The following is a 56,013-nucleotide window of genomic DNA, read 5'->3' on the forward strand; positions in this document are numbered from 1 at the left end:
CGTGGGTGGCCAACCACGGCAAGCCCGGCCGGGGCCCGAAGTTCGAGCCGGGCATGTGCTTCGCCGTCGAGCCGATGGTCAACCTCGGGACGGACAGGACCAAGGTGCTGGCCGACGACTGGACCGTGGTCACGATCGACGGAAAGGTCTCCGCACACTTCGAACACAGCGTCGCCGTGACACATAATGGACCTTGGGTATTGACCGCCCTTGACGGGGGGAAAGAGCGGCTTGCCGACCTGTTGGGAGACGCGGGCTGATTCGGGCCCGCCGGCGAGCGGATGTGGTGACATGGCGGCTGGTCCGGAGATGCGAGCCTCCGACGGAGATCGCGACAAGGTCGCCTCGGTCCTGAGGGAGCACTACGCCCAGGGACGCCTGACCACGGAGGAGTTCGACGAGCGTCTGGAGCAGCTCTACACCAGCAAGACGTACGGCGAACTCGCCGTCCTCACCTCCGACCTTCCGGACGTCGACCTGCGCCGGCTCCCCGAGGCCCCCTCCCGGGCCCCTGAGCGCGCCAAGGCGAGCAGCGTGAAGGGCGCGCAGGACAAGGGCCTGACGGCCGCCTGGTCCGTCTGGGCGACGGCCAGCGGCATCAACTGGATGATCTGGCTCATCATCGGGGTGACCGGCGACGACTTCCCGTACCCGTGGCCCCTGTGGGTCATGGGCCCGTGGGGTGTGGTGTTGCTGGTGACGACGGTCGCCACGGTCCTGGGGCGAGGACGGAACCCGTAATAGTGCACTCTGGGCGTTGAGTGTGCATTCCTCCGCAGAAGGAGGGATTGAATCTTCCTAACGTGAGCGGTGTCCGGACAGCCGGACCCCGGTTCACAGGAGGAAGATTCAATGAGCAAGATCCGTACAGCCCTGGTCGGAGCGGCGCTGGCAGGTTCGCTGGCCACGGGTGTCCTCGCCGCCCCGTCGGCGATGGCCTCGGCCTCGCAGGCCCCGGCCGGGTCCGCCGTCGCGGTCCAGGAGACGCAGACGTCGAGCAAGCACTTCTTCGGTCCGTACTACTCGGGCTTCGGCGGCGGCGAGAGCTTCGGCAAGCGCTCCTACTTCAAGGGCTACTGGACCAGCAGCGGTGGCCGCTACTGGTTCTACGGCAACCTGTTCGACCGCGACCGCGACCGCCAGCGCAGCTACGTGTGGTTCAAGTGGCACGACAAGTTCGGCTCGCACAGCAAGGTGTTCAGCACCTTCGGCAACTCCGGCTTCAACAAGTTCGGCGGGTTCAAGAAGAGCAACGGCTTCGACGACTTCAAGATCCGGGTCTGCGAGGGCGGCAACAAGTTCGACGACTGCGGTCGCTGGGGTGACGCCTTCTGATCCCTCCCCACTCCTTCCGGGGGGACGGTCCGAGTGGTCAAGGTCATCCGATGAGGGCGGGGGCCCTTCCGCGGGACGTTGGCCGAGAGGTGTTGATCAAGGGGTGTTGGTCGAGAAGCGTCGGCCGAGAGAAGTCGATCGGGAAACGTTGATCGATAAGGTTGGTCGAGCAAGCCCCCCGGCGCCGGGTCGCCGGGGGGCTTTCCCGTGCCCGGGGGCTTTCCGATGCCCTGAGGTTTTCCGGTGCCGAGGAGGTGACGGGACGATGGGGACGCTCACGCGGGCTCCCGGTCCCGAGGAGGCCTGCCGGGTGGTCCTGACGGAGGCGATCACCCGGATGGAGCCTCGCCGCGCGGACCCGGAGGGCGGACCGGGAGCGGCCTGAGAGCGGATCGGTGGCACGTCGGGGGAGGAGCGGGCGGATCGGGGGCGGGGAGCGGGAGCCGGGATGCTGGCCTGACCTGGCCGGACGTGCCACAATGGCGAAACGAGTATTCGCGCGTCGAGCCGTGCCGTCCGTCCCGCTCGGGATCTGCGGTATCCTTTGTAGCGGTTGTGTCAAGGTACCGGCCGTGTGTTTCGCATTTCCTCGCCCGGTGCCGTACACTCCTTCTTCGGTTCACTATGACCATTGCGCATCGGCGGTGTCGCAACCGCCGCTCTCATCGAAGCGCTGGGTCGCGGCTGCTTAGTGTTCCGAAGCCTCAGACGACCGATCAGTGAAACGCGAGGGACATGGCCAAGAAAGACGGCGCCATCGAGATCGAGGGCACTGTGGTTGAGTCGCTCCCGAACGCGATGTTCCGGGTGCAACTCGACAACGGCCATAAGGTCCTGGCCCACATCAGCGGGCGGATGCGGATGCACTACATCCGGATCCTTCCTGACGACAGGGTTGTCGTCGAACTGAGCCCCTACGACCTCAGTCGTGGGCGGATCGTCTACCGATACAAGTAAGCGCGTCTGAGGGACGAATAGGACTATGAAGGTCAAGCCGAGCGTCAAGAAGATCTGTGACAAGTGCAAGGTGATTCGCCGGCACGGTCGCGTCATGGTGATCTGCGACAACCTGCGCCACAAGCAGCGCCAGGGTTAGTCGCTCCAAACAAGGCCCCGTGAGAGTCCGCTCCTAAGAGGCGGACTCGATCCATGTGGGGCTTTCACGTAATCGTGTCTCACACCTGCGCCGGCGGCTCGCGCCGTACCCCGCAGGAGACCCCCGGTCGGAGGCCGGGGCCCTCACCCCGGGCATGGGGAGGGGAAGTGAGGCGCAGGACCTCCGCCATAACGAAGGAGAATGCCCGACCATGGCTCGCCTGGTTGGTGTAGACCTCCCCCGCGACAAGCGGCTGGAGATCGCTCTCACCTACATTTTCGGAATCGGCCGCACTCGTGCGCTCGAGACCCTTCAGGCCACCGGCGTCAACGGCGACCTGCGGGTTCACCAGCTGACCGACGAAGAGCTGGTGCCGCTGCGCGACTACATCGAGGCGAACTACAAGATCGAGGGTGACCTCCGTCGCGAAGTTCAGGCCGACATCCGTCGCAAGATCGAGATTCAGTGCTACCAGGGCATTCGGCACCGCCGTGGCCTTCCCGTGCACGGTCAGCGCACGCAGACCAACGCACGCACCCGTAAGGGCAAGAAGAAGACCGTGGCCGGCAAGAAGAAGCCCGGTAAGAAGTAGTCCGCGTAGCCGCAGGACCGAAGACCTCAGGAGTGAAGGCAAAGAATGCCTCCTAAGAGCCGCCAGGGTGCACCCAAGAAGGTGCGCCGCAAGGAAAAGAAGAACGTCGCTCACGGGCACGCCCACATCAAGAGCACGTTCAACAACACGATCGTCTCGATCACCGACCCGAGTGGGAACGTGATCTCCTGGGCCAGCGCCGGCCACGTCGGGTTCAAGGGCTCTCGTAAGTCCACCCCGTTCGCGGCGCAGATGGCCGCGGAGAACGCCGCCCGCCGCGCCATGGAGCACGGCATGCGCAAGGTCGACGTCTTCGTCAAGGGCCCCGGCTCCGGCCGTGAGACCGCGATCCGGTCGCTGCAGGCGACCGGCCTCGAGGTCGGGTCCATCCAGGACGTCACCCCCGTGCCGCACAACGGCTGCCGTCCGCCCAAGCGCCGTCGCGTCTGACGCCCAGGAGAAGATAGAAAATGGCTCGTTACACGGGTGCGGACTGCAAGCTCTGCCGCAGGGAGAAGACCAAGCTTTTCCTCAAGGGCAAGAAGTGCGAGTCCGCGAAGTGCCCCATCGAGATCCGTCCTTACCCGCCGGGTGAGCACGGTCGCGGCCGTCCCAAGGAGTCTGAGTACCAGCTCCAGCTTCGTGAGAAGCAGAAGACCCGCCGCATCTACGGCGTCCTCGAGAAGCAGTTCCACAACTACTACGAGGAAGCCAACCGCAAGACCGGCAAGACCGGCGAGAACCTCCTCCAGATCCTGGAGAGCCGTCTCGACAACGTGGTCTACCGCGCCGGTTTCGCGGAGTCGCGCGACGCCGCCCGCCAGCAGGTCCGTCACGGCCACATCCTGGTGAACGGCAAGAAGGTCGACATCCCGTCGTACCGCGTGCGCGAGCACGACATCGTCGAGGTCCGCGAGAAGTCGCGCAACCTCCTGCCCTACGAGGTGGCCCGCGCCACCGCCGGTGACAAGACGTACCCGGCGTGGCTGGGCGTCGTCCCGGACGCGCTGCGCGTCCTGGTCCACCAGCTTCCGGTCCGTCAGCAGATTGACACCCAGGTCCAGGAGCAGCTGATCGTCGAGCTCTACTCCAAGTAGCGGCTCCTGTAGGTGCCGTGCGGCGATCCGCCGTACGGCACCTATGCTGTTGTTCGAGCGGCGTCAAATAGCGGGCGCCGCCATGCAAGGGAGATCTCACCATGCTGATCGCTCAGCGTCCCTCCCTCCTTGAGGAGTCCCTCGAGGAGACCCGGTCCAAGTTCATCATCGAGCCGCTGGAGCCGGGTTTCGGTTACACCATCGGCAACTCGCTGCGCCGCACGCTGCTGTCGTCCATCCCGGGCGCGGCCGTGACCAGCATCCGCATCGAGGGTGTGCTGCACGAGTTCACCACCGTGCCGGGCGTCAAGGAGGATGTCACCGACATCATCCTGAACCTCAAGGACCTGGTCGTCTCCTCCGAGCACGACGAGCCCGTGGTGATGTACCTGCGCAAGCAGGGCCCCGGTGACGTCACCGCCGCCGACATCGCGCCCCCGGCCGGTGTCGAGGTGCACAACCCCGAGCTGCGCATCGCCACCCTGAACGGCAAGGCGAAGCTGGAGATGGAGCTGACCGTCGAGCGCGGTCGCGGCTACGTCTCCGCCGCGCAGAACAAGCAGCCGGGCCAGGAGATCGGCCGCATCCCGATCGACTCCATCTACTCGCCGGTGCTCAAGGTCACCTACAAGGTCGAGGCGACCCGAGTCGAGCAGCGCACCGACTTCGACCGTCTGATCCTGGACGTCGAGACCAAGCCGTGCATGAAGCCCCGCGACGCGGTGGCCTCCGCCGGTAAGACCCTCGTCGAGCTGTTCGGTCTCGCCCGCGAGCTGAACGTCGAGGCCGAGGGCATCGACATCGGCCCGTCGCCGACGGACGCGGCCCTCGCCGCCGACCTGGCGCTGCCGATCGAGGAGCTGAACCTCACGGTCCGCTCCTACAACTGCCTCAAGCGCGAGGGCATCCACACCGTGGGTGAGCTCGTGGCCCGCAGCGAGCAGGACCTTCTCGACATAAGGAACTTCGGTGCCAAGTCCATCGAAGAGGTCAAGCAGAAGCTGCACGAGATGACGCTCGCGCTCAAGGACTCCCCGCCCGGGTTCGACCCGAGCGCGGTGGCCGGCGGCGGCTACGACGACGACGACAGCGCCTACGTCGAGACCGAGCAGTACTGAGTTCCGGGACGTCCCGCAGCGTCACGTCTCGCGGGCGTCCCGCGGCACCGGGTGACCCCTCGTCACCTCCGGTGTCACCGAGTTTCACGATGACGGGGGCCCTCCGGCCCCCGGCCCGACCCCGGTACCTCGTACGGCCGGGGCGGGTTTACTCCCAAGGAGAACGTTATGCCTAGGCCCACCAAGGGTGCCCGTCTCGGCGGCAGCCCGGCTCACGAGCGGCTGATCCTGGCGAACCTCGCCACCCAGCTGTTCCAGCACGGCCGGATCAAGACCACCGAGGCCAAGGCGAAGCGTCTGCGTCCGGTGGCGGAGAAGCTGATCACCAAGGCGAAGAAGGGCGACATGCACAACCGTCGCCAGGTGCTGACGATCGTCAAGGACAAGAGCGTCGTCCACCACCTCTTCACCGAGATCGCCCCGACCTTCGCCGAGCGTCCCGGTGGCTACACCCGGATCACCAAGATCGGCCTTCGTAAGGGTGACGCCGCCCCCATGGCCGTGATCGAGCTGGTGTCCGAGCCGCTGAACGCGGTCAAGGTCGGCCAGGCCCCGGCCGCCGCCAAGGCCACCGCGCCCAAGGCGGAGGAGACCGAGGTCGAGGAGACCAAGGCCGGCGAGGCCGACGAGGCCAAGGCCGAGACCACCGAGGAGACGAAGGCCTCCGAGGAGACGACCGAGGCTCCCGCCGAGGAGACCGAGGCCAAGAAGGACAACGCCTGATCTCTCAGGCCCCGTGAACGGGCCCGGCACCTCCTCAGCGGGGGGCGCCGGGCCCTTTCCGTTCTCCAGGCGGTCTCCCGGAAGGTCTCCGGACGCTCTCCCGGGAATGCCCGGGAGGCCCGGGGGCGACGTGAGCCCGTGAGAGTTCCAGAAAGGAACCATCGTGGTACGGCTGAGGCTGGATCTCGCCTATGACGGCACCGACTTCTCCGGCTGGGCCAAGCAGCCCGGGCGGCGTACGGTCCAGGGGGAGATCGAGGAGGCGCTCGGCAGGATCCTGCGGCTCGCCGAGCCCCCGGCGCTGACCGTGGCCGGGCGGACCGACGCAGGCGTGCACGCCCGCGGTCAGGTGGCCCACGTCGACCTGGACCCCGGCGCGCTCGGCGCGCTGGACGGCCGCGGCCGCCGAGGGGCGGCCGCGGGCGAGGGCCCCGAGCCGGGATCCGCGGCGGAGCTCGCCGAGAGGCTCTCCGCCATGCGCAGGAGGCTCGCCGGGGTCCTGCCGCCCGATGTGCGTGTGCGTCTCGTCACGGTGGCTCCTGAGGGCTTCGACGCGCGGTTCTCGGCGCTGTCGAGGCGGTACGCCTACCGGATCTCCGATGCCCCGGGCGGGGTCGACCCGCTCCGGCGCCGCGAGGTCGTCTGGTACAACAGGCCCCTCGACGTGGACAGGCTGAACGCGGCCGCCGCCGCCCTGCTCGGCGAGCACGACTTCGCCGCGTTCTGCAAGAAACGCGAGGGCGCGACCACGATCCGCGAGCTCCAGCGGCTCGACTGGGCCCGCGAGGACGGGCTCGTCGTCGCGACGGTGACGGCCGACGCGTTCTGCCACTCCATGGTCCGGGCGCTCGTCGGGTCTCTGCTGCCCGTCGGCGAGGGGCGGCTCCCGGTCGACTGGCCGGGCGGGGTGCTGGCGAGGGCCGTACGGGACTCGGGGGTGCACGTCGCGCCCGCGCACGGGCTCTGCCTGGAGGAGGTGCGCTATCCCGGCGCCGAGGAGCTCGCCCGGCGGGCCGCGGAGACCCGCCGGGTGCGGACGCTCAGCTCGTGACGCGGCGCTCCACGACCTTCGCGGTCTGGTCGCGGAAGGCGCCGCTGACCTTGCCCAGCCCCTTCTCCTTGGCGGTCGGCGTGTGCCCGTCGCTGAAGGTGGCGTAACTGAACACGATGTAGCGGCCCCACACCATCCCGGCCGCGTAGCCGCCCGCGATGTGCACCCGCTCGCCGCCCGTGCCGGCGGCCGAGGGCAGGCCGCGGAACCACAGGTTGCTGCCGAGATTCTTGGCCTTGTCGGCCGCGACCGCGGACTCGCGGGTGGGCAGCACGGCGATCCCCGTGGTCACGGCGTATCGCCGCTTGCTGTCCACGTACGTCGCCCGCAGCACCCGGCGGCACTCCTGGCTGCGAAGGGTGCCGGCGAACTTGCCGGACGCGGCCTTGTGGCACTGCTCGGTGACGTCGGTCTTGACCCTGGTGAAGGTCGTCCCGGCCACGGACACCTTCTTGCCGAAGGCGGCGGCCACGGTCATCGTGCCCGGGTCGGTCTTCTCTGAGTTGAGCATCGTGGTGTTGATCGGCTCGGGCTCGCCGGTGATGTCCAGGTCGTCGGTGGGGTCGAGGGTTCCGGAGCTGGGAATCGGGTCCGTCGCGTTCGCCGACTGCTTGGCGCTGAACGACTGGTAGGCGAAGAAGGCACCGGTGCCGATGCCGACCACCACGACCGCGACCACGGCCGCGATCAGCGTCGTACTCGCCCTGCTGCGGGCCGGCGCGGGGGCGGGAGGCGGGGGCTCGGGGGTGAACGCCGAGATCGGGGTGAACGCCCCGCGCGTCGTCGCCGGGCCGGTCCCGAGGACCGCCGTCGGCTCGCCCGCGGGCGCGGAGGTCACCGGCGGCGGGGGCGGGAGGACCGGGAACGGCGGCGCGACGCCGGTGACGACGGGGATGCCGCCCGGCGGGGTCGCCTGGTCCGAGGAGGGGAAGGGCTGTGCCGCCTCCGGGCCGGGATCGGCGGCCTGGGACGGTGCCCGGTCGCGGGCGGCCTGGTCGAGGGGAGGCGTGGGCACCGGCGAGGCCGGCTCCGGTCCCGGCCGTGTGCCGGGCTGCGCCACGGGCGCGGACACGGGGGACATCGGGGACGCAACCGCCGGAGCGGGGCCGGACAGGACGGGAGGGGCCTCGTCCGGCGGGCCGGCCGGTGAGGGCGCGGGGGTCTGCTGAGGAGAGACCTGCGGGGCGGAGGGCTGAGCGGGGGCCTGCCAAGCGGGCGGGTCCTGCCGGGGTGCGAGGCCGTGGCCGTCCTCCAGGAGGTCCCCCGGCGCGGGGTGGGCCGGCGCGGCGGGCCCGGTGGCGCGGACGTCGACCGTGGTGTCGCCGCTCTCACCCGGTTCCTGGTGGGGGGCGGCGTCCGGCGGCCACACGGCGACGTCGCCGGGCTCTCCCGGGCGGGCGGCGCTCTCCTCAGGATCGGTCCACACCGGCTCGCCGGTCGCGGCGGGCCAGGGGGCCTCCTGTCCGGACGAGGGCCAGACCTGCATGCCCGCGGCCGCGGCGGTGAAGGCGGGCGGCGGCTGCCAGGGCGGCGCGCCCGGCACGATGGGCGCGGTGGACAACGGCTGGTCGCTCCGCGGCGCGGAACCCCCGTGCTCGTGGCGCTCGCCCTCGCCGACCTCGCCGGGCCGCGGGGGGGCGGCCGGCTCCGCCGGCCAGGCGGGGGAGGAGTCGTCCTGGAGCGGGGGCGGCCAGGCGGGGGAGGTCGCGTCCGAGCCTGGGGCGCCGGGCCAGGACGGGCCCGAAGAGCCGCCGGATCCGGGGGTACCGGGCCAGGGCACGGACGGACGGTCGGCGGGAGAGGGCCAGGCGGGTGAGGTGGGTGAGGTGGTCTCGTCCCGGAGCGGGGGCGGCCAGGCGGGGGAGGTCGCGTCCGAGCCTGGGGCGCCGGGCCAGGACGGGCCCGAAGAGCCGCCCGGGTTCGGCGGGGCCGGCCAGGCGGGAGGGGAGGGCTCCGGGGGCGTGGGGGAGTTGATCCACGCCGGAGGGGCCGGATCGGGCCGGGAGAACTCCGACCAGGTGGGGCCGGAGGGAGCGGGCGGGAACCCGGGCCGCGGGTCCGGGAGCTCGGGCCGCGGGCCTGAGAGCTCGGAGGGGAGATCCGGCCGAGCGCTCCCCGAGGGGCCGGGCGGGAACCCGGGCCCGGCGGGATCGGAGGGCTCGGGGGAGAACTCGGGCCGCGGGGGACCGGAGGGCTCCGAAGACGGGAGCGGCTCCGGCCGGGGCGCGGCGTGCGAGGGGCCGGGCCAGGGGGCGGGCGGGTCGTCCTCCGGCTGGGCGTACCAGTCGTAGGGGGCCCCGTCGCCGGGGACCGTCCATGGTTGAGCCGCCCCGGGAGTCACCTCCGGCCACGCCGAAGGGTTGTGGGGCTGCTCGTCACCTGTGAGATCGGTCCGCAGCACGTGGGGCGAGGGCTGGCCGAAACTCGGCGGCGGCGTCGCCGGTGCTGCCGAACCCTCGGCTTCACGTTGGTGCTCGGACCCGGATTCCTGGCCACGCATACGACGCAGCCTAGCGACAGCCGGAGATCGTCATGCGAGTATGGCCGTATCGTCTGCCGGATTCATGCCGCAAAACGGCGGTATGAACCCATGGTCAAGGGCGTTTTCCGGTCAGTGATCGCGCCTCCAGGGCGGGGGTGACGGTCGCGTCCGCCGCGCCGAAGGCCGCCTGGTTCAGCTTCTTGACCTCGGTCTTCTTCGGCAGATGGCCGTCCTTGTACTGGAACCAGACCATCACCGCGTAGTGCCCGTGGCGCCACTCGCCCACGAACGCCTCACCGGTGCCGAGAAGTTTGGTGACCTTATCCTTACCTGGGAGCGGTTTGAGGTATTCCTCCCGCTCCTTGCCGGAGCCGACCGAGACGACCTTGGACGCCCCCGCCGACGTCTTGAGGTTGGCGACTCCCACGGTGCCGATGATCTTCCCCGAGGCGTCGCGGAAGCTGGCCCGCAGGAGCTGGTTGCACTTGGCCGCGGTGAGGGCCTTCTGGAGCTTCTCCCCGACCACCGCCTTGTCGCACTTCTTGTCGGTCCTGCGCGTGGTCATCAGGTAGGTCTGCCCGCCGATCTTCACCTTCTTGCGCTTGAACACCTCGTTCAGGGTGAGAAGGTGCGGGTCGCCGGCGCGGGAGGAGGCGAAGCCGAACTTGCCCTCCGCGGTGCTGGCGGGCGGTATCAGGGGGGCCTCGGCGGTGGGGCCCGTCGCGCCGGGCACCGGGGCGGGGTCGGAGTTGGCCAGCACGGCCAGGCCGATGCCCGCGGCGACCAGCGCGGCGAACGCCCCGGCCGCGATGAAGATCGGGCGACGTGAGCGGGGCCCCTCGTCGTACGGGCTCCACATCTCCTGGCGGGGTCGTTCCCTGGGGGGTTCCGCGGGGCGTTCCCGCGGCCCGGTGGGCCGGGAGGCCTGCTGGGGGGGCTCGGCGGCGCGGTTGTTCGGCGAGGCGTCGAACCAGTGCTGGCCCTGTGCGGGCGGCGACGCGTCAGGCCGGTTGTAAGGCTGGCGGCGCGGCGGCTCCACGGGAAAACCCATGCGCCGAGCGTAGCCCGGTATCGGAGCCGGTTGGCTCAGGAGTATCCGAAGTCCTGGGTCCACCAGGGGCCGTCGGGGCCCTGGACGGCCCCGACCCCGGTGGCCGTGAGCTCGCAGTTGAGGATGTTGCGCCGGTGGCCGCTGGTCCCCATCCAGCTGCGCACCGCCTCGTCGGGAGAGGTGTAGCCGCGCCCGATGTTCTCCGCGCCGCCGTCGCGGTAGCCGGTGGCCTCCATCCGCTCCCAGGGGGACGTGCCGTCGGCGGAGTTGTGGGAGAGGTTTCCCGCGGCCGCCATCCCGGCCGAGTGCCTCCTGGCCGACGAGGTCAGCCGCCTGTCGATCCGGAGCGGTGCGCACCCGGCCCGCCTGCGCTCCACGTTGACGAGCCGGACGACCTCGCGCTCCATCGCGCCGAGGACGGAGGTGGCGCCGTCGCCGCCGTCGCCGTTGAGCAGGTAGCGGGAGGGGCCGTCCTTCCCGGAGCCGCCGGGCGACGCGTCGGCGCTCGGGGTGGGCCGCGGGCGCCGGTCCTGGGGGGTGGTGGGGGCGACGGAGGCGCGGGCGACCCGGGCGAGCGGGGCGCGCTCGACCTGTCCGGCCAGGGCGCCGCTGGGTGCGGGCCTCGTCGGCCCGGTGTCGTTCAAGTAGATCTGGTCCGCGGCGTTCTCGTCGCGGCTGCCCCGACCGATGATGAAGCCGATCAGCAGGACCGCCAGCAGGCACGCGAACACCCCCATACGACGCAGGCGCGCTCGCTGGGTATGCCCGGGGTGAGGAAGCTGCCACATACCGCTATCAAAGATAGGGATGTTTGCGGTGAGGAAGAAGGGAATGCTGAGAACATATTGGAACCGTTCCGTGAAGGTTCCGGCGCGGCGGTCCCGAGATCACCGTCCGGCGCCCTTCCCCGGGGGTGCGGGGAGAGGCCGTGCCGCCGGGTCCCGGCCCTGGTGACGACCCCTTGCGGCGGTCGTCGGATTCCGTCGTCCCGCGTGGCGGTTCCCGGGCACCGCTTGGGGGCGGGTAGACTGCCAGGGGTACCGGCGGAGAGTCATGTCGTTTTGCAAGCACTCTCCCGTGCCGGTATCCTGCTAGTTCGTTGTGTGCGAATTGGTCTCCTCTTGCAGACCGATACGCGGCGCGTCCGGCGTCATCTCCTCTTTTTCTGGAGACGGAAGGTCCGGGCTGTCGTGTGCCCGCACCTACCGACCATGTTGCTGTCCTCTCCGACAGCGCCGAAGACGCGACCAAAGAAGGCATACGACCGTGCGCACGTACACACCCAAGCCTGCCGAAGTCGAGCGTCAGTGGCACATCATCGACGCCACCGACATCGTGCTTGGCCGGCTGGCCAGCCACGTCGCGATCCTGCTTCGCGGTAAGCACAAGCCGACCTTCGCCAACCACGTCGACACCGGTGACTTCGTCATCGTCATCAACGCCGACAAGGTCGCGCTGACCGGTAACAAGCTTGAGCAGAAGAAGGCCTACCGCCACTCGGGCTACCCGGGCGGTCTGCGCTCCATGACCTACGGCGAGCTCATGGACAAGCGTCCCGACCGCGCCGTCGAGAAGGCCGTGAAGGGCATGCTGCCCAAGAACGCCCTCGGCCGGAAGATGATCAAGAAGCTCAAGGTCTACGCCGGTTCCGAGCACCCGCACCAGGCGCAGCAGCCGGTGTCTTTCGAGCTCACCCAGATCGCCCAGTAGTCACTAGCTGCTTGTCGCCAGCAGCGTTGGCCGATGGCCGACGCCGAGTAGGAAAGTTAGAGGAGAACCGTGGCTGAGTCCACCGGTGTCGAGACGCCCGTCGAGGCCGAGCAGGAAGCGTACTCCGCGGAGGAGTTCCCCTCCGAGTACACCTCCGAGTCCACCGCCAGCGGCGACGTCGCCGTCCGCAAGCCCATCACCACCGGCAACTCGTACGGCACGGGCCGCCGCAAGGAATCCGTGGCCCGCGTGCGCATCGTGCCGGGCACCGGCAAGTGGACGATCAACGGTCGTACGCTTGAGAACTACTTCCCGAACAAGGTCCACCAGCAGATCGTCAACGAGCCCTTCGTGGTGCTCGGTGCCGAGGAGCAGTTCGACGTCATCGCCCGCATCAACGGCGGCGGCGTGACCGGCCAGGCCGGTGCCCTGCGCATGGGTCTCTCCCGCGCGCTGACCGCGCTGGACGTCGAGGTCAACCGCCCGCCGCTGAAGAAGGCCGGCTTCCTGACCCGTGACGCCCGCGCCACCGAGCGCAAGAAGTACGGCCTCAAGAAGGCCCGCAAGGCTCCGCAGTACAGCAAGCGTTAAGCGTTGGGGCGCCTTTTCGGCACCGACGGGGTACGTGGGGTCGCTGGACGCGACCTCACGGCCGAGCTCGCCATGGACCTGTCCGTGGCCGCGGCTCATGTCCTCGGCGATGCCGGGGCGTTCAATACCAGCGTCGGGCGGCGGGGCCGTCCCGTCGCCGTCGTGGGCCGGGACCCTCGGGCTTCAGGAGAATTCCTGGAGGCCGCGGTGGTCGCCGGCCTCGCGTCGTCTGGTGTGGACGTTCTCCGGCTCGGCGTGCTGCCCACCCCGGCGGTCGCTTACCTGACGACGGCTCTCAGAGCCGACATGGGCGTGATGATCTCCGCCTCCCACAACCCCGCCCCCGACAACGGGATCAAGTTCCTCACCCGAGGCGGCTACAAGCTGCCCGACGCGGTGGAGAACGAGATCGAGCAGCGGCTCGGCGAGAAGTGGGAGCGTCCTGTCGGTGCCTCGGTCGGCCGCGTACGCGAGGCGTACGGTGAGGCCGACCGCTACGTGTCCCACGTGCTGTCCACCGTGGACGGCCGTCTCGACGGCCTGAACGTGGTCCTCGACTGCGCCCACGGCGCCGCCCACATGGTGGCTCCCGAGGCGTTGCTGCGGGCCGGAGCCACCGTGGAGACGATCGGGGCGCGCCCCGACGGTCTCAACATCAACGCGGGGGTCGGCTCCACCCACCTGGACAAGCTCCAGCAGATCGTGGTCTCCCGCAACGCGGACGTTGGCATCGCCTACGACGGCGACGCGGACCGCTGCCTGGCCGTCTCGCACACCGGTGAGATCGTCGACGGCGACCAGATCATGGCCGTGCTGGCCATGGCCATGCACGCCGAGGGCAAGCTGATCGGCGACACCGTGGTGGCCACGGTCATGTCCAACCTGGGCTTCAAGATCGCGCTCAAGAACGCCGGTATCGACGTCGTCGAGACCGCCGTGGGCGACCGCTACGTCCTGGAGGCCATGAGGGCCGGCGGTTACAACCTCGGTGGCGAGCAGTCCGGCCACGTCCTGATGCTCGACCACGCCACCACCGGGGACGGCCTGCTGACCTCGCTGCACCTGCTGGCGGTCGTGGCGCGGGAGAAGAAGTCGCTGGCCGAGCTGGCCTCGGTGATGACCCGCCTGCCGCAGGTCCTGGTCAACGTGAAGGACGTCGACCGGTCCAAGGCCTCGGCTCCGGAGCTGGCCGCCGCGGTCAGCGCCGCGGAGTCGGAGCTGGGAGAGACCGGGCGCGTGCTGATCCGGCCCAGCGGCACCGAGCCGATGATCCGCGTCATGGTCGAGGCCGCCTCGGCGGAACAGGCCGAGCAGCTGGCCGGCAGGCTGGCCGACGTCGTCCGCACGGCCTGCGTCTGAACGATCGAAGCACGGCCCGTACTCCGGTGCGGGCCGTGCTTCGTTTCGTGCCCGGCCTTTGTGGCGCCCGGCTTTGACGCATGACCTTCGTGTCCGGTCCGCAGTGTCCGGTATGTCACCCCGGTCTCCGTGACCGGCCGTTGCGCGAGGGCTTCGTGACCGGCACCGCCCGGCTCGCGCGGTACCCGTTCCGCCGCGCTTGACGCGCTTCGTGCTCGTGGCCCGTTGTGTCCAGCTTGTCCGGCGCCACGCCACACTTCGCATTGATTGACACTCTGAGTCATCGATCGGACACTTTCAGTGGTTGGGGAGGGATTCCCGCCAAGAAACCGCTCATCGTGCCGAATGGCCACGAGCCCCGGTGGCCATCCGGTCACTCCGGTCGTCACGATGCCCACGCGGCGCGAGGCCGCCGACATCGTGATCGATCGAGGGGTGCCGCGCCGTGCTTTCGCTTCTCGCCGTTCTCGGCGGCGTCCCCGATCAGGCCAACACAGGGCAGACGGACTACACCGGCGCCTCCGTCGTGGCCGGAGAGGCCGTCCAGTACACGGTGACCCTGGTCAACACCGGCGACGCGATCCTCGACAACCAGGTCACCTCGGCGACCATCGGCAGCACCCGCCCCGCCGGCGGCACCGACCCCGGCTGTTCCGTCCAGATCGCCGTGACCCCCACCAGCATCACCCTCGTCGACCTGACCAGCACCTTCACCCTGACCGGCAAACCGGACTCGACGGTCCGCGACAGCCGGGCCGTGACCATGACGGTCATCACGAACAGTTTCGACGGCCACACCGTCACCGTGCGGGCGGCGTCCCCCGAGCTCACCTCCGACCAGCCCGGCAACGACTCCACCATCCCGATCGGGAACCTGCGCGTGCGCGAGAGCGGCACGTCGGCCTTCCAGCCCCTTTCGACCACCGTCCCGGTGCTCGTCCACGACCAGCCGGTTGCGTCCGCCCCCGACGGAGACGCCATCGGCACCGACTTCGAGGCTTACATCCCCTTCGTCCAGGTCGGCACCTATTCGGGGACGCTCACCTACGTCGCGACGGTCAAATGACGCCGCGCCATCCAGGGAAGCCCCGGGACTCCCCGTACACGAGCAACGTGAAGGAGAAAGCCATGGCACTGATCACGATGATCCGTCCTTCCACCGGCACGCTGCGCGCCGCGGTCCGCTACGGGCTCGGCGCGGCCCTGGTCGTCGCCCTCGCCGCACCGTCATCGGCGGCGGCCGTCCTCGAACCGCGCCCCGAGGACCCCGGGGACGCCGGAGGTGCCGGGGGCAGGGCGGGTAAGGCGGTGACCGGGGGCGTACCGAGCCTGAGCATCAGCATCGACAACGGCCGGACCTCCGCCGAGGAGGGAGATCGGCTCACCTACGCCGTCACCGTGCGCAACACCGGGGCGACCCGCGTGCGCGACCTCGAACTCACCCAGACCCTGCCGGCCGGCCTCAGGTTCGTCTCGGCGGACGGCGGGGGCTCGGCCTCGAAGGGGCAGGTCCGCTGGAGCGCCGACGTGCCGCCCGGCAAGGACGTCACCTTCCACACCGTCGCGGAGGTGGGGGCCACCCCGGAGGACCTCCTGCGCCTGGCCAGCATCGCCTGCGCGAACACCGAGGGAAGCGACAGGCCGATCGTCTGCGCCACCCACTCCGACCAGTTGCCCGCCGGCGCGGCGGCCGAGGCCGCGCACGCGAGGGCCCACCCCGTGTCGAGCCGCCTGGGATACGTGGGCCTGGGCGCGGGGGCCGGGCTGCTGGCCCTGGCCGGGCTGCTGTTCCTCCGCCGCTCCAGGCGCGGCCGCCACCTGCGGCAGTCGCCCTCGTGACGACCCGGGCGTGCACCCCTGGAACGGGGTGCACGCTGTCCGGACGGGCTACTCGTCGCCGGTGAGGGAGAAGCTCCGCAGGCGCCTGCCCGCCCAGACGACCGCGCCGACGGTGACGATGACCAGGGCGGGGACGGCGAAGCCGAGAGTGATCTCGGTGGAGAAGAACGCGGAGGACGACAGCTGGTCGGCGATCGTCTGGGCCCACTGCTGGATGGAGAACCTGCGGGCGCCGGGCACGAAGTTGCCGACCACGCCCTCCCAGACGAGCGCGTAGACGATGCCGATCGTGACCGCGTGCCGGGTCAGCACGCCCAGCAGCATGAACACCGCCGCGTACGCGATCCCGCCGATGAGGGAGCCGAGCGCGAAGCCGTACGCGATACCGGATTCGAGGCTGACCAGCAGGTAGGCCGCGACGAAGGTCGGCACGGCGGCGAACAGCGCGAGCATCGAGGCGGCGACCACGAACTTGGTCCGGGCGATCGCCGGGCGGGAGATCGGCTTGGACAGCAGGTGGATGATCGTGCCGTCGTCGATCTCGGGGGCGATCACCCCGGTCCCGGCGATCAGGCCGAGCAGCGGCAGCATGGTGCCGATGGCGAAGGTCTGCATGAGCGTGACCGCGGTCCGCTCGTCGGCGGCGCCGATGAACCTCAGCAGGGCGGCCATGGCGACCAGCACCACGGGAAGCATGATCAGCAGCCAGATCCGGCGGCGGCCGAGGAGCGCCCGGTAGGAGATTCCGGCGATGACACCGTTCATGGTCAGCTGCTCCTGTTGATCAGGTAGGAGAAGACGCTCTCCAGGTCTTCGTCGGCGGGGGAGACCTGCAGGATCCGGATGTCCGCGTCCTTGGCGACCCTGGGCAGCAGCCGGGTGAAGCGCCGGAAGTCGACGGCGTGCACCTCCAGGCCCGCCTGGGTCAGCGAGACCGAGCCCGAGGAGGCGTCGGCGATCAGCGCGGACGCCAGGCGGCGGTCGTCGCTGGAGCGGACCCTGAACAGGTGCGGGCGGTCGGTCATCCGGCGGCGGATCTCGCGGAAGTCCCCGGAGGCGGCGTGGCGTCCGGCCACCAGCACCTCGATGTGCTGGGCGACCCGCTCCACCTCCTCCAGGATGTGCGAGCTGAACAGGATGGTCTTGCCCGCGGTGCCCATGGCGCGGACCAGGTCCATCAGGTGCAGGCGCTGGCGCGGGTCCATGCCGTTGAACGGCTCGTCGAGCAGCAGGACCTGCGGGTCGTGGACGAGGGCCGCGGCCACCTTGACGCGCTGGCGCATGCCCTTGGAGTACGTCTCGATCCTGCGGTCCTTGGCGCTCTCCATCTCCACCAGGGCGAGCGCCTTGCGTGCGGCGTCGTCGGGGTTGGGCAGGCGGTGCAGCCTCGCGCTGGACAGCACGAACTGCCAGCCGGTGAGGAAGCCGTAGACGGCTTCGCGCTCGGGGACCAGGCCGATGGAGCGGTAGATCTCGTGGTTGCGCCAGATGCGGTCGCCGTCGAGGGTGACGGTGCCGCCCGAGGGGGCGAGGAACCCGGCCATCATGTGCAGCAGCGTGGACTTCCCCGCGCCGTTCGGGCCGAGCAGCCCGGTGACGCCGGGGCCGACGGTCATGGTGATGTCGTTGACGGCGACCACGTTGCCGTACCAGCGGGACACCTGGGCCAGTTCGATCTTCATCGGGAGGCCGCCTTACGGTAGCGCGCGATCAGGGCCGTGACGGACAGGGCGATCAGCGCGATCATGATCACTCCCGCGACCAGGGATCCGCCGCCCGGCGGGTAGATGACGCCCGCGGTGGGCGTCGCCCCGAAGATCCCGACGTGCACGGCGGCGTCCACCAGGAAGAACGGGTTGATCAGCCACGCCCACGCGGCGGTGGTGTCGTCGCCCATCGACTCCAGCGTCGCGAACAGCACGGTCGACACGGCGGAGGCGAGCAGGTAGAAGGCGATGACCGCGGCCACGCCCAGGCCGCGCCTGGGGGTGAACGAGGCGATGGCCACGCCGAGGCAGGCCAGCAGCAGCGCGTAGCAGACCGCGCCGGCCATGGAGGTGAGGTATTCGGCGGTGTGCGTGTCGCCGGGCAGGTCGATGACCACCTCGCCGATGTAGAGCACGGTGAGGGGTGCCGCCAGCAGCAGGAACATGGCGGTCGTCATCGCCGCGAGCTTCGCCCCGACGTAGTCCCAGATCGTCACCGGGCGCGACAGGTAGAGCGGCAGCACCCGGAAGCGCAGGTCGGGCGCGACGGCGTACGGCGACTGCGAGGCCAGGAAGATCGCGAGCACGGCCTGCATGACGACCGCGTACTCGGTGTAGCGCATCCCCTCCTGCTTGGCCAGCGCCATGATCGCGATGGAGACGACCGCGGGCAGGAGCATGACGCCCAGGAGCACGAACGGGATGATCTTCGAGCGGGCGGTGCGGCCGAGCCCGAAGATCCCGCGCAGGCTGTGCAGGGTCAGCGCTGCGGTGGCGTGGCCGCGGCCGAGCCGCGGCCCCTCGTAGTGGCGGTATCCGATGTCGTGGATGACACCCGTGGGTTCAGACATTGACCGGCTCCCTGAAGACGTCCTCGATGCGCTGGCGGCCCTGCTCCACGCGCACGAGGCAGAGGTCGAGCTCGCAGACGGCGTCGCGGAGCGCGTCGAAGGTCTCCGGCGCGCGGACGTGGACGAGCAGCAGCCTGCCGTGCGGGGTGACGGTCTCGCCCAGCTCGGTCAGCCGGGCCGCCAGCGCGTCCTGGCCCTCCTCGACCTCGACGGTCACGGTCTGGGTGATCTGGGTGAACTCCCCGATGGACGAGGAGCGCAGCAGCTTGCCGCCGTCGATCACGATGACGTGGTCGCAGACCCGCTCCAGCTCGCCCAGCAGGTGGGAGGTGACCAGCACGCTGATGCCGAACTCGGAGCCGATCCTGCGGATCAGCGCGAGCATCTCGTCGCGGCCCCGCGGGTCGAGGCCGTTGGTGGGCTCGTCCAGCAGGACCAGGCGCGGGTCGTGCACCAGGGCCTGGGCCAGCTTGACGCGCTGCTTCATGCCGGTGGAGTAGCCGCCCATCGCCCGGTAGCGCTCCTCGTACAGCCCGACGTGGCGCAGGACGTCGGCGGCGCGCTCGCGGGCCGCGGTGCGCGGCAGGCCCGACATCTGGGCCATGTGCACGGTGAACTCGGTGGCGGACAGGTCGGGCGGCAGGCAGTCGTGCTCCGGCATGTAACCCACGACCCGGCGGATCTCCGCCCCCCTGCTCGTCGCGTCCATGCCCAGCACCTGGGCGCTTCCCGCGCTGGGTTCGAGCAGGCCGAGCAGGATCTTGATCAGCGTGGATTTGCCCGCGCCGTTGGCGCCGACCAGGCCGGTCACACCGGGGCCGACGGTGACGGTGAGCTGGTCGAGCGCCGTCACCCGGGGGAAACGTCTGGTTAGTCCCTCGGTGGCGAGGATAGTCATGCTCGGACACTATCCGTCGCCGTAGGTGCGCACCTCCGTCACACGAAGGAGGCTCGCATCGTCCGAAAGGGCAATTCTCAGCCGCTAACTCCCACTCGGGCGGGCCGGCAGCCTCATCCCGAACCGGGACCAGTAGGCCTTCTGCACGAGGAGTGTCACCACGCCGGAGATGACCATGCCCGCGACGTTCACCCCGAGCTGGACGGCCGAGGCGGTCATGTCGCCCCAGCGGGCCAGCGCGGCGGCGACCGCGAAGTATCCGGCGGCGGGGACCGTGGTGACCGAGATGAAGACGCCGACCAGGGCCGAGGACTTGCCCGCGGTGACCGAGAGCACTCCGGCGGCCCCGGCGAGCAGCGCGACGATGAACGACCACCTGTCGTACTTGACGATGAACTCGATCTCCTCGTGCCCGGTCGCCAGGGTGCCCAAGCCGATCCAGCCGAGCCCCCGCGCGACCAGCGCGCAGACGAAGGTGATCACGACGGCGACGGTGAAACCCAGGACCAGGGTCCTGGCCGCGCGGCCGATGAGGTCCCTGTCGGTACGGAGCAGGCCGAAGCAGACGGCCGCGATCGCGCCGAACTCCGGTCCGAGCACCATCGCGCCGACGATGAGGATCGGCGAGTTGACGATCACACCGATCGCCGCGAGCAGCGTGGCGATCGTGAGGAACACGAGGAAGGCCCAGGTGAGCCGGGTGTCCTCGTCGACCCGCTGGGCGAACTCCGCCCAGACCACCGCGTCGTCGCTGTCGCCCGGCGCCTCCTCCTTGGCGCGCTCGGCCACCTCCGAGATCGCCAGGTCGACCTCCTCGGCCGCGATCGAGCCCTTCGTGTGCAGGCCGAGCTCCTGGAAGCGCTCGATCACCTCGTTGGCGGCCTCGCGGGCGATGTCGAACTGGAGGAGGTCACCGGCGGGGGAGCGCGCGGCACCGGGGAACACCACGATGTTGACGACGCCGACGCACTCGTCGAGTACCTCCAGCACCTTGTCCGACAGCTCCGGCGGACTGATCACGCGTAGATGCAGCACGGGCCAACCCTAGGACCTGTGCCCCGGCCCGCTGAAGCCCGGAACCGCATGGCCGTCTCCCGGTCGTCGTCCCGCGGTCCCGCGCAGGGCCGGCGTTCGGTGTCCGGTGCGGGGGCGGATCTCCTCAGGGAACCCTGACGGCGGGGTCGGTGCTCAGGCGCCGGAGCAGGTCGGCCGTCCGGGAGACCTGCTCGGCGTCCCGCCCGGTCCGGTGGCCCGACTCGATGGCGCCCGCGAGGGCCGCCAGCTCGTGCGGCGGCATGAAGGCGCGCGCCGCGCGCAGTCGCAGCAGGACTTTGCGGCCGCCCCGCTCCTGGGCGTACAGGTACAGGTACGGGAGCCGGCGGCCGGTGAGGTCGCGGGCCCTTGAGCACTCGGGGAAGGAGTCCAGCCAGACATGGGCTCGCGCGAGGTCCACCCTGCGCGTCGTGAACGCGCCGTGGACCTCCACGACGCTTCCCTCCAGCTCCGCCCGGAAGCGGAAGATGCCGAGGAGGACGATGAGGAAGACCACCAGGACCACGACGAAGGGAACCATCAGGATCTGGAGGCCGAGAGAGGAGCCCTCGGCGGACAGCTCGGCGGCCCGTTCGAGCTTCGAGATCGCGAACAGCGGGATGCCGACGAAGGGCACGGCCAGGAGCGCGGCGCCGATCTTCATGCCGGTGCTCGCGCCAACGCTCAGCTTCAGCGGCCCATGGGACGGGATGCTCACATATCAGACACTAAGTCACTCCACCGGGTGAGCCTTGGTGCCGATCCGGCATATATGGCCGCGAGTAGAGGGAACTTTTGCCTTTGGCGGTGGTTGGTTTCGCGGCGCACCCGACGGCGCGCCCGACGGGACCCCGTCATCGGCGTGGCGGCTCAGGCGAGCGAGTCGATCCAGCGTTCCAGGCGGCGGCCCTCCCCGGCCATGAGTTCGGGGTCCCTGAAGGTGTTGGTGAGGAGTGCGATGCCCTGGTAGGCGGCGACCAGGGCGACCGCGAGCTCGCGGGAGTCGGATCGGCCCATCTCCCGGAACTGCAGCTCGGCATAGTCGATCAGCAACCGCATGACCTCGGCCGCGGCGCGGTCGAGGCCGTCGGTGCGCTTGTCGAGCTCCGAGCACAGGCTCCCGGTGGGACAGCCGTATCGCGCGGTGAGCTCGCGCTGCTCGATCCAGCCGCGCAGGAGCGCCTTCAGGCGGTCGCGGGGGCCGTCGGTGTGCAGGTCGAGAGAGGCGGTCATCGCCCGGAAGCCGAGCGCGTGCGCCTCGATCGCCGCCTCGACGAGCTGATCCTTGGTCTTGAAGTAGTAGTAGACGTTGCCCAGGGGGACCTCGGCCACGCGGGCGATGTCGGCCAGCGTCGTCTTCTCGACACCCTGCTCGTGCAGGACCCGGGACGCGGCGGCCACGAGCCGCTCCCGCTTGCCCCGCTTCGCGGTAACTGAGTCAGTCATCTCACTGACGAGTGTAGACAGCCCGGGCGGCTGCTGGTTATGGTCTTTTTAGTCAGTCAACTAACTTATTCGCGACGGGCGGGACTTTCATGATCGTGATCACGGGATCGACCGGGAACGTCGGACGGGTGCTCGTACGGGCGCTCGCCGAGGCCGGGGAGCGGGTGGCGGCGGTTTCGCGACGGCCTTCGGACGTGCCGGAGGGCGTGACGCACCACCGGGCCGACCTGGCCGACCCGCAAAGCCTCCGGCCCGCGCTCGACGGGGCCGACGCGCTGTTCCTCCTCGTCGCCGGTGCCGGAGAGCACCTGAACCCGCGAGGCATCCTCGACGTCGCGAGGGCGGCCGGGGTCCGGCGGGTCGTCCTGCAGTCCTCCCAGGCCGCCGGGACGCGACCGGAGTCCGGCTCCCACGCTCCCCTCCGGGCGTTGGAGGACGCCGTCCGGCGGTCGGGCCTGGAGTGGACCGTTCTGCGGCCGGGAGGCTTCGACTCCAACGCGTTCGCGTGGGCGGAGACGATCCGCTCGCGGCGGACCGCCGCCGCGCCGTTCGGCGACGTCGGGCTGCCGGTCGTCGACCCGGCCGACATCGCCGAGGTCGCGGCCGTGGTCCTGCGCAAGGGGGAGCACGCCGGTCACACGTACGAGCTCACCGGCCCGGCGCCGATCACCCCGCGCCGGCGGGCCCGGGCGATCGGGGACGCGCTGGGCACGCCGGTGCGGTTCGTCGAGCAGAGCCGCGAGGAGGCCCGGGAGCAGATGCTGCGCTTCATGCCCGAGCCGGTCGTGGACGGCACCCTCGCCATCCTGGGAGAGCCGTCGGCCGCCGAACAGCGGGTGAGCCCCGACGTGGAACGGATCCTCGGCCGCGCCCCCCGCGCCTTCGCCGAGTGGGCGCGACGCAACGTCGGCGCCTTCAGGTGACCCGTTCGCGGCGGTGGCGACGGGGGAGGCGCACCCGCGCTCCTCGGGCGGAGGCGTCGGGTTCCCGACGTGCCGCCGCTCCGGCGGCCCCGCTGTCACCGTCCGCTACCGCGGGCTCGCGAAGAACGCGGTCAGGGAGGGGGTTTCGCGGATCCGAACGACGCGACCACCGGCCGCCGGCGTGATCCGTGACCAAAATCGGCGATCTGGTCGCCGGTTTTTGAATCGGCCGTCACTTGGCGTAACCAATGCCGTAGCGTTTGGAAAACAACAACCGCCTCGGGGGAGTGACGCCCGAAAGGGGCGAGCGATGCCACCCAGACCCCGCAGCCTCAAGCGGCAGATGGACGTTCTCACGACCCAGATGCGCGAGCACGGGGCGACGTGGAGCCAGATCGCCGCGGACTATCAGCTCCGGTTCAAGCTCAATCCGCTGCGCGGCTTCCGCGAGGCACACCGATACACGCAGTCCGAGGTGGTCCGACTATGGAACCTGCGCTGGCCCGACGACATGCTCAGCGAACGCCGGCTCGGGGCGTGGGAGGCCTGGCCTTCGGCGACCGGCAACGAGCCTCCCATCTCCGGACTGGAACGCCTGGCCCGCATCTACCGGTGCCGGGCCGGGGACCTGGTCCATGGGGAGGACCACAGCCGTGACGACGACCGCATCGGCAGGCACCCGGCGGCCAAGGACCGACCCGTTCCCCGGCCCGTACTCACCGTTACCGATATCGCCTCATTTCTGGACGGGTTGCCGACACAGCCGCCCGGCCACGAGGCCGATCGGGTTCTCACGGTCGCGGCTCTGCGGGAGCAGGAGTTCGGCTATCTGGTCGCCGCTCTCACCCAGTGGGCGGACGGGATGAAACGCCGCGACCTACTGGCCGTGGTCGCCTCCGCGGCCGCCGCGGCGCACGCCTCCCCCCTTCTCGCCCACCTGGACCGCGACACCCTCGAACGCCTGACGTCGGCCTCCCGGGCACCCTCCCGGGTCGACGGCGAGGTGGTCGGGCATGTGGAGACGATCCTTCGTCACGCCATCAGGCAGGAGGACATCCTGGGTCCCCAGGCCGTGCTGGAGACGGCTCTGGCGCAGCACGGGCTGGTCCGCCGGCTCCTGGCGGGCGCCGCCGACGAGGACCTGCGCCGGCGACTGATGTCGCTGCTCGCCGACATATCCCGGTTCATCGGGTGGCTGCTGTTCAACTCCGGTGACTTCGCCGGAGCCGAGCACTATTACGGCCAGGCCCGGCGTGCCGCTCATGAAGCCGACGACGACCTCATGTCCAGTTACGTCCTCGCCCAGTGGAGCCACCTGGCCACCTGGTCCGGCGACCCGCGTCTCGGGGTCGAGCACGCTCTCGGGGCACTCGCCTGGGCGCAGCGAGCCGGCAGTCCCATACTGATCGCCTACGCCAACGACGTCGGCGCCCGCGCCTATGCGGGAATCGCGCGTCGCGAGAACGGCAAGAACCGGGCCAGGGACCACGCGCGGTGCCGTACCGCGCTGTCGGCCGCCCGCTCGGGGCTGGACGACTCCACGGAGGACGACCCCGGCCGGAGACTGACGTACTTCTTCGGCCCGGCCATGCTCACGCTGACCCGCGCCCTGTGCCACCTCGACATGCGTGAACCCGACAACGCGATCGCCTGCGCGCGCGAGGCGATGACCTCGATAGGGACGGCCTTCTCCCGCAACCTGGCGTTCGGTCACCTGTATCTCAGCCGCGCGTTCGCCCAGAAACGTGAGATCGGCCAGGCCTGCACGGAGCTGGCCCTGGCCGCCGAGCTCACCAGCCGCAACCGGTCCCCGCGACTGGTCGCGGCCACCGCCGACGCCCGTCAGGCCCTGTCACCCTGGAACCGCACCGACGCCGTGGTGCGCCTGGACGAGCGGCTGCGCTCCTACGGTCTGCCCGCGGGCAGGTCTTCCAGGACGTAGATGTCGTAGACGTCGTTGACGGACGACGCCGGGGCGTCCACGCTCCCGACCTGCCGCCAGCCCCATGATCGGTAAAGCCGCTGGTTGTCCTTCAACCGCGGCTCCACGGCCAGCACCGCCCGCTGCGCCCCGCACCCCGCCAGCACCGCCTCGGTCAGCCGTCTGGCGATGCCGCGCCCGCGGTGGCCGGGCAGTACGCCCAGATCCACCAGGTGCCAGGTGCGGGAACCGGACTCGTCGGTGAACCCGGCGGGGAGCGGATCACGTACGCCGTTCCACCAGCGGCCCCCCTCCCGCAGGAACGCCCCGTAGGCGAAGCCGACCAGCAGCCCGTCCTGCCGGGCGACCGACAGCCGGAACCCCCGCCGTCGGAGGAGGTCGGCGTAGGAGGCGCGCTGGTGTTCGAACTCCGCGGCCCCCTCGCTGTTGGGCGGGGCACCGAACGCCTCCCGGTAGGTCGTACCGACCTCCTCGGTGATCGTCTCGGCCTCCTCCGGGTCCAAAACCCTCACGATCACACGACCGCTCGCTGTCCTGCCCACGGCACCCGCCCTCCTCACCCGCTCTCGTCTCGAAAACTATCCATGCGGCCTCGCCCGAAACAGCCGGGAGGGCCGCCGCGACGGCCGGGATCGGAGCGCCGCGGTCATCCGGCCTGCCGGGAGCGTTCCAGGTAGAGGACCAGGTCGCGCATCCGGTCCGCGGGCCAGGGGAGGGTCCTGCCGATCTCCTCGCTGTTCTCCCGCCACATCCGCCGCGCCGCGGCCTTGGTCCGCTCACCGTCGTCGCCGTCGTCGTGGAACCGGCTCGCCAATGCGTCCCAGCGCTGGACCAGGGCCCGCACCCGGGGGTCGTCGACGGGGGTGTCGTCCTGTACGTGCCGCAGGAGCTCCTCGACGAGCCCGGCCCATTCGGTCCTGGCCGTCTCGACGGCCTCCGGGCCGAGGTCGGCCCTGCGCCGGGCCAGTTGCTCCCGCTGCTCTGCCGTGAACGAGCTCTCGAACATAGAGATCATCTCCAGGGTCGTCATGAACTGGTCCGGATCGGGCATCGACGCGCTGTCGATCTGTCCCAGCAGGCCGTGAAGCCGCTGTGTGAGCCGCTGGATCCGTGCGCCGTGCGCCTCCAGCTCGCGGAGCTGTGCCGTCAGCAGGTCGCGCATCGCCGCCAGATCGTCCGTGGAGTTCGCGAGCACGTCCGAGATCTCCTCCAGGGACAGCCCGAGCATTCGCAGGGCCCGCACCCGGTACAGCCGCCGCACGTCGCCCCCGGTGTAGCGGCGGTGCCCCGACGCGGTGCGTTCGCTCGCGCGCAGCAGGCCGATCTCGTCGTAGTGGTGCAACGCGCGCACGGTCACCCCGCTCGCCCGCGCCACCTCGCCGATGCTCCACCGGCGCCCGGCGTCGTCTTTCCCGATCACGTCCGCCACGTTAGGACCTGCCGTCGCGGCAGGTTCAAGCCCCTGGAGGCGATACGCCGAGCCTCGCGGCCGTCGGTTTTCGGATCCGCCGGTTGGATCGTGTGGACCGGCGACACCGGACGACGGTGGGCGACCCGTCACGCCGGCTCACCCGGGGTGGGGCTCCACAGGACACGCCCGAGCGCGGAGCGCGGCGGGTGGGGGGCGGGAAGGTCAGATGCGGCGGAGGCGGACGCGCTGGATGGAGTGGTTGGCGCCCTTGTGCAGCACCAGGTCGGCCCGGCCTCTGGTGGGGGCGATGTTCTCGAGGAGGTTGCGCTCGTTGATGTCGCGCCAGACATTCTTGGCGAAGTCGGTCGCCTCCTCCTCCGACAGGTCGGCGAGATACCTGAAGTAGGACTTCGGGTCCTCGAAGGCCGTGCGCCGGAGCTTGTGGAAGCGGTCCACGTACCAGTCGCGGATGTGCTCGACCTTGGCGTCCACGTAGATGGAGAAGTCGAAGTAGTCGTTGATCGCTAGGGCGGTGGGCGGGGCGGGCTGGAGGACGTTGAGGCCCTCGACGATGAGGATGTCGGGACGGCGTACGGCCTGGGTCGCGCCGGGCACGATGTCGTACTCCAGGTGGCTGTAGACCGGGGCCGTCACCTCCGGCAGGCCCGCCTTGACGTCGGCGACGAACCTGACCAGGGCCCGCCGGTCGTAGCTCTCGGGGAAGCCCTTCCTGTGCATGATGTCCCTGGCGGTGAGGGTCTCGTTCGGGAACAGGAAGCTGTCGGTGGTGATCAGGTCCACCCGGGGGTGCTCGGGCCAGCGGGCCAGCAGGGTGTGCAGCAGCCTGGCCGTGGTCGACTTGCCGACCGCGACGCTTCCGGCGATGCCCAGCACGTACGGGGCCGGCCGCCGCCCGCCGCCGAGGAAGGTGTTGAGCGCCGCGCTGCGCTGCCTCACCCCGGTGAAGTGGAGGTTGAGCAGCCGGGTGAGCGGCAGGTAGATGTCGGTGACCTCGGCCAGGTCGATCGGATCGTCGACGCCGCGCAGCTCCTCCAGTTCGTCCACGGTGAGCGTGAGGGGGGTGTTCTTCCGGAGTTCGCTCCACTGTGCCCGGCTCAGCTGCACGTACGGTGTCGCGGTGTCCAAACCGTTGGCCATGCTCAGAGAGCCTACTGATCCGCCGGGAACGGGCCCCTGCCGGGTGCTGATCCGCTGGGCGCGGGTTCCCGCCGGGTGCTGATTCGCCGGTGCGGGTTCCCGCCGGGCACCGGTCGGGATTCTTGGGCTGTCCGGGGGGTTCTCCATAGACGCGGCGGCCGATCTCTCAGGGAGGGGGTATGACAATGTGCGGAATAGTGGGATATACAGGACAGCGGTCGGCGGTCGAGGTCGCGGTCGAGGGTCTGGGCCGGCTGGAGTACCGGGGGTACGACTCGGCGGGGATCGCCCTGGTCGGGGCGGACGGCCTCGCCGTGGAGAAGCGGGCGGGGAAGCTGGCCAACCTCCGCTCGGCGCTGGTCTCGCGGCCCGTGCCGCCGGCCGGCGCGACGACGGGGATCGGGCACACCCGGTGGGCCACCCACGGAGCCCCGACCGACCGCAACGCCCACCCGCACACCGACTGCGACGGGCGGATCGCGGTCATCCACAACGGGATCATCGAGAACTTCGCCGCGCTCAGGACCGAGCTGGAGGGCACGGGGCACCGGATCGTCTCCGAGACCGACACGGAGGTGGTGGCGCACCTGCTGGAGGAGTTCGCCGCCGGGGGGCTCATGGAGGCGATGCGCCGGGTCTGCCTGCGGCTGGAGGGGGCGTTCACCCTGCTCGCGGTCTCGGCCGACGAGCCCGACGTGGTGGTGGGGGCGCGGCGCAACTCGCCGCTGGTGATCGGCAGGGGTGACGGGGAGAACTTCCTCGGCTCGGACGTGGCGGCGTTCATCGCGTACACGCGCGAGGCGGTGGAGCTGGGCCAGGACCAGGTGGTCGAGCTGCGTCCCTCGAAGGTCACGGTCATCGACTTCCAGGGCCTGCCGGCGGTGACGCGTGACTACCACGTCGACTGGGACGCCTGCGCCGCCGAGAAGGACGGCTACGACCACTTCATGCTCAAGGAGATCGCCGAGCAGCCCCGGGCCGTCGCCGACACGCTGCTCGGCAGGATCGGTGAGGACGGGCGGCTGGTGCTGGACGAGATGCGGCTGTCCGATCAGGAGCTGCGCGACATCAACAAGATCATTCTGGTCGCCTGCGGGACCTCGTACCACGCCGGGCTCATCGCCAAGTACGCCATCGAGCACTGGGCCCAGCTGCCCTGCGAGGTCGAGGTGGCGAGCGAGTTCCGCTACCGCGACCCGATCCTCGACCGCGACACGCTGGTGATCGTGATCAGCCAGTCGGGCGAGACCATGGACACCCTCATGGCGGTACGGCACGCGCGCGGGCAGCGGTCCCGGGTGCTGGCGGTCTGCAACGTGAACGGTTCCACGATCTCCCGCGAGTCCGACGCCGTCCTCTACACGCACGCGGGCCCCGAGGTCGCGGTGGCCTCCACCAAGGCGTTCCTCACCCAGCTGGTGGCGTGCTATCTGGTCGCGCTCTATCTCGCCCAGGTCAGGGGGGTGAAGTTCGGCGACGAGATCACCCAGATCGTCGAGCGGCTGGCGCAGATGCCGTCCAAGGTGAGCGAGGTCCTCGCGACCGTCGAGCCGGTCCGCGCGCTGGCCAGGTCGCTGGCCGGCGAGCGGTGCGTGCTCTTCCTGGGGCGGCACGTGGGCTTTCCCGTCGCGCTCGAAGGGGCGCTGAAGCTCAAGGAGCTGGCGTACATGCACGCCGAGGGCTTCGCGGCGGGGGAGCTGAAGCACGGCCCGATCGCGCTGATCGACAAGGGGCTCCCGGTGGTCGTCGTCGTCCCCTCGCCGTCCGGCCAGCGGGTGATCCACGACAAGATCGTGTCCAATATCCAGGAGATCCGGGCCAGGGGCGCGAGGACCCTCGTCATCGCCGAGGAAGGGGACGTCGCGGTCGCGCGGTACGCCGACACGCTGATCCACATCCCGGCCGTGCCGACCCTGCTCCAGCCGCTGGTCGCCACGGTGCCGCTCCAGGTCTTCGCGTGCGAGCTGGCCACGGCCAAGGGGCACGACGTCGACCAGCCCCGCAACCTCGCCAAGTCGGTCACGGTGGAGTAAGCCGGGGCCGGGGGTTCTCCACAGCCTGTGGACAAAGTCTATGGATTATCCACGGCCGGAAGTGGGTATAGGAGCTGACCGCCTCGTTGCCAGATTAATTGTCGATATATGCCATATAGCGGTTTACTGGGACGGATTAACGTGGCGTGAATCCACCGGACCCAAGGGAGCCGCAAGATGGATCGTCGTCGTTTCCTCGCCCGAGGCGGTGCGCTGGCCGCGCTGGGGGTGGCCGGGCCGTTCGCCGGCGTCGCACGGGCGGGAGTGAACGGGGAGATCCTCCCGGGCGCCGGGTACGGGCCGCTGAAGCCGGTCAAGGACGAGCGGGACGGCGTGGTGCGGCTCCACCTGCCCGGCGGCTTCCACTACAGGTCCTTCAACGGCGCCGGCGACAAGTACAGCGACGGATCCACCGTCCCCTCCCGGCACGACGGCATGGCCGCGTTCCGAGGGCCGGCCGGCAGCGCGATCCTCGTCCGCAACCACGAGGTCAACGGCCCGGTCGGCGCGTTCGGCGACCCGGCCAGGGCCTACGACCCGGCGGCGGGCGGCGGCACCTCGACCCTCCGGGTCACCCGCTACGGCAAGGTGCTCAAGTCCGCCCCCAGCCTGACCGGCACCCAGATGAACTGCTCCGGCGGCCCGATGCCCTGGGGCGCCTGGGTGACCTGCGAGGAGACCGTGAACGGGCCGGACGTGGGCAACGACTTCACCGGTCAGGACAACGGCAAGCTCACGCAGAAGCACGGCTACATCTTCGAGGTCCCGCTCGAGGGCAAGGCCGGAGGGCCGATCAGGAACGCCGGGCGGTTCGCCCACGAGTCGGCCGCGTTCGACGGGTTCACCGGCGCGATCTACCTCACCGAGGACAACTTCGGTTTCGCCTCCGGCTTCTACCGCTATCTGCCCCCGAAGAACCCGCTGGAGGCCCGCCGCATCCTCGACGGCGGCAGGCTCCAGATGCTGGCCGTGCGGGGCGCCCCGGGCAAGGACCTCTCGCTCGGCCAGCCCAAGGGAGCCTCGTACGCGACCACCTGGGTGGACATCGACGACCCCGACCCCGCCTTCATCGGCACCCCCGCCAACGACGTCGCCGTCCAGGCCGTCGGCAACCAGGGCAGGGCCAAGGGCGCGGCGATCTTCTCCCGGCTGGAGGGGGCGATCAACCACCACGGCACGATCTACTTCGTCTCCACCCAGGGCGGCGCGACCGCGTCCGGCGACACCCCGCCCAGCGGTTTCGGCAAGGGACGCGGCCAGGTGTGGGCGTACGAGACGTGGAGCGGGCGGCTCAGGCTCGTCTACGAGTCGCCGGGCGCGGTCACCCTCGACCTGCCCGACAACGTCACCGCCAGCCCCCGGGGCACCCTGGTCCTCTGCGAGGACGGCTCGGGCGACAACTACCTGCGCGGCCTCACCCGCCGGGGCGAGATCTTCGACTTCTCCCGGCTGGTCCCCGTCGACGGCGACTCCGGCGCCGAGTTCGCCGGCTCGACGTTCGGCCCCGGCGGCCACACCCTCTACGTCAACGTCCAGTCGTCCAAGGGGATGAGCTTCGCCATCTGGGGCCCCTGGCAGCGCGGCGGCTTCTGACCCGCGGGATCGCGGGCCGGTGACGTGACGCCACTAGCCTGGGCGGGTGATCGTTGGTATCGGCGTCGACGTCGTGGACACGGCCAGGTTCGAGGCGACGCTGGCGCGGACGCCCGCGCTGCGGGAGCGCCTGTTCACCGAGGGGGAGAGCACGCTGGGCGCGGCCTCCCTGGCCGCCAGGTTCGCGGCCAAGGAGGCCGTCGCCAAGGCCCTGGGGGCACCTCCCGGGCTGCGGCACCTGGACGCCGAGGTGGTCGCCGGGGAGCACGGGCGGCCCGAACTGCGGGTGACCGGGCGGGCGGCGGAGGTCGCCAGGGCGCTGGGCGTGGCCCGGTGGCACATCTCCCTGAGCCATGACGGGGGCGTCGCCATCGCCTACGTGATCGCCGAGGGATAGATTCGGTGGAATGCGAATCGCGTACACCTCCGACCAGATCAGGGCGGCCGAGGCGGCGCTGATGGCGACGCTGCCCGAGGGCGCCCTGATGGAGCGGGCCGCCACCGGGCTCGCGGTGGTCTGCGCCAGGATGCTCGGCGCCGTGTACGGCTCCCGCGTCGTGCTGCTCGTCGGCGGCGGCGACAACGGCGGCGACGCCCTGTTCGCCGGGGCCCGCCTGGCGGCCAGGGGGGCCAGGGTCGACGCGCTCCTCGCCGGGACGCGCGTCCACGCGGCGGGCCTGGAGGCCCTGCGCCGCGCGGGCGGCCGGGTGACCGGCCCGCACCCCGATCACGGTCCCGCGGAAGACCCGGCGGGAGCGCGGGTCCGCGACCTGCTCGGCGCGGCGGACCTGATCGTGGACGGGATGCTCGGGATCGGCGGGACCGGGGCGCTCAGGGAGCCGTACGCGACCCTGGCCGGGCTCGCGAACGACGCGCCCGGCGAGGTCCTCGCGGTGGACGTGCCGAGCGGCGTGGACGCGAGCAGCGGCCGGGTGGAGGGCCCCGCGGTCCTCGCGGACGCCACCGTCACGTTCGGGGCGTGGAAGATCGGGCTGCTCGTCGATCCGGGCTCCGGGCACGCGGGCCGGACGGAACTCGTCGACATCGGCCTCGGCCCCCACCTGCCCGACCCCGACGCGGCCGTGCCGACGGACGCCGACGTGGCCGCGCTGCTGCCCAGGCCCGGCGCGTCGTCCGACAAGTACCGCAGGGGCGTCGTCGGGATCGCGGCCGGCAGCGAGCGCTACACCGGCGCCGCGGTGCTGGCCGTGGGCGGGGCGCTGCGGGCCGGGGTGGGCATGGTCCGCTACGCGGGGGTCGCGGAACCGGTGGCCCAGGTGCGGGCCCGCTGGCCCGAGGCCGTGATCACCACGCTCGCGCCGGGCGAGGGGGTCGAGGAGGTGGGCCGCGTGCAGGCGTGGGTGCTGGGCCCCGGCCTCGGCACCGGCGACGAGGCGCGCGCCATCGCCCGCTCGGTGCTGTCGAGCGAGGTTCCCGTGCTCGTCGACGCCGACGCGCTGACCCTGGCGGCCCAGGACAGGTCCCTGCTCCGCCGGGGCGCGCCGGTGCTGATCACCCCGCACGCGGGCGAGCTCTCCCGCCTGATCGAGGTGCCGAGGGAGCGGATCGAGGCGCGGCGCCTGGAGAACGTGCGCAGGGCGGCGGCGGAGCTGGGCGTGACGGTGCTGCTCAAGGGCTCGACCACGCTGGTCGCCGAGGACGGGCGACCGGTCAGGATCAACCCCACCGGCAGCCCCTGGCTCGCGACCGGCGGTACCGGCGACGTGCTGGCCGGCCTGGCGGGCGCGCTGCTGGCCGCCGGGCTGAGCGGGTACGACGCGGCCTCCTGCGCCGCCTACCTGCACGGGATCGCCGGACGGGAAGGCCCTCTCACCGCCCGGGACGTCGCCGAGGCCCTGCCGCGGGCGGTGCGCTCCCTGGTCAACGGCCCCCGGCATGGCGGCTCACCTGCCAAACTGGGGTTATGAGTTTCCCGATGACTCCCGCCGAGGCACGGGTGGACCTCTCGGCGATCCGTGAGAACCTGGCGCTGCTCGCGAGCCACGCCCCCGGTGCCGAGATGATGGTCGCGGTCAAGGCCGACGCCTACGGGCACGGGCTGGTCCCCGTCGCGCGCGCCTGCCTGGAGGCCGGGGCGGAACGGCTGGGCACCGCCTACGTCCGCGAGGCCCTGGAGCTGCGGGCCGCCGGGATCACCGCGCCGATCCTGGCGTGGATCATCCCGCCGGGCGAGCCGCTGGAGCAGGCCGTCGGGCACGATGTCGAGCTGTCGGCGGGCTCCGTCGCGACGGCCGACGCGATCGCCGACGCCGCCGCCAGGGCCGGCAGGACGGCCAGGGTGCACCTGAAGGCCGACACCGGCATGTCGCGCGGCGGCGCGACGGCGGCGGACTGGTCCGCCCTGGTCGAGCGGGCGATGCGGCACCGGGCCGAGGGCACGATCGAGATCGTCGGGCTCTGGTCCCACTTCGCCTGCGCCGACATCCCGGGAGACCCGTCCGTCGCGGCCCAGCTGGCCGCCTTCGACGAGGCGCTGCTCATCGCGGAGAAGGCGGGCGCGGGGGGCTCCCACGTCATCAGGCACATCGCCAACTCGGCGGCCATCCTGACGCTGCCGCAGGCGCGCTACGACCTGGTCCGCCCGGGCATCGCGGCCTTCGGGCTGAGCCCGGTGCCCCGGCTCGGGGACTTCGGGCTGCGCCCGGCGATGACGCTCGCCGCGCGGATCGCGCTGGTCAAGCGGGTCCCCGCCGGCTCGGGCGTCTCCTACGGGCACCTGTACATCACGGATCGGGAAACGACGCTTGGCCTCGTCCCGCTCGGGTATGCGGACGGGGTCCTGCGGCACGCCACCAACCTGGCGGAGGTGCTGGCCGGTGGCCGCAGGCGGCGGATCGCGGGCAGGGTCTGCATGGACCAGTTCATGATCGACGTAGGGGACGACCCGTTGGCGGAGGGTGACGAAGTGATCCTGTTCGGTGACGGCTCGCGAGGTGAGCCCACCGCTCAGGAGTGGGCGGATTCCCTCGGCACGATCACGCATGAGATCGTGACCAGGATCGGTTCGCGGGTCCCGCGCGTTTACCGGTGAAAGGCAGCTCAGGGGGTCGCATGAGTAGTACCAGACGGCGCAGGGTCGGTATCGCGGGCGCGATCGTCGGTGTCGCGTCGGCAGGAGTGGCCGCCGGGGCCCTCGCCAAGCGGTACGCCGTCGGACGCATCAGGCTCCGCCCGGACCTGGAGGCGAGCGAGCCGCTCGGAGAGCTGCGCGGCCGCCCCACCACGGTCACCACCTCCGACGGTGTCCCCCTGTACGCCGAGGTCGACGGGCAGGAGAAGGCCCCGCTGACCGTGGTGTTCTGCCACGGCTACACGCTCAACCTCGACTCCTGGCACTACCAGCGGCGCGACCTGGGCGGCACGCACCGCCTGGTCCTGTGGGACCAGCGCTCCCACGGCCGCTCGCCGCGCATCCCGATGAAGGACTGCTCGATCGACCGGCTCGGCGACGACCTGGCCGAGGTCATTGAGGCGCTGGTGCCCGGCCCGTGCGTGCTCGTCGGCCACTCCATGGGCGGCATGACGGTCATGGCGCTGGCCGACCGGCATCCGGAGCTGTTCGGCGACAAGATCAGGGGCGTCGCGCTGATCTCCACCTCCACCGGCAAGCTCGGCGAGATCTCCCTGGGCCTGCCCGCGCTGCTGTCGAAGGCGGTGCACAAGGTCACGCCGGGCACGGTGTCGATCCTGAGGCGCGGCGGTTCGCTGGTGGACAAGAGCCGCCAGGTCGGCAACGACGTGGCCTTCCTCGCCCTGCGCCACCTGGGTTTCGGCGACTCCAGGAACGTCAGCCCCACGGTCGTCGACTTCGCCGAGTCGATGATCCGATCCACCCCCTTCGAGGTGATCGCCGAGTTCTACCCGGCGCTGATGTCGCACGACAAGCTGAGCGCGCTGTCCGTGCTGAACGGGGTTCCGACCTCCATCGTGGTCGGCGACAAGGACTGGCTGACGCCCGTCGAGCACAGCAGGGCGATGGCGGCGGCACTGCCGAGCGCCCGGTTCACCGAGATCGCGGAAAGTTCGCACCTGGTCCAGCTGGAGCGGCCTACCGTGGTCAACGACGCTCTGCACGAGCTGCTCAAGCGGGTGGACGCGGGCGACGAGGCCGACGCCGCCGACGCCGGTGACATGGACCGGTGAGCCGGGGGCACGCGCACGGCGTACGGTGAGCCCGAGGTCCGACGGAAGGACCGGAGGGTCCGAGAGGGCGCCGAACGGCGCCACGGGGGGTCGACGGACCCCGGGAAGCGCGGTGGGACACCGGGAAGCGCGGTGGGACACCGAGAGGCATCGACAGGAGTGACGAAGCGGTGAGAATCGTGGCGACCGCCGAGGAAATGCGGGAGCTGGGCGAGGAGCTGGCGGCGCTGCTGCGCCCCGGAGACCTGGCGGTGCTGTCGGGCCCGCTCGGCGCGGGCAAGACGACCCTGGTGCAGGGGATCGCCGAAGGGCTCAAGGTGCGCGGCCCGATCACCTCGCCGACCTTCGTCATCGCCCGGGTGCACCCCTCGCTCTCGGGGGGGCCGCCGCTGGTCCACGTCGACGCCTACCGCCTCGGGGGCGACCTGGAGGTCGACGACCTGGACCTGGACGCCTCGCTGGAGGAGTCGGTGACGGTCGTGGAGTGGGGCGAGGGCCTGGTGGAGGGGCTCGCCGACGACCGGCTGGAGATCCTCATCGGCAGGGGCGCGTCCGGCGAGCCGGGCGAGGAGCGGACCGTGACCCTCCGGGGGGTCGGGCCGCGCTGGCACGGCGTCATCTGAACGGTGTCCTCTGATGTGCCTACGAAGCCGGGGAAATCCTGGCACGCTGGCACTACGCACCATTGGTCTAGATCGTCAGGCCTGATGATCGACTCTGGCGGGTTTGCCCATGTTTAATGGGGAACAGGTGGGAAATCGTGCCGGGCGAGGGTCGTCGGCCGGAGGGCGAAGTGGAGTTCGACGGTGCCAAGCGTCAAGCGTGTCGCGGTTCTGGGAGCCATCGTCCTTTTCGGACTGGTCGGGTGCTCGGCGGGCGCCGAATCGGCCAGCCCGTCGGGCACGCCCACCCCAACCCCGCCTGATTCCGGCATCAGCCGGCAGGACATCGAGGTCCAGCTCCAGCCGGCCCGCGCCAAGGCCGGGCAGAAGGTGTGGGTCCTGGCGAACTGCCCGATCCCGCAGGGCGGTCCCGAGCATCGCGGGACCGCGTCCTCCCGGATCTTCCGCACCCCGGTGACCCTCGACCCGATCCTCGCGACGCCCACGCCCGACCCCGCCTCGACCGCGACCCCGACGCCGCGCCCGTGGGTCCGCGGCCAGGCCACCGTCGCCGCGGGCGTCGCCGCCGGGGTCCACGAGGTCAACGCCAGGTGCGAGGGGACCAACGACACCGGCAGCGCCAACCTCAGGATCGTGGCCGACACCGAGCCGAGCCCCACCCCCACCGACCCCACCTCCAGGCCGACCCGGACGATCATCAGCACCGAGGCGCCGGGTACGGGCGGTGGCGGCACCGCGGCCGGAGGCCCCGACGACTCGAGTGCCCCGATCGGCACGACCGGTGTCCTGCTCGCCCTCGCCCTGGCGGGCGGCATCGGCATCGCGGTCGTGCGTCGCCGCCGTTCGTAGTCCCCGATGGCCGATTCCACCCGCTGGTCCAGGATCGTCCTGGCCGGAGTGATCACCGGTGCCGTCATGGTCGCGTTCGGCAACAGGGGCGGCGACGTCAAGGAGGAGAAGGCGCCCGCCCGCACCTCGATCGTTCCCAGCCGCATCGACATCCCGTCCCTGGGGATCAAGGCGCCCCTGATGAAGCTCGGCGTGACGGACGGCCGGGTCGATCTGCCGCCGTACGAGAAGCCGAACGTCGCGGGGTGGGTCAAGGACAGCGCGGTCCCCGGCGACGAGGGTTCCGCGGTGATCCTCGGGCACGTGGACACCAAGACCGCGCCCGCGGTCTTCTACAAGCTCAAGGACATGCGGGAGGGGCAGGTCATCAAGGTCGTGCGCAGCGACGGCAAGGTGGCCCAGTACCGGGTGGACACGATCGAGCAGATCAGCAAGCACCGGTTCCCCGCCGACAAGGTCTATCTCGAGGACGGCCTGCGGCTGATCACCTGCGGCGGGGACTTCGACTGGGACAGCAACGAGTACCAGGACAACCTCATCGTCTACGCCACCCTGGTCAAGACCTGAGTCGTTCCGCCTTTCCGCGCGGTCCACTCGGGGGGAGTGCCCCTGAGCCCTCGCGGGACGGGATAGGCTAACTGTTCGTGCTGGTCCTGGCCTTTGACACCGCCACCCCCGCCGTCACCGCAGCTCTGCACGACGGTGAGAGGGTCCTCGCCGAGTCGACGACGGTCGACGCGCGCCGCCACGGCGAACTGCTCGTCCCCACGATCGAGACGGTCCTCCGGGAGGCCGGAGCCTCGCTCGGCGACGTCACCGCCGTCGTCGCGGGCTCGGGCCCCGGCCCCTACACCGGGCTCCGGGTCGGCCTGGTGACCGCCCAGGCCCTCGCGACGACGCTGGGCGTCCCGGCGTACGGCGTGTGCACCCTCGACGCGCTCGCGTACGGCAGCGGGTCGGCCGAACCGTTCCTGGTGGCCACCGACGCCCGGCGCAAGGAGGTGTTCTGGGGCCACTACCGGGACGCGCGCACCCGGCTGTCGGGCCCCGCGGTGGACCGGCCCCAGGATCTGCCCGGGGAGCTCCCGCTGGCCGGCGCGGGCGCGCGGATGTACGCCGAGGTCGTCGGCGCCTCCCGGCTTCTCGACGTGCCGGAGTACCCCCACGCGGGCGCGATGGCGGCGCTCGCCGCCGGGGTGCTCGGCGAGCCGGGCGTCCGTGAGGCCGTGGAGGGCGGAACCCACCCCGTGCTCGGCCCGCCCCGCCCGATCTACCTGCGCCGCCCCGACGCCAAGGAACCCTCGGCGCCCAAGAGGGTCACGGCATGACCGCCGTGCTGCGCCGGATGACCGTCGAGGACCTGCCCGCGGTCATGGAGGTGGAGCGGAAGACCTTTCCCGCCGACGCCTGGAGCGAGGGCATGCTCCGGGGTGAGCTCGACGACCAGCCGAGGACGAGGCACTACGTGGTGGCCCTGGTCGACGGTGTGATCGTCGGCTACGCGGGCCTCGCCGCGGCGGGGGACCAGGCCGACGTGCAGACCATCGCCGTGCTGGCCGAGTGGCGCCGGACCGGTGTCGGCGGCGCCATGCTGACCGAGTTGCTGGCCGAGGCCGCCCGTCGCGGTGCGGCGTCGGTCTTCCTCGAGGTGCGCGCCGACAACCCGGGCGCACAGGCCGTCTACGACAGGTTCGGGTTCGAGCGGATCGGCCTGCGCCGCCGCTACTACGAGGACGGCACTGACGCGATCATGATGAGGAAGGATCTCCATGCGTGACGAACCGGTGGTCCTGGGGATCGAGACCTCCTGCGACGAGACGGGGATCGGCATCGTCAGGGGGCACACCATGCTGGCCAACGCCATCGCCTCCAGCGTCGAGCAGCACGCCCGCTTCGGCGGGGTGGTGCCCGAGGTCGCCTCCAGGGCGCACCTGGAGGCGATGACCCCGACCGTCGAGCTGGCACTGGGGCGGGCGGGGCTGCGCCTCGCCGACGTCGACGCGATCGCGGTCACCGCCGGGCCCGGCCTGTCCGGCGCGCTGCTGGTCGGCGTCGCCGCCGCCAAGGCGTACTCTCTGGGCCTGGGCGTGCCGCTGTACGGCGTCAACCACCTGGCCGCCCACGTCGCGGTGGACCAGCTGGAGCACGGGGCGCTGCCCAAGCCCTGCATCGCCCTGCTGGTCTCCGGCGGGCACTCGTCCCTGCTGCTGGTGCCCGACGTCGCCAGGGACGTCGTCTCGCTGGGGTCCACGGTGGACGACGCCGCGGGCGAGGCGTTCGACAAGGTGGCCAGGGTGCTCGGCCTGCCGTTCCCCGGCGGGCCGCACATCGACAGGGCGGCCCGTGACGGCTCCGGCGCGGCCATCGCGTTCCCGCGCGGCAAGTACGACGACGGGACGCTCGACTTCTCCTTCTCCGGCCTGAAGACGGCCGTGGCCCGGTGGGTGGAGGCCAGGGAGAAGACGGGCGAGCGGGTCCACGTGCCCGACGTGGCGGCCTCGTTCCAGGAGGCCGTCGTCGACGTGCTGACCCGCAAGGCGCTGCGCGCGTGTGCCAAGCACGACGTCCAGGACCTGCTGATCGGCGGCGGGGTGGCGGCCAACTCCCGGCTGCGCGCGATGGCCCAGGAGCGTTGTGACGCGGCCGGGGTCCGGCTGCGGGTCCCCAGCCCCGGGTTGTGCACGGACAACGGCGCCATGGTGGCGGCCCTGGGCTCCGATCTGGTGGCGGCCGGCATCGCGCCGTCGCGGCTGGACATCCCCGCCGACTCCTCGATGCCCGTCACCACCGTGCACGTCTGACGGGCCCGGTCCCTCGTCCGCGGGTGTCGCCCGGCCGGGGGGTGCGCCGGTCACGGGTGCCCGCCCGGCCGTCGCGCCCCCGTCGGGCGGCGGCTGTGCGGCCCTTCCCGCGGGGTGTCCTAGGCGGAGTGCAGGGCCAGCACCGGGTAGTCGGTGTAGCCGCGGTGGTCGCCGCCGAAGGCCGAGCTGAAGTCGGCCTGGTTGAGCTCGGCGCCGAGACGCAGGCGGAGCGGCAGGTCGGGGTTGGCGAGGAACGACTGGCCCAGCGAGACCAGGTGGGCGCCGCGCTCCAGCCACCGCGTGGCCCGCTCCGACGGGTCGCCGATCGAGGGGTCGTTGACGATCAGGGCGTTCGGCCAGGACTTGAGGATCTCCTGGTTGACGTCGTCGGAGGGCCCGGCCACCAGGTGCAGGTAGGCGAGGTCGAGCCCGGCGAGCTCGGAGACCAGCGCCGGGTAGACCTCGTGCATGTCGTCCTCGACCAGGTCTCCCGCGCCGTTGCCGGGCGAGAGCCGGATGCCGACCCTGGAGGCGCCGATCCGGTCGACGGCCGCCCGCGCGGTCTCCACGCCGAAGCGGATCCTGTTGGCCACCGAACCGCCGAAGTGGTCCTCGCGCAGGTTGGCGTTCCGCGACAGGAACTGGTGGATGAGGTAGCCGTTGGCGCCGTGCAGCTCGATCCCGTCGAAGCCCGCGTCCACGGCGCGCTCGGCGGCGTCGGCGAAGTCCTGGACGGTCGCCTCCACCTGGGCGGTCGTCAGTTCGATCGGCGTCTGGTAGTCCTGCAGGCCCGACGGCGTGAAGATCTGGCCCGCCGGTCGTACGGCGGACGGCCCGACGGGCAGCGCGCCGGTGTTGTCGGGGTGGCCGATCCGGCCGGAGTGCATGATCTGGGCGAAGATCCTGCCGCCCGCCGCGTGGACGGAGTCGGTGACCTCGCGCCATCCGGCCACCTGCTCGTCGGTGTGCAGCCCGGGGGTGTTCATGTAGCCCTTTCCCGCCTGGCTGGGCTGCACCCCCTCAGTGACGATCAAGCCCGCGGAGGCCCGCTGGGCGTAGTAGAGGGCGGTCAGCGACGAGGGGATCCCGTCGACATAGGACCGTGACCGGGTCATGGGCGCCATCACCAGGCGGTTGGGCAGCTGGAGACCGGCGAGCGAGAACGGTGAGAAAGGCATGGCGAACTCCTTTGTTGGCTGGCCAACTTGGCTAGCCAATAAGTAGTTTTACAACTTGGTCGGCCAACATGCAAGCGGTAGTGTCGGGGGAGAACGGAAGGACCTGACATGGCGGAGCCGCTGATCGACGAAGAGCGCGACGCGACCGACGAGCGCGCCGCGGCCCGTGAGGGCGACGCGGACGGGGACCCGGCCGGGGCGTGCGGCGCCACCCCGGGCTGCGGTGAGTACGACAGCGATCTCAACTGCCTGATGGCCAACGCGACGCGCGGCCACCGCGTGCTGCTGGCCAGCCTCCTCGGGGAGATCGACCTCTACCCGGGCCAGGAGCGCGTGATGGGCGCCCTGTGGGACAACGGCCCCCAGTCGCAGAACGGCCTGGCGAGAATCGTCGGCATCGACGTCTCCACCATGACCAAGACCCTGCAGCGTCTGGAGCGCAGCGGGTTCGTCAGCCGCAGGCCCGATCCCGCCAACCGGCGGATCAGCATCGTCGACGTCACGCCCAGGGGGCACGCGCTCCGCCCCGAGGTGGACCGGGTCCTCGCCGAGATGCACCGCCGGATGACCCAGGGGCTGACGGCCGAGCAGACCGACGAGCTGTTGACCCTGCTCTCCGTGGTCAGGAACAACCTGTGCCCCGAGGCGAGGGTCGTGGAGGGCCTGGAGGGCCGCCCGGCCGATGTCGCGCGCGCCGGCTGACGGCGTCCGTACGGGACCGGGCGGGCCGCCGGGGGCCGCCGGGGCGGGGCGCGACCGAGGCGAGGCCCGCCCGCAGGTCAGTCCTTGTCGGCCCTGGTGGGCCTGAGCAGCGCCTCGGCCAGGGCCAGCATGGTCTCCTCCAGGGCGCCCAGGCGGCGGGTGAGGTCGGTGTGCGCGGGCTCCACGGTCTCGCTCAGCGCCTCGGAGAGCTGGTCACGGTCGGGCAGGGCGCGAAGCGTCTCGGCCAGCGGGGCCAGCGCGGCCTCGGCCCGGATGACGCGCTCGTCCAGGGAGTCGAAGCGCTCGCGCTGCTCGTCGGTCTGAACGCCGATGAGCGCGCCGACGCCGAGGACGGCGGGCAGGACCTCCAGGCGCTCGTCCAGGCTCTCCAGACGCTCGGCGGACTTCTCCGCGTGCCCGTCCAGCGTGGACAGCCGGGAGTCGATGACGTCCATCCGGCCGGTGAGGCGGCCCTCGATGTCGTCGAGGCGCTCCTCGAGGGTGTCGAAGCGGCCACCGGCCGCCATGCGATGGCCGTCCAGCCGGTCGATGCGGCTGTCGATGCGGTTCTCGACGGCGGCGGCGCGCTCGTCGATCCTGGGCACGACCAGGTCGACCCTGGCGCCCACCTGCTCGACCCTGCCGCTCACCAGGTCCACCTTGCCGTTGACCTGCTCGACGGCGGCCAGCATCCGGTCGGCGGCGGTGCCGACGGCCTGCTGGACGCTCGCCGACAGGTCGAGCATCCCCGCCTCGATGCGCCCGGTGCGCTGGGAGAGGTCGGCCAGGGCCCTGTCCAGGCGGCTGAACCGGTGCGCCGCGATGCCCATGTCGGCCTGGAGCCTGCCGAGGTGCTCGGCCAGCTGCCGCACCTGCTCGTCGAGGCCCAGGGTGCCGTCCGAGATCGCCCGCAGGCGGGTGAGCGCCTCGTCCACGCTCTCGCCGACGGTGCCGAGGTCGGTCCACAGGCTCGGCAGCTCGCCGAAGGGGGTGACCCGGTCGCGGACGGCCTCGACCCGGCGGCCGAGGGAGTCGACCCGCTCGCCGACGGCGTCGACGTGGTCACGCACCGCCTCGACGTGCTGGGCCAGGCCCTCGGCCCAGGAGGGCGGTTTGGCGGCGATGTCGTCCAGACGGCCGTGGACGGACTCCAGCGTGCCGTTCAGCCCGCCGATCTCGCGCTCCCTGACCTCGCGCAGCAGCCACTCCATGCCCTCCAGGCGCTGCCGGATCTCGTCGAGCACCGCGCCCTGGGTCCGCTGCTCGTAGACGTGGTCCTGCGCCGCGCGGGCGAGGAGCTCGCGCATCCGGTCGGAGATGGCGGTCTGGCTGCCTGCCTGGAGCAGGGTGTGGTCGGAGTGATCCACCGAGAGCTCCTTCACTCGCCGACGCTCAGCCGCGCGGTTGGATTTGATGGGATTTGCTGATGAACGATATGAAACCGCAGGCGAGAGAGAACTCCCGCCTGGCAACCTTAGCCTCTGGATCAAGGTTTTCCGGCAGCGAGATTAAAAGAGAGGAATTGCCGGTTGGCTGGAAGAATTGACTATTTTGGCTGGTCAACCAGGGCTGACTCCTGCTGGTCGAACGGGTTCGATGCGGCGGGTCAGCCGGGGCCGCACACGAAGGCGAATGGCCGGTCGCCGATTCGGGTGAGAATGACGACCGCGGATTCCTCACCGGAAAGGCGGAGCTCTTTCCTGAGGCGGTCGACGTCCACCGCGGAGCCGCGCTTCTTGATCGTCACATTGCCCGCGCCGCGCTCGCGGAGCGCCGCCCGCAGCCGCTTGAGCGAGAACGGCAGCGTCTCGTGGACCTCGTACCGGGACGCCCACGGCGTCGGCGTCGCGACGTCGCCGGTGATGTAGGCGATCTGCGGGTCGAGCAGGTGCCCGCCGACCGCCGCGGCGATCTCCGCCACCAGGTGGGCCCGGATGGCCGCGCCGTCCGGCTCGTAGATGTAGCGGCCGGCGGGGCCGGTGCCGGGGGCGCCGAGGGCCGGGTCGGGCGTCATCGTGGCGCCCGAGGGCAGGATCGTCGCCCTGCGCGCCGTCTCGCCCGCCAGCGCGCCGCACCAGATCACGGCCTCCTTGACGTCGCCCTTGTACGAGACCCACTCGGCCTCCGCGCCCTCGGGGACGAACTCGTACGGGATCCCGGGGGCGACCTTCAGGCAGGCGGCCCCGGCCCTGGCCACCATCTCCAGCACGGCGGGCCAGGGCGGCGAGTAGCCCATCGGGTCGAAGGTCCTGCCCCGCGCCGTACGGCGCGCCGGGTCGGCGAACAGGACGTCGAAGGCGGCCGGGTCCAGGGCGGAGGCGTCGGCGGCGCGGACCGAGACCCGGTCGCCGAAGCCCAGGGCGTCCGCGTTGGCCTGGGCGATCGCCGCGGTGAGCGGGTCGGTGTCGACGGCCTCGACCGAGCACCCGGCCCTGGCCAGGGCGAGGAGGTCGCCGCCGATGCCGCAGCAGACGTCGGCGACCCGCGAGCCCGCGGGGACGCGCCGCGCCCGATGGTCGGCGACCTCCCGGCGGGTGGCCTGCTCCAAGCCGGTCCGGGTGAAGTACATGAGATCGGCGTCGGCCCCGAACTTCTCCCTCGCGCGCAGCCGGAGCGTGGCCTGCGTGAGCGCCGCCGAGGTCAGGTCCGCGTCGTAGGTCTTCCTCAGCCTGGTCACCGCCGACACCGGGTCGTCGCCGGCGATCCCGGCCGCCGCGCCCAGGGCCTCCTGGCCGCGCGGGGTCAGGAGTTCCCGGAATGCGTCGAGATTCACACCAGCCGACGCTACCGCCTCGGCCGTAGGGCTTCGCGAGGGGCTTCCACCTGCCTTGACGTTCGCGTGAAGCGGAGAAGGGGTGCTTCGTGTTGACTGTCAAGGCCACCTTGCATACTGTTCCGTATTGGCACTCTCCCGGTGAGAGTGCCAAATACATGCGACGAGGCAGGTCTGACACCCGCGACGGCAGACCGCTGGTCGCCTCTTCTAGATCATTCAAATCTGAAGGGGAGGTCCGACGTGACGACCGCCACCAAGGTTCCCGTTAAGCCGCTCGGCGACCGCATTGTGGTCCAGCCGCTTGAGGCCGAGCAGACCACCGCTTCCGGTCTGGTCATCCCGGACACCGCCAAGGAGAAGCCGCAAGAGGGCAAGGTCCTCGCGGTGGGCCCCGGCAACTGGGATGAGGACGGCGAGAAGCGGATTCCGCTCGACGTCAAGGAGGGCGACGTGGTCCTCTACAGCAAGTACGGCGGCACCGAGGTGAAGTACAACGGCGAGGAGTATCTCGTGCTCTCCGCTCGTGACGTGCTCGCCATCATCGAGAAGTAGTTCTCGCTTCACAAAGATGACGTATCGAGCCCCGGGTCGCGAGAGCGCCCGGGGCTTTGATGCGCCGACGTACTTATAGAGAGGATTGTCATGCCGAAGATCCTGTCGTTCGAGGAGGACGCGCGCCGAGCTCTCGAGCGCGGCGTGAACGCTCTCGCGGACGCGGTCAAGGTGACGCTGGGCCCGCGTGGCCGCAATGTCGTCATCGACAAGAAGTTCGGTGCGCCGACCATCACCAACGACGGTGTGACCATCGCCCGCGAGGTCGAGCTGGAGACGCCGTACGAGAACATGGGCGCCCAGCTGGCCAAGGAAGTGGCGACCAAGACCAACGACGTCGCCGGTGACGGCACCACCACCGCGACCGTCCTGGCCCAGGCCATGGTCCGCGAGGGCCTGCGCAACGTGGCCGCCGGAGCGCAGCCGCTCTCCCTCAAGCGCGGCATCGACATCGCGGCCAAGGCCGTCAGCGACCGGCTGATCGAGTCGGCCCGCCCGGTCGAGGACAAGAAGGAGATCGCGAATGTGGCGACGATCTCCGCGCAGGACGCCAAGATCGGTGAGCTGATCGCCGAGGCGTTCGACAAGGTGGGCAAGGACGGTGTCATCACCGTCGAAGAGTCCAACAGCATGGGCCTGGAGCTCGAGTTCACCGAGGGTCTCCAGTTCGACAAGGGTTACCTGTCGCCCTACATGGTGACCGACCAGGAGCGCATGGAGGCGATCCTGGAGGACCCCTACATCCTGATCACCCAGGGCAAGATCGCCTCGGTCTCGGACTTCCTGCCGCTGCTCGAGAAGATCGCGCAGACGAAGAAGGCCCTGCTGGTCATCGCCGAGGACGTCGAGGGCGAGGCCCTCGCGGTCCTCGTCACGAACAAGATCCGTGGCACCTTCACCTCCGTCGCCGTCAAGGCGCCGGGCTTCGGCGACCGCCGCAAGGCCATGCTGCAGGACATCGCCATCCTCACCGGTGGCCAGGTCGTCAGCGAGGAGATCGGCCTCAAGCTGGAGCACGTCGGCCTGGAGGTGCTGGGCACCGCCCGGCGCGTCGTCATCACCAAGGACTCCACCACCGTCGTCGACGGTGCCGGTGAGGCCTCGGCGATCGCCGACCGCGTCAAGGAGATCAAGCTCGCCATCGAGCAGTCCGACTCCGACTGGGACCGCGAGAAGCTCCAGGAGCGCCTCGCCAAGCTCTCCGGCGGCGTCTGCGTGCTCAAGGTCGGCGCGGCCACCGAGGTGGAGCTCAAGGAGAAGAAGCACCGCCTTGAGGACGCCATCTCGGCGACGCGCGCGGCGATCGAGGAGGGCATCGTCTCCGGCGGTGGCTCCGCGCTCATCCACGTCTCCAAGGTCCTCGACGACCTGGGCCTGACCGGCGACGAGGCGACCGGCGTCTCCATCGTCCGCAAGGCGCTCGTCGAGCCGGCCCGCTGGATCGCGGAGAACGCCGGTCTCGAGGGCTACGTCGTGACGGCGAAGGTCACCGAGCTGCCCGTCGGCCAGGGCTTCAACGCCGCCACCGGCGAGTACGGCGACCTGATCGCCCAGGGCGTCATCGACCCGGTCAAGGTCACCCGCTCGGCCGTCCAGAACGCCGCCTCCATCGCCGGCATGCTGCTGACGACCGAGGCCCTCGTGGTGGACAAGCCCGAGGAGGAGGCCCCGGCCGCCGCCGGCCAGGGTCACGGCCACGGCCACGGCCACTGATCGGTCACTGATCGGTCACTGACCGGCCCCCGATCGGCCCCGGCCGATCATCGGTTCCGAACGGCTCGCGTCTCCCCGGAGGCGCGAGCCGTTCGCGTTTCGCGGTAAACCAAAAAACGATCTCAAGCGTCACGCCGGACAGAAGACCAAACGCGGTTCTAACGAATAGTCGACGTATTTGGCAATCGAATGAAATATTTGCACATTCTGTAGTCGTTGCAGTCGCCGTTCGATTACGCGCCGTTATCTCCGCCTCAATGTGACCAATCCGTAGCCGTTTGCGATGACGACAGTCACTACCAGGGCGGGCATCATGCCTAACGTGACCGAGGGATGCGTCGCCGACGCCAAAAATGGGGTGAGGCTTGCGACGAGGTCTGATGGGGTCGCCCACAGGGATGATCTCAAGGATCTGACGAGCCTCGCCGTTCAGGGGGATCGCACCGCGATCGAATCTCTGATCGCGCAACTGCGGCCGATGGTCGTCCGATATTGCCGTGGTCGTCTGGGCCGGGTTTCCGGTCAGTATCACATCGCGGACGACGTGGCCCAGGAAGTTTGCATAGCGGTGCTGTCCGCACTGCCCCGCTACCGTGACATGGGACGCCCGTTCGCGTCCTTCGTCTTCGGCATCGCGTCTCACAAGGTGGCCGACGCGCTGCGCAGCTCCGTACGATCCGCCGTGCCCACCCAGGACCTTCCTGACGGGCCCGACGAGGGTCCGGGGCCGGAGGAGACCGTGGTGCGTTACATCGAGGCCGAACACGCCCGCCGGCTGCTGTCGAGGCTGCCGGACAACCAGCGCGAGCTGCTCATGCTTCGAGTGGTGTCGGGCCTTTCCGCCGAGGAGACCGGTAATGTACTTGGCATGTCACCAGGTGCGGTTCGTGTGGCCCAGCACAGGGCGCTGGCCCGGCTACGAGCGATGGCGGAGCTGGAGTCGATAGCTTGACCGCGGAGCTGTCGAGCAGGGGGCGCGAGCGGAGGCCCGAACCGCGGGGCGGGGCTCGCGACGACCCGGAGCGAGAACGATCATGACAACGGTTCACCCGCGACGTCCGGCTCGGAGATACGGGCCGGACGAGGACCCGGCGGTCGCCGAGACCGCCGAACTCCTGGAGGCGCTCTCCGGCAGGAGGCCCGTCTCCGGCTCAGACGCCGCGGTCGCCCTGCTGGCGGCCCTGATCGACGACGTGGATCAGCGGTGTTCCTCGGTGTCGATCACGCCGTCCACGTAACCACGGGCGTATTCCCAGCTCACGTAGTCGGTGGGGTTGGGCTGGTAGGCGGGCTCGTGCACCTGGGGCTGGCCGTTCTCGATCATCTGGCGCAGGTTGCCGCGCAGCAGCTCCCAGTCGAAGTAGTGCTGTTCCCCGCATTCGGGGCAGTCGAGCACCAGGCCGAGCACCCCCTGAGGCTCCAGCAACGAGCGGAAGACCTCCACGTCGGCGAGGTCGGTCATGGCCTCGTCACGCTCGTCCGTCGTCAGCGGCTCGGGATCGTCGGGATCGCCCAGCGCCGCCGCCGGGTCGTCGGGGTCATCCGCGAACGGGTCGCGAGGGACATCGTCGAGCACGATCCCACCTTATGGCCTGGATGTGACAGACAGGTTCCGAACTGCACGAGTAGGACGCTCTGGGGTGGTACGGGCAGGTCAGAGACCTGGCGGCACCGGCACGTGGTGAAGGATTCCCGGGGCGGGGGAGGCGGAGATCCCGGTGGTGCGGAGGCCGAAACCCGGTGTGCCCGGGCCCCTGACGCCCCGGGTCCCTGACGCCCCGGCGCCGTGGCGCTCCGGTCCCTGTCGCCCCGGGCCCCCGGCGCCCGAGAGGCACTAGACGAGCCAGCCGCGCCGGGAGGCCTCCACCCCCGCCTGGAACCGGGACTGCGCCCCCAGCTCGGCCATGGCGTCGGCGAACCTGGCGCGCACCGTGCGGACCGAGACGCCCAGCTGCCGGGCGATCATCTCGTCGGGGACGCCCTGACCGGCCAGCCGCAGCACCCGGACCACCCCGTCGTCGCGGTGGGTCCCGGGCAGGCGGGCCCCGCGGGCCCACAGCTCCTCGAAGAGCGAGCGCAGCGCGGCCACCACGACCGGAGCCCTGACCAGGTGGAAGTTGTAGGCGTTCTCGGCGAGCGCGCCGCCCCACTGGGCGGGCATGCCCGCGGCGTCGTCCCCCGCGACGAGGAACCAGCTGGGCACCGCGTCGAGGGTGCGCACCTCGGCCCCCGCCTGCTCGAACTGGTCCAGCTTGTCGCGCAGGCCGGGGATCTCCAGGGTGTGGACCGGGATGGTGACCCGGCAGGCGAGCAGGCCGGCACGCTGGGCGCCGATCCACTGGTCGGCGTAGCGGTGCGCGAAGTCGCTCATCGTCCGCCGGTCGGGGATGCTCGACAGCAGCCTCAGCGGCGGGGCCTGGACCGCCATGCCGATCACGCTCTCGTAGAGCTCGTCGGCGCCTCCGACCAGGTCCACGGAGAACTGGCCGGTCTGGTAGTCGCGGCCGGCGTCGTACTGGTGGATGAAGCCGCGGATCGAGCCGAGCACGGTGTCGATCCGGCGGCTCTCGGCGGCCAGCCGGTCCAGCCTCTCCGCGATCAGATGGCCGAGGGCCGCGGCCGGGTGGCGGGCCAGGTACTCGCCCCCCTGCTCGTCGACCACGCCCAGCCGTACCAGGGTGGCCAGCTCGCGGCCGAGCGGCTCGGGCGAGCGGTTGGTGGCCTGGGCGAGCTCGGCGCAGGTGGCGCGGTGCAGGCGCAGGACCGCGTTGTACAGGGCCGTCTGGGCCGGAGTGAGCCCCAGGCTCTCCAGCGGGTCGGGCAGTGTGGGTGTGTCGGTACTCATCGGCGAGGGACTCCTGCAAGTGACACGAGGGTCTGGCGAGGATAACTCGGCGAATCGTCCCTGTCCGGGCGTTGCTCCTACTGGCATGCCGTGGTGTGCAGCTTCGTGCAATTGCACGTTTGGACATTGCGAGACGAACGCATCGTGACGCACTCTTGACGCAGCGTCGGCGAAGGCGCGGATCACGCCGCCAGCCGGATGCGGAGGGGGGTTCGGTTGGCGTCAAGGCATCTCCGCGCCGATGCCGGTGATCCGGGGGACCGAGCGGGTCACCGACCGCTCGGTCCCCCGCTTTTCCCGGGTCCTCCGGGGGCCCGTCCTTCCTCCGGGCCCCCCGGGGCCCGTCTCTCCCCGGTGCCTCCGCGCCCCGCCTTTTCCCCCGGGTCCCCCGGCTTTGGCGTCAGACTCTAAACTGTGACCCGGGGGTCGGCGCCTTTCCCCGTCATGAGAGCGCCGCGGCAGGAGGATCGCAGATGGCCAAGTTCACCGAGCCGGGGCTCACGTTCGACGACGTGTTGCTGGTTCCCGCGTATTCGGACCTGCAGCCGGGGCAGGCCGACACCACCACGCGGCTGTCGCGGGGCATCACCCTGCGGATCCCGCTGGTCTCCGCGGCGATGGACACGGTGACCGAGGCCCGCATGGCGGTGGCGATGGCACGCCAGGGGGGCATCGGCGTCCTGCACCGCAACCTGTCGATCGAGGACCAGGCCCAGCAGGCCGACCTCGTCAAGCGCTCCGAGGCCGGGATGGTCACCAACCCGGTCACCTGCTCCCCGGACGAGACGCTGGCCGACGTCGAGCGCCTCTGCGCGACGTACCGGATCTCCGGCGTCCCGGTGACCGACGAGACCGGCGTGCTCGTCGGCATCGTCACCAACCGCGACATGCGCTTCGAGACCGACGAGAACCGTCCGGTGCGCGAGGTCATGACCCCGATGCCGCTGGTCACCGCGCCGGTCGGGGTCTCCACCGACGACGCGTTCGCCCTGCTCAAGCAGAACAAGATCGAGAAGCTTCCGCTGGTCGACGCCGGGGGGCGGCTGCGCGGGCTCATCACCGTCAAGGACTTCACCAAGAGCGAGCAGTATCCCCTCGCCACCAAGGACGCCGACGGCCGGCTCGTCGTGGGGGCGGCCGTCGGCGTCGGCGGCGACGCGGAGAAGCGGGCGATCGCGCTGATCGAGGCCGGGGTCGACGTGATCGTGGTGGACGTCGCGCACGGCCACTCCAAGGGTCTCGCCGACATGATCGCCAAGATCAAGTCCAACAGCCGGGTCGACGTGATCGGCGGCAACATCGCCACCCGCGCGGGCGCCCAGATGCTGGTCGACGCCGGGGTCGACGCGGTCAAGGTCGGTGTCGGGCCCGGCTCCATCTGCACCACCCGCGTGGTCGCCGGTGTCGGCGCCCCGCAGGTGACGGCGATCCACGAGGCCTCGCTGGCCGCCGGTCCCGCCGGGGTCCCGGTGATCGGCGACGGCGGCCTGCAGTATTCGGGCGACATCGTCAAGGCCATCGCGGCCGGGGCCGACACGGTCATGCTCGGCTCCCTCCTGGCGGGCTGCGAGGAGTCCCCGGGTGAGCTGATCTTCATCAACGGCAAGCAGTTCAAGTCGTACCGGGGCATGGGCTCGCTCGGCGCGGTCCGCAACCGCGAGCGCGGCGGCGCCTCCTTCAGCAAGGACCGCTACGCCCAGGGCGACGTCGGCAACGAGGACAAGTTCATCCCCGAGGGCATCGAGGGGCAGGTCCCCTACCGCGGCCCGGTCGCCGCGGTGGCCCACCAGCTCATCGGCGGCCTGCGCCAGGGCATGTGGTACTCCGGGTGCCGTACGGTCGCCGAGATGCACGTGCGGTGCGAGCTGATGCCGATCACGGCGGCCGGCCTCAAGGAGAGCCACCCGCACGACATCCAGATGACGGTCGAGGCTCCCAACTACCACGGTCGCTAGGGCGGCCCGCGCCGGGCGCGCGGGCGAACGTGGCGTGCGCCGTGCACGCACGAGACGCCGCGCGCACGGCCGGACCGCATGGAACGCGGCGTGCATGGCGCACGCATGGAACGCGGCGTGCGCTGTGCACGCACGGAACGGGAAAGACAGACATATGACTCAGGTGGAGATCGGCCGCGGCAAGAACGGCCGTCGTGCCTACGCGCTCGACGAGATCGGCATCGTTCCGTCCCGTCGCACCCGCGACCCGGAGGAGGTCTCGATCGCCTGGCAGATCGACGCCTACCGCTTCGAGCTGCCCGTCGTGGTGAGCCCGATGGACAGCGTGGTCTCGCCGAAGACCGCCATCGAGGTCGGCAGGCTCGGCGGTCTCGCCGTGCTCGACCTCGAAGGGCTGTGGACCCGGTACGACGACCCGATGCCGCTGCTGGAGGAGGTGGCCGAGCTCAAGGGCGAGCCCGCCACGAAGCGGCTGCAGGAGATCTACGACGCGCCGATCAAGGAGGAGCTGATCGGCCGCCGTATCGAGGAGATCCGCGCCGCCGGGGTGGCGACGGCCGTCCGGCTGTCCCCGCAGCGCACGGTCCAGTACCACAAGGCCGTCATCGACGCGGGCGTGGACATCTTCGTGATCCGCGGTACCACGGTCTCCGCCGAGCACGTCTCCGGCAGGGCCGAGCCGCTCAACCTCAAGCAGTTCATCTACGAGCTCGACGTCCCCGTGGTCGTCGGGGGGTGCGCCACCTACACCGCGGCGCTGCACCTGATGCGGACCGGCGCGGCCGGGGTGCTCGTCGGCTTCGGCGGCGGCGCCTCGCACACCACCCGCACGGTGCTGGGCGTGGTGGTGCCGATGGCCACCGCGATCTCCGACGTGGCCGCCGCCCGCCGCGACTACATGGACGAGTCCGGCGGCCGTTACGTCCACGTCATCGCCGACGGCGGCATGGGCACCTCCGGTGACATCGCCAAGGCGATCGCCGTGGGCGCGGACGCGGTCATGGTCGGCTCGCCGCTGGCGCGGGCCGTCGAGGCTCCCGGCCAGGGCTTCCACTGGGGCTCCGAGGCGCAGCACCCCGAGCTGCCCAGGGGCAAGCGGGTCGAGTTCGGCACGGTCGGCACGCTGGAGCAGATCCTGCACGGCCCCTCCTCGGTCGCCGACGGCTCGATGAACCTGATGGGCGCGCTCAGGCGCACGATGGCCACCGCCGGATACTCCGACCTCAAGGAGTTCCAGCGGGTCGAGGTCGTCGTCGCTCCGCAGATCGGCTGACATCTCGCGGGGCGGGGCGGAACCCCGTCCGGGCCGCCCTCCCGCGAGACCGGGTGCTCGCCGTCTCCCGTGCCGCCGATAACCGAAATGACGTGCTTGAAGAAATCTGTGAGCATTCGTACGTGCCAACTGATCGGGAGCTCCGGGTCGCCCTCAAGGAGGGGCCCTTCCACGTCGCGCTACGTGCCGCGGTGGAGACCCGCGGGCTGACGCTGACCGGGCTTCGCCGGCATCTCGGGGAACGCGGCCTCCGGGTCGGGATGACGAGCCTGAGCTACTGGCAACAGGGGCTGCGCCGCCCTGAGCGCCCCGAGTCGCTGCGCGCCGTGCGCGCCCTGGAGGAGATCCTCGTCCTGCCGCCGCGCTCCCTCATGGCCCTTCTCGGCCCGCCCCGGCCGCGCGGGCGGGACGCGGGGAAGCTGCCGGTGGGCGCCCTGCCCTACTCCGCGATCATGGAGTCCTCCCGGACGCTGTCGGCGATGATCCACGATCTGAACGGGGTGGCCGACGACCGGCGCCTGCACATCGCCGGGATGTACGAGACGCTGCAGATCGGTCCCGACCGCAGCACCGTGCGGCGCGAGACGCTCCAGGTGGTGCAGGCGCACGAGGAGGCCACCGACCGCTACATCATGGTCTACCGGGGCGACCTGGGATGCGACGTGGAGCGCGTGCGCGTCCGGGCCCTGGAGGACTGCCGGGTCGGCCGGGTCCGCCGCGACGGGCCGACCGCCCTGGTCGTGGCGGAACTGCTGTTCGACCAGATGCTGCGGCCCGGCGAGACGCAGATCATCCGCTACGAGCTGGCCGACCCGAGCGGCGTGGAGACCGTCGAGTACGAGCGGGGCTTCCGGCATCCGGCCGGGCAGTACGTGCTCCGGGTGAACTTCGCGCCGGAAACCCTCCCGGTGCGCGTCCAGCGGTTCGCCCGGCAGGGCTCCGGCACCGGGGAGGAGAATCCCGGCGAGCTCTCCCTCAACGCCCACAACGCCGTGCACCTGGTGGCCGGGTCGCTGGAACCCGGCCTGGTCGGCATCCGCTGGGACTGGTCCTGAGCCGCCCGGATCCAGGGGTTCAGCGGGGCTCGGTGATCCAGGTGCCGCCGCGCATGACGCCGGAGACCTCCAGGTCGTCGGTGAGCACCACCAGGTCGGCCCGCTTGCCGACCGAGACGGATCCCAGGCGGTCGGCGAGACCGAGCACCCGAGCCGGGGTCAGGGAGGCGATCTCGGACGCCTCGGCCAGTGACAGGCCCACCTCGCGCACGGCGCGCCGGAACGCGACGTCCATGGTCAGGGTGCTGCCCGCGATGGCGCCGCCCTCGGCCAGCCGGGCCACCCCGTCCGCGACGTTCACCGTCATCGGGCCGAGCCCGTAGACGCCGTCGCCCATGCCCGCCGCCGCCATGGCGTCGGTGATCAGCGCGGTCCTGCCGGGACCCGCGACCTCGAAGGCCAGGCGCGTCATGGCCGGGTGCAGGTGCACGCCGTCGTTGATCAGCTCGACCGTGACGCGCTCGTCCTGGAGCAGCGCGGCGATCGGCCCGGGGTCGCGGTGGTGCAGCGGCGGCATCGCGTTGTAGAGGTGGGTCGCGACGCTGCCGCCCGCCTCGATGCCGGAGATCGTCTGCTCGTAGGTGGCGTCGCTGTGGCCGAGGGCGGCGATCACGCCGCCTGCCACCGCCTCCCGTACGGTGTCCAGCGCGCCGGGCAGCTCGGCGGCGATGGTGATCATCCGTACGTGGCCGCGTCCGGCCTTGAGCAGCGCGCCGAGCTCGCCGGGTGAGGGCTCGCGCAGCAGCGCCGGGTTGTGCGCCCCGCAGCGGGCGGCGGAGATGTAGGGGCCCTCGAAGTGGATCCCGGCCAGCAGCCCGTCCTCGCACAGGTCGGCGAGGGAGGCGGCGGCCCTGGCCAGGTCGTCCGGCGACGCGGTGACCAGGCTGGCCATGAGCGTGGTGGTGCCGTGGCGGGCGTGCAGGTCGACGGCCCGGCTCGCCTGGTCCGGGTCGCCGGTGGGGAAGGAACCGCCCGCCCCGCCGTGGTTGTGGATGTCGACGAAGCCCGGCACGACGTACCGGCCGCCGAGACCGAGCCCGGCGCCGGGGGCCGAGCCCTGGCCCACGTGGGTGATGCGGCCGTCTTCGATGGTGAGCCAGCCTTCGTGGACACCTTCGGGGGTCACGACGCGGGCGTCGGCGAGTGTGATGCTCATGCTCCCCATCCTCGCGGGTCCCCGGGAGAACCGGCTCCCGGCACTCCAGCGGTGACCGTCCACCCCGGAGCGTGCGCGCCCGGTCACACGCCGCGGGCGGGGCCTGGGGGCATGGGGGCGCGTCGCCGCCGCCGGGGTGCGCCGCCGCGCGCGGCCGGACCGGTCCGCGGGAGCCGGGCGATCGCATCGCGGCCGTCTTCCCGCGCCCATGTGCCGTCGAACGTTCTCGGGGGATTCCCCGGTGTTGCCCCCTCTTTGGTCTCTCATTGTCTTTCCGCTGTTCAGGGGGGTATGGCGTGAATCACCGCCGCCGTTCCCTACCGGCCGGTAATGGTGCCTAGGGTAGATGGGTAGATACCTCACGTAAGGCGACAAGCCGCACCCCAGGGGGTTGCACATGACGGCGCGAATGGGCACCGGACGGCTCGGTCCTGCCGAGCGGTCCGCCGCACTGGCGCAGATGAGCGCCGAGGAACTCGACGTGGTGGTGATCGGAGGCGGGGTCGTCGGAGCGGGAGTCGCGCTGGACGCGGTGACCCGCGGCTTGTCGGTCGGGCTGCTGGAGGCGCGCGACTTCGCCTCGGGGACCTCGTCCAGGTCGTCCAAGCTGATCCACGGCGGCCTGCGCTACCTGGAACAGCTCAACTTCGAGCTGGTCAGGGAGGCGCTCCAGGAGCGGGCCCTGCTGCTGCAGCGGATCGCCCCGCACCTGGTGCGGCCGGTGCCGTTCCTGTTCCCGCTGACGCATGTCGGCTGGGAGCGGCCCTACGTGGGCGCGGGTCTGGTGCTGTACGACACGATGGGCTTCTCCACCGGGCTCGCCCGGGGCGTGCCGGGCCACAGGCACCTGTCGCGTACGAGGGCGTTGCGGCTCGCGCCCGCGCTGCGCAAGACGGCGTTCTCCGGCGCGGTGCAGTACTGGGACGCCCAGGTCGACGACGCCCGCCATGTGATGACCACGCTGCGGACGGCGGCCATGTACGGGGCCAACGTCGCCTCGCGGGCGCAGGTGGTGGGTTTCCTGCGCGAGGGGGAGCGGGTCACCGGCGTCCGGGTGCGCGACCTGGAGGGCGGCAGGGAGCTCGAGGTGCGGGCCCGCCAGGTGGTCAACGCCACCGGGGTGTGGACGGACGACATCCAGGAAATGGTCGGCGGTCGCGGGCAGATCCACGTGCGCGCCTCCAAGGGGATCCATCTGGTGGTGCCGCGCGACCGGATCCACTCGCTCACCGGGATCATCCTGCGCACCGAGAAGTCGGTGCTGTTCGTCATCCCCTGGGGCCGTCACTGGATCATCGGCACCACCGACACCGCGTGGAAGCTGGACCGGGCCC

The 56,013-nt window shown here is 71.0% G+C and carries 56 protein-coding genes and 2 pseudogenes (2 of these 58 running past the window's edge); 39 read left to right on the forward strand and 19 right to left on the reverse strand.

What is annotated here, in order from left to right; all coding sequences use genetic code 11:
• From map to truA, 11 genes are all read left to right on the forward strand, one after another.
• Positions 1–260, forward strand: partial view of a type I methionyl aminopeptidase gene (gene map, locus ACVCAG_RS17300; protein ID WP_440070954.1) — the end only. Its footprint begins 559 nt before the window's first position; only the last 260 of its 819 coding nucleotides appear in the window; its start codon lies beyond the left edge, outside the window; its stop codon occupies positions 258–260.
• A 49-nt stretch (positions 261–309) separates the two neighbouring features.
• A complete protein-coding gene (locus ACVCAG_RS17305; RefSeq protein ID WP_447190020.1) occupies positions 310–741 on the forward strand; it encodes a DUF1707 domain-containing protein in 432 nt (143 codons plus the stop codon).
• 111 nt (positions 742–852) lie between these two features.
• The gene (locus ACVCAG_RS17310) at positions 853–1,335 is read left to right on the forward strand and encodes a hypothetical protein (protein WP_440082814.1); all 483 of its coding nucleotides are present in this window, start codon (positions 853–855) and stop codon (positions 1,333–1,335) included.
• Between the two features lie 735 nt (positions 1,336–2,070).
• Positions 2,071–2,292 (forward strand): translation initiation factor IF-1, encoded by a 222-nt coding sequence (gene infA / locus ACVCAG_RS17315; protein ID WP_012887858.1) that lies wholly within the window; start codon positions 2,071–2,073, stop codon positions 2,290–2,292.
• A gap of 25 nt (positions 2,293–2,317) precedes the next feature.
• The gene (gene rpmJ, locus ACVCAG_RS17320) at positions 2,318–2,431 is read left to right on the forward strand and encodes a 50S ribosomal protein L36 (protein WP_003956441.1); all 114 of its coding nucleotides are present in this window, start codon (positions 2,318–2,320) and stop codon (positions 2,429–2,431) included.
• Between the two features lie 211 nt (positions 2,432–2,642).
• Positions 2,643–3,023 (forward strand): 30S ribosomal protein S13, encoded by a 381-nt coding sequence (rpsM, locus tag ACVCAG_RS17325; RefSeq protein ID WP_362678418.1) that lies wholly within the window; start codon positions 2,643–2,645, stop codon positions 3,021–3,023.
• A 45-nt stretch (positions 3,024–3,068) separates the two neighbouring features.
• Positions 3,069–3,473 carry a 30S ribosomal protein S11 gene (rpsK, locus tag ACVCAG_RS17330; protein ID WP_012887860.1) on the forward strand — a complete coding sequence of 135 codons (405 nt, stop codon included), beginning with the start codon at positions 3,069–3,071 and terminating at the stop codon, positions 3,471–3,473.
• Positions 3,474–3,493: 20 nt separating this feature from the next.
• Positions 3,494–4,120 carry a 30S ribosomal protein S4 gene (gene rpsD, locus ACVCAG_RS17335; protein ID WP_030912875.1) on the forward strand — a complete coding sequence of 209 codons (627 nt, stop codon included), beginning with the start codon at positions 3,494–3,496 and terminating at the stop codon, positions 4,118–4,120.
• A 101-nt stretch (positions 4,121–4,221) separates the two neighbouring features.
• Positions 4,222–5,238 carry a DNA-directed RNA polymerase subunit alpha gene (locus ACVCAG_RS17340; protein ID WP_089210160.1) on the forward strand — a complete coding sequence of 339 codons (1,017 nt, stop codon included), beginning with the start codon at positions 4,222–4,224 and terminating at the stop codon, positions 5,236–5,238.
• A gap of 168 nt (positions 5,239–5,406) precedes the next feature.
• Entirely contained in the window at positions 5,407–5,961 is a 555-nt protein-coding gene (gene rplQ / locus ACVCAG_RS17345) for a 50S ribosomal protein L17 (protein WP_440082815.1), read from the forward strand.
• Positions 5,962–6,124: 163 nt separating this feature from the next.
• Complete coding sequence (gene truA / locus ACVCAG_RS17350) at positions 6,125–7,012, forward strand: tRNA pseudouridine(38-40) synthase TruA (protein ID WP_440082816.1); 888 nt, start codon at positions 6,125–6,127, stop codon at positions 7,010–7,012.
• Here truA and ACVCAG_RS17355 read toward each other — a convergent pair.
• The 3 genes from ACVCAG_RS17355 to ACVCAG_RS17365 all read right to left on the reverse strand — a co-directional run bounded on the left by ACVCAG_RS17355 (position 7,002) and on the right by ACVCAG_RS17365 (position 11,282).
• Positions 7,002–8,792, reverse strand: coding sequence for a hypothetical protein (locus ACVCAG_RS17355; protein WP_440082817.1), 1,791 nt, complete (start codon positions 8,790–8,792; stop codon positions 7,002–7,004). The two genes, truA and ACVCAG_RS17355, sit on opposite strands and share 11 nt — an antisense overlap.
• 814 nt (positions 8,793–9,606) lie before the next feature.
• The gene (locus ACVCAG_RS17360; protein WP_440082818.1) at positions 9,607–10,545 is read right to left on the reverse strand and encodes a hypothetical protein; all 939 of its coding nucleotides are present in this window, start codon (positions 10,543–10,545) and stop codon (positions 9,607–9,609) included.
• A gap of 35 nt (positions 10,546–10,580) precedes the next feature.
• Positions 10,581–11,282 (reverse strand): CAP domain-containing protein, encoded by a 702-nt coding sequence (locus ACVCAG_RS17365; protein ID WP_440082819.1) that lies wholly within the window; start codon positions 11,280–11,282, stop codon positions 10,581–10,583.
• A 529-nt stretch (positions 11,283–11,811) separates the two neighbouring features.
• On the opposite strand from ACVCAG_RS17365, the gene rplM reads away from it, so the two are divergent.
• The 5 genes from rplM (at position 11,812) to ACVCAG_RS17390 (ending at position 16,044) form a co-directional block, all read left to right on the forward strand.
• Positions 11,812–12,255 carry a 50S ribosomal protein L13 gene (gene rplM / locus ACVCAG_RS17370; protein ID WP_344746717.1) on the forward strand — a complete coding sequence of 148 codons (444 nt, stop codon included), beginning with the start codon at positions 11,812–11,814 and terminating at the stop codon, positions 12,253–12,255.
• Positions 12,256–12,324: 69 nt separating this feature from the next.
• Entirely contained in the window at positions 12,325–12,846 is a 522-nt protein-coding gene (gene rpsI, locus ACVCAG_RS17375; RefSeq protein ID WP_362839934.1) for a 30S ribosomal protein S9, read from the forward strand.
• A 3-nt stretch (positions 12,847–12,849) separates the two neighbouring features.
• Positions 12,850–14,205, forward strand: a complete 1,356-nt coding sequence (glmM, locus tag ACVCAG_RS17380) for a phosphoglucosamine mutase (protein WP_447190021.1) — start codon at positions 12,850–12,852, stop codon at positions 14,203–14,205.
• 445 nt (positions 14,206–14,650) lie between these two features.
• On the forward strand, positions 14,651–15,271 hold the full coding sequence (locus ACVCAG_RS17385; protein ID WP_440082821.1) for a hypothetical protein: 621 nt from the start codon (positions 14,651–14,653) through the stop codon (positions 15,269–15,271).
• 62 nt (positions 15,272–15,333) lie between these two features.
• Positions 15,334–16,044 (forward strand): hypothetical protein, encoded by a 711-nt coding sequence (locus ACVCAG_RS17390; protein WP_440082822.1) that lies wholly within the window; start codon positions 15,334–15,336, stop codon positions 16,042–16,044.
• Between the two features lie 48 nt (positions 16,045–16,092).
• Here the strand turns inward: ACVCAG_RS17390 and ACVCAG_RS17395 are convergent, their stop codons facing one another.
• From ACVCAG_RS17395 to ACVCAG_RS17425, 7 genes are all read right to left on the reverse strand, one after another.
• Complete coding sequence (locus tag ACVCAG_RS17395) at positions 16,093–16,809, reverse strand: ABC transporter permease subunit (protein ID WP_440082823.1); 717 nt, start codon at positions 16,807–16,809, stop codon at positions 16,093–16,095.
• Between the two features lie 2 nt (positions 16,810–16,811).
• A complete protein-coding gene (locus ACVCAG_RS17400; protein WP_440082824.1) occupies positions 16,812–17,726 on the reverse strand; it encodes an ATP-binding cassette domain-containing protein in 915 nt (304 codons plus the stop codon).
• Positions 17,723–18,601: an ABC transporter permease gene (locus tag ACVCAG_RS17405; protein WP_440082825.1), complete on the reverse strand. Its 879-nt coding sequence runs from the start codon at positions 18,599–18,601 to the stop codon at positions 17,723–17,725. The genes ACVCAG_RS17400 and ACVCAG_RS17405 overlap by 4 nt, the downstream gene beginning before the upstream one ends.
• A complete protein-coding gene (locus tag ACVCAG_RS17410; protein WP_440070970.1) occupies positions 18,594–19,499 on the reverse strand; it encodes an ATP-binding cassette domain-containing protein in 906 nt (301 codons plus the stop codon). Before ACVCAG_RS17410 ends, ACVCAG_RS17405 begins: the two co-directional genes overlap by 8 nt.
• Before the next feature lie 84 nt (positions 19,500–19,583).
• Positions 19,584–20,534, reverse strand: a complete 951-nt coding sequence (locus ACVCAG_RS17415; RefSeq protein ID WP_440082826.1) for a DUF389 domain-containing protein — start codon at positions 20,532–20,534, stop codon at positions 19,584–19,586.
• A 124-nt stretch (positions 20,535–20,658) separates the two neighbouring features.
• Positions 20,659–21,249 carry a hypothetical protein gene (locus tag ACVCAG_RS17420; RefSeq protein ID WP_440082827.1) on the reverse strand — a complete coding sequence of 197 codons (591 nt, stop codon included), beginning with the start codon at positions 21,247–21,249 and terminating at the stop codon, positions 20,659–20,661.
• Positions 21,250–21,401: 152 nt separating this feature from the next.
• Complete coding sequence (locus ACVCAG_RS17425; RefSeq protein ID WP_440082828.1) at positions 21,402–21,977, reverse strand: TetR family transcriptional regulator; 576 nt, start codon at positions 21,975–21,977, stop codon at positions 21,402–21,404.
• An 89-nt stretch (positions 21,978–22,066) separates the two neighbouring features.
• Between ACVCAG_RS17425 and ACVCAG_RS17430 the strand changes: the two genes are divergently transcribed.
• Entirely contained in the window at positions 22,067–22,900 is an 834-nt protein-coding gene (locus tag ACVCAG_RS17430) for an NAD(P)H-binding protein (protein ID WP_440082829.1), read from the forward strand.
• A gap of 310 nt (positions 22,901–23,210) precedes the next feature.
• On the forward strand, positions 23,211–24,842 hold the full coding sequence (locus ACVCAG_RS17435; protein ID WP_440082830.1) for a hypothetical protein: 1,632 nt from the start codon (positions 23,211–23,213) through the stop codon (positions 24,840–24,842).
• On the opposite strand, the pseudogene ACVCAG_RS17440 reads toward ACVCAG_RS17435, so the two are convergent.
• The 3 genes and pseudogenes from ACVCAG_RS17440 to coaA all read right to left on the reverse strand — a co-directional run.
• Positions 24,806–25,405, reverse strand: a pseudogene (locus tag ACVCAG_RS17440) (N-acetyltransferase family protein); the annotation flags it as partial. The gene ACVCAG_RS17435 and the pseudogene ACVCAG_RS17440 sit on opposite strands and share 37 nt — an antisense overlap.
• A gap of 83 nt (positions 25,406–25,488) precedes the next feature.
• Complete coding sequence (locus ACVCAG_RS17445) at positions 25,489–26,262, reverse strand: MerR family transcriptional regulator (RefSeq protein WP_440082831.1); 774 nt, start codon at positions 26,260–26,262, stop codon at positions 25,489–25,491.
• Between the two features lie 213 nt (positions 26,263–26,475).
• Positions 26,476–27,411 (reverse strand): type I pantothenate kinase, encoded by a 936-nt coding sequence (coaA, locus tag ACVCAG_RS17450; RefSeq protein WP_447190022.1) that lies wholly within the window; start codon positions 27,409–27,411, stop codon positions 26,476–26,478.
• A 197-nt stretch (positions 27,412–27,608) separates the two neighbouring features.
• Here coaA and glmS point away from each other — a divergent pair, with 197 nt between their 5' ends.
• The 12 genes and pseudogenes from glmS to tsaD all read left to right on the forward strand — a co-directional run bounded on the left by glmS (position 27,609) and on the right by tsaD (position 39,474).
• Positions 27,609–29,444, forward strand: coding sequence for a glutamine--fructose-6-phosphate transaminase (isomerizing) (gene glmS / locus ACVCAG_RS17455; RefSeq protein WP_447190023.1), 1,836 nt, complete (start codon positions 27,609–27,611; stop codon positions 29,442–29,444).
• A 177-nt stretch (positions 29,445–29,621) separates the two neighbouring features.
• Positions 29,622–31,037: a PhoX family protein gene (locus ACVCAG_RS17460; RefSeq protein ID WP_440082834.1), complete on the forward strand. Its 1,416-nt coding sequence runs from the start codon at positions 29,622–29,624 to the stop codon at positions 31,035–31,037.
• 46 nt (positions 31,038–31,083) lie between these two features.
• Positions 31,084–31,434, forward strand: coding sequence for a holo-ACP synthase (locus tag ACVCAG_RS17465; RefSeq protein WP_440082835.1), 351 nt, complete (start codon positions 31,084–31,086; stop codon positions 31,432–31,434).
• A 10-nt stretch (positions 31,435–31,444) separates the two neighbouring features.
• Complete coding sequence (locus ACVCAG_RS17470) at positions 31,445–32,965, forward strand: NAD(P)H-hydrate dehydratase (RefSeq protein ID WP_440082836.1); 1,521 nt, start codon at positions 31,445–31,447, stop codon at positions 32,963–32,965.
• Positions 32,962–34,089: an alanine racemase gene (alr, locus tag ACVCAG_RS17475; RefSeq protein ID WP_440082837.1), complete on the forward strand. Its 1,128-nt coding sequence runs from the start codon at positions 32,962–32,964 to the stop codon at positions 34,087–34,089. Before ACVCAG_RS17470 ends, alr begins: the two co-directional genes overlap by 4 nt.
• Before the next feature lie 20 nt (positions 34,090–34,109).
• Complete coding sequence (locus tag ACVCAG_RS17480) at positions 34,110–35,201, forward strand: alpha/beta fold hydrolase (protein ID WP_440082838.1); 1,092 nt, start codon at positions 34,110–34,112, stop codon at positions 35,199–35,201.
• A 170-nt stretch (positions 35,202–35,371) separates the two neighbouring features.
• Positions 35,372–35,824, forward strand: coding sequence for a tRNA (adenosine(37)-N6)-threonylcarbamoyltransferase complex ATPase subunit type 1 TsaE (tsaE, locus tag ACVCAG_RS17485; protein WP_440082839.1), 453 nt, complete (start codon positions 35,372–35,374; stop codon positions 35,822–35,824).
• Positions 35,825–36,007: 183 nt separating this feature from the next.
• Positions 36,008–36,673: a hypothetical protein gene (locus tag ACVCAG_RS17490; protein ID WP_440082840.1), complete on the forward strand. Its 666-nt coding sequence runs from the start codon at positions 36,008–36,010 to the stop codon at positions 36,671–36,673.
• A gap of 6 nt (positions 36,674–36,679) precedes the next feature.
• Positions 36,680–37,240, forward strand: a complete 561-nt coding sequence (locus tag ACVCAG_RS17495; protein ID WP_440082841.1) for a class F sortase — start codon at positions 36,680–36,682, stop codon at positions 37,238–37,240.
• Positions 37,241–37,317: 77 nt separating this feature from the next.
• On the forward strand, positions 37,318–38,001 hold the full coding sequence (gene tsaB / locus ACVCAG_RS17500) for a tRNA (adenosine(37)-N6)-threonylcarbamoyltransferase complex dimerization subunit type 1 TsaB (protein WP_440082842.1): 684 nt from the start codon (positions 37,318–37,320) through the stop codon (positions 37,999–38,001).
• A pseudogene (rimI, locus tag ACVCAG_RS17505) lies at positions 37,971–38,450 on the forward strand (ribosomal protein S18-alanine N-acetyltransferase); the annotation flags it as partial. The gene tsaB and the pseudogene rimI, both read left to right, overlap by 31 nt.
• Positions 38,443–39,474: a tRNA (adenosine(37)-N6)-threonylcarbamoyltransferase complex transferase subunit TsaD gene (gene tsaD / locus ACVCAG_RS17510; protein WP_440082843.1), complete on the forward strand. Its 1,032-nt coding sequence runs from the start codon at positions 38,443–38,445 to the stop codon at positions 39,472–39,474. The pseudogene rimI and the gene tsaD, both read left to right, overlap by 8 nt.
• Positions 39,475–39,593: 119 nt before the next feature.
• On the opposite strand, the gene ACVCAG_RS17515 is transcribed toward tsaD, so the two are convergent.
• Positions 39,594–40,652, reverse strand: coding sequence for an alkene reductase (locus tag ACVCAG_RS17515; RefSeq protein ID WP_447190024.1), 1,059 nt, complete (start codon positions 40,650–40,652; stop codon positions 39,594–39,596).
• A gap of 108 nt (positions 40,653–40,760) precedes the next feature.
• Here ACVCAG_RS17515 and ACVCAG_RS17520 point away from each other — a divergent pair, with 108 nt between their 5' ends.
• Positions 40,761–41,354, forward strand: coding sequence for a MarR family winged helix-turn-helix transcriptional regulator (locus ACVCAG_RS17520; RefSeq protein WP_447190025.1), 594 nt, complete (start codon positions 40,761–40,763; stop codon positions 41,352–41,354).
• 77 nt (positions 41,355–41,431) lie between these two features.
• Here the strand turns inward: ACVCAG_RS17520 and ACVCAG_RS17525 are convergent, their stop codons facing one another.
• A complete protein-coding gene (locus ACVCAG_RS17525; protein WP_447190026.1) occupies positions 41,432–42,721 on the reverse strand; it encodes a hypothetical protein in 1,290 nt (429 codons plus the stop codon).
• Between the two features lie 239 nt (positions 42,722–42,960).
• Complete coding sequence (locus ACVCAG_RS17530) at positions 42,961–44,127, reverse strand: THUMP-like domain-containing protein (RefSeq protein ID WP_440082847.1); 1,167 nt, start codon at positions 44,125–44,127, stop codon at positions 42,961–42,963.
• A gap of 243 nt (positions 44,128–44,370) precedes the next feature.
• Between ACVCAG_RS17530 and groES the strand changes: the two genes are divergently transcribed.
• The 4 genes from groES (at position 44,371) to ACVCAG_RS17550 (ending at position 47,633) form a co-directional block, all read left to right on the forward strand.
• A complete protein-coding gene (gene groES / locus ACVCAG_RS17535) occupies positions 44,371–44,682 on the forward strand; it encodes a co-chaperone GroES (RefSeq protein ID WP_362678524.1) in 312 nt (103 codons plus the stop codon).
• 90 nt (positions 44,683–44,772) lie between these two features.
• Complete coding sequence (gene groL, locus ACVCAG_RS17540) at positions 44,773–46,395, forward strand: chaperonin GroEL (protein ID WP_440082848.1); 1,623 nt, start codon at positions 44,773–44,775, stop codon at positions 46,393–46,395.
• A 313-nt stretch (positions 46,396–46,708) separates the two neighbouring features.
• Positions 46,709–47,347 carry a sigma-70 family RNA polymerase sigma factor gene (locus ACVCAG_RS17545; RefSeq protein ID WP_329090055.1) on the forward strand — a complete coding sequence of 213 codons (639 nt, stop codon included), beginning with the start codon at positions 46,709–46,711 and terminating at the stop codon, positions 47,345–47,347.
• Between the two features lie 82 nt (positions 47,348–47,429).
• Positions 47,430–47,633 carry a hypothetical protein gene (locus ACVCAG_RS17550; protein ID WP_440082849.1) on the forward strand — a complete coding sequence of 68 codons (204 nt, stop codon included), beginning with the start codon at positions 47,430–47,432 and terminating at the stop codon, positions 47,631–47,633.
• Here the strand turns inward: ACVCAG_RS17550 and ACVCAG_RS17555 are convergent.
• Positions 47,594–47,971 carry a DUF5319 family protein gene (locus ACVCAG_RS17555; protein ID WP_326635634.1) on the reverse strand — a complete coding sequence of 126 codons (378 nt, stop codon included), beginning with the start codon at positions 47,969–47,971 and terminating at the stop codon, positions 47,594–47,596. The genes ACVCAG_RS17550 and ACVCAG_RS17555 overlap by 40 nt on opposite strands.
• Positions 47,972–48,229: 258 nt before the next feature.
• A complete protein-coding gene (locus ACVCAG_RS17560) occupies positions 48,230–49,240 on the reverse strand; it encodes a LuxR C-terminal-related transcriptional regulator (protein ID WP_440082850.1) in 1,011 nt (336 codons plus the stop codon).
• 473 nt (positions 49,241–49,713) lie between these two features.
• On the opposite strand from ACVCAG_RS17560, the gene guaB reads away from it, so the two are divergent.
• From guaB to ACVCAG_RS17575, 3 genes are all read left to right on the forward strand, one after another.
• Positions 49,714–51,195: an IMP dehydrogenase gene (gene guaB / locus ACVCAG_RS17565; RefSeq protein ID WP_440082851.1), complete on the forward strand. Its 1,482-nt coding sequence runs from the start codon at positions 49,714–49,716 to the stop codon at positions 51,193–51,195.
• 154 nt (positions 51,196–51,349) lie between these two features.
• Positions 51,350–52,468: a GuaB3 family IMP dehydrogenase-related protein gene (locus ACVCAG_RS17570; RefSeq protein WP_440071004.1), complete on the forward strand. Its 1,119-nt coding sequence runs from the start codon at positions 51,350–51,352 to the stop codon at positions 52,466–52,468.
• A 122-nt stretch (positions 52,469–52,590) separates the two neighbouring features.
• Complete coding sequence (locus ACVCAG_RS17575; protein WP_440082852.1) at positions 52,591–53,523, forward strand: hypothetical protein; 933 nt, start codon at positions 52,591–52,593, stop codon at positions 53,521–53,523.
• 19 nt (positions 53,524–53,542) lie between these two features.
• On the opposite strand, the gene nagA is transcribed toward ACVCAG_RS17575, so the two are convergent.
• Positions 53,543–54,679: an N-acetylglucosamine-6-phosphate deacetylase gene (gene nagA, locus ACVCAG_RS17580; protein WP_440082853.1), complete on the reverse strand. Its 1,137-nt coding sequence runs from the start codon at positions 54,677–54,679 to the stop codon at positions 53,543–53,545.
• A gap of 397 nt (positions 54,680–55,076) precedes the next feature.
• Here nagA and ACVCAG_RS17585 point away from each other — a divergent pair, with 397 nt between their 5' ends.
• Positions 55,077–56,013: the 5' portion of an FAD-dependent oxidoreductase gene (locus ACVCAG_RS17585; RefSeq protein WP_440082854.1), read on the forward strand. Its footprint extends 806 nt past the window's final position; only the first 937 of its 1,743 coding nucleotides appear in the window; it begins with the start codon at positions 55,077–55,079; its stop codon lies off the right edge, out of view.

The sequence above is a fragment of the Streptosporangium sp. G12 genome (assembly GCF_052983175.1).

Bases quoted from the DNA above. Each gene is read 5' to 3' on its own strand.
- ACVCAG_RS17395 (WP_440082823.1), bottom strand. From the start codon at position 16,809: ATGAACGGTGTCATCGCCGGAATCTCCTACCGGGCGCTCCTCGGCCGC.
- ACVCAG_RS17310 (WP_440082814.1), top strand. From the start codon at position 853: ATGAGCAAGATCCGTACAGCCCTGGTCGGAGCGGCGCTGGCAGGTTCG.
- ACVCAG_RS17430 (WP_440082829.1), top strand. From the start codon at position 22,067: ATGATCGTGATCACGGGATCGACCGGGAACGTCGGACGGGTGCTCGTA.
- ACVCAG_RS17570 (WP_440071004.1), top strand. From the start codon at position 51,350: ATGACTCAGGTGGAGATCGGCCGCGGCAAGAACGGCCGTCGTGCCTAC.
- ACVCAG_RS17435 (WP_440082830.1), top strand. From the start codon at position 23,211: ATGCCACCCAGACCCCGCAGCCTCAAGCGGCAGATGGACGTTCTCACG.
- ACVCAG_RS17390 (WP_440082822.1), top strand. From the start codon at position 15,334: ATGGCACTGATCACGATGATCCGTCCTTCCACCGGCACGCTGCGCGCC.
- alr (WP_440082837.1), top strand. From the start codon at position 32,962: ATGAGTTTCCCGATGACTCCCGCCGAGGCACGGGTGGACCTCTCGGCG.
- ACVCAG_RS17405 (WP_440082825.1), bottom strand. From the start codon at position 18,601: ATGTCTGAACCCACGGGTGTCATCCACGACATCGGATACCGCCACTAC.
- infA (WP_012887858.1), top strand. From the start codon at position 2,071: ATGGCCAAGAAAGACGGCGCCATCGAGATCGAGGGCACTGTGGTTGAG.
- ACVCAG_RS17460 (WP_440082834.1), top strand. From the start codon at position 29,622: ATGGATCGTCGTCGTTTCCTCGCCCGAGGCGGTGCGCTGGCCGCGCTG.
- ACVCAG_RS17400 (WP_440082824.1), bottom strand. From the start codon at position 17,726: ATGAAGATCGAACTGGCCCAGGTGTCCCGCTGGTACGGCAACGTGGTC.
- ACVCAG_RS17360 (WP_440082818.1), bottom strand. From the start codon at position 10,545: ATGGGTTTTCCCGTGGAGCCGCCGCGCCGCCAGCCTTACAACCGGCCT.
- ACVCAG_RS17410 (WP_440070970.1), bottom strand. From the start codon at position 19,499: ATGACTATCCTCGCCACCGAGGGACTAACCAGACGTTTCCCCCGGGTG.
- rpmJ (WP_003956441.1), top strand. From the start codon at position 2,318: ATGAAGGTCAAGCCGAGCGTCAAGAAGATCTGTGACAAGTGCAAGGTG.
- rpsK (WP_012887860.1), top strand. From the start codon at position 3,069: ATGCCTCCTAAGAGCCGCCAGGGTGCACCCAAGAAGGTGCGCCGCAAG.
- guaB (WP_440082851.1), top strand. From the start codon at position 49,714: ATGGCCAAGTTCACCGAGCCGGGGCTCACGTTCGACGACGTGTTGCTG.
- coaA (WP_447190022.1), bottom strand. From the start codon at position 27,411: ATGGCCAACGGTTTGGACACCGCGACACCGTACGTGCAGCTGAGCCGG.
- ACVCAG_RS17480 (WP_440082838.1), top strand. From the start codon at position 34,110: ATGAGTAGTACCAGACGGCGCAGGGTCGGTATCGCGGGCGCGATCGTC.
- ACVCAG_RS17495 (WP_440082841.1), top strand. From the start codon at position 36,680: ATGGCCGATTCCACCCGCTGGTCCAGGATCGTCCTGGCCGGAGTGATC.
- ACVCAG_RS17550 (WP_440082849.1), top strand. From the start codon at position 47,430: ATGACAACGGTTCACCCGCGACGTCCGGCTCGGAGATACGGGCCGGAC.
- ACVCAG_RS17545 (WP_329090055.1), top strand. From the start codon at position 46,709: ATGCCTAACGTGACCGAGGGATGCGTCGCCGACGCCAAAAATGGGGTG.
- ACVCAG_RS17305 (WP_447190020.1), top strand. From the start codon at position 310: ATGCGAGCCTCCGACGGAGATCGCGACAAGGTCGCCTCGGTCCTGAGG.
- tsaD (WP_440082843.1), top strand. From the start codon at position 38,443: ATGCGTGACGAACCGGTGGTCCTGGGGATCGAGACCTCCTGCGACGAG.
- rplQ (WP_440082815.1), top strand. From the start codon at position 5,407: ATGCCTAGGCCCACCAAGGGTGCCCGTCTCGGCGGCAGCCCGGCTCAC.
- rpsM (WP_362678418.1), top strand. From the start codon at position 2,643: ATGGCTCGCCTGGTTGGTGTAGACCTCCCCCGCGACAAGCGGCTGGAG.
- ACVCAG_RS17365 (WP_440082819.1), bottom strand. From the start codon at position 11,282: ATGGGGGTGTTCGCGTGCCTGCTGGCGGTCCTGCTGATCGGCTTCATC.
- ACVCAG_RS17340 (WP_089210160.1), top strand. From the start codon at position 4,222: ATGCTGATCGCTCAGCGTCCCTCCCTCCTTGAGGAGTCCCTCGAGGAG.
- ACVCAG_RS17425 (WP_440082828.1), bottom strand. From the start codon at position 21,977: ATGACTGACTCAGTTACCGCGAAGCGGGGCAAGCGGGAGCGGCTCGTG.
- ACVCAG_RS17515 (WP_447190024.1), bottom strand. From the start codon at position 40,652: ATGCCTTTCTCACCGTTCTCGCTCGCCGGTCTCCAGCTGCCCAACCGC.
- ACVCAG_RS17560 (WP_440082850.1), bottom strand. From the start codon at position 49,240: ATGAGTACCGACACACCCACACTGCCCGACCCGCTGGAGAGCCTGGGG.
- ACVCAG_RS17470 (WP_440082836.1), top strand. From the start codon at position 31,445: ATGCGAATCGCGTACACCTCCGACCAGATCAGGGCGGCCGAGGCGGCG.
- nagA (WP_440082853.1), bottom strand. From the start codon at position 54,679: ATGAGCATCACACTCGCCGACGCCCGCGTCGTGACCCCCGAAGGTGTC.
- groL (WP_440082848.1), top strand. From the start codon at position 44,773: ATGCCGAAGATCCTGTCGTTCGAGGAGGACGCGCGCCGAGCTCTCGAG.
- ACVCAG_RS17520 (WP_447190025.1), top strand. From the start codon at position 40,761: ATGGCGGAGCCGCTGATCGACGAAGAGCGCGACGCGACCGACGAGCGC.
- rpsD (WP_030912875.1), top strand. From the start codon at position 3,494: ATGGCTCGTTACACGGGTGCGGACTGCAAGCTCTGCCGCAGGGAGAAG.